62 protein-coding genes, 2 pseudogenes and 1 riboswitch (2 of these 65 cut by a window edge) are annotated in these 53974 nt (G+C 69.0%); of the genes and pseudogenes, 17 read left to right on the forward strand and 47 right to left on the reverse strand.

Annotation, left to right across the window (positions count from 1 at the left end):
* The 6 genes from ribB to glyA form a co-directional block, all read right to left on the reverse strand.
* Window positions 1–382: the 5' end (the start) of a 3,4-dihydroxy-2-butanone-4-phosphate synthase gene (ribB, locus tag E5843_RS12100; RefSeq protein ID WP_134674172.1), read on the reverse strand. Its footprint begins 755 nt before the window's first position; 382 of the gene's 1137 nt are visible here — the first part of the coding sequence; it begins with the start codon at window positions 380–382; its stop codon lies off the left edge, out of view.
* A 9-nt stretch (window positions 383–391) separates the two neighbouring features.
* Window positions 392–1006, reverse strand: coding sequence for a riboflavin synthase (locus tag E5843_RS12105; RefSeq protein WP_136412770.1), 615 nt, complete (start codon window positions 1004–1006; stop codon window positions 392–394).
* 67 nt (window positions 1007–1073) lie between these two features.
* Window positions 1074–1228: riboswitch (FMN riboswitch) on the reverse strand.
* 102 nt (window positions 1229–1330) lie between these two features.
* Window positions 1331–2440: a bifunctional diaminohydroxyphosphoribosylaminopyrimidine deaminase/5-amino-6-(5-phosphoribosylamino)uracil reductase RibD gene (ribD, locus tag E5843_RS12110; RefSeq protein ID WP_141066031.1), complete on the reverse strand. Its 1110-nt coding sequence runs from the start codon at window positions 2438–2440 to the stop codon at window positions 1331–1333.
* Between the two features lie 51 nt (window positions 2441–2491).
* On the reverse strand, window positions 2492–2797 hold the full coding sequence (locus tag E5843_RS12115; RefSeq protein WP_141066032.1) for a hypothetical protein: 306 nt from the start codon (window positions 2795–2797) through the stop codon (window positions 2492–2494).
* A 41-nt stretch (window positions 2798–2838) separates the two neighbouring features.
* Complete coding sequence (gene nrdR, locus E5843_RS12120; protein WP_134674176.1) at window positions 2839–3375, reverse strand: transcriptional regulator NrdR; 537 nt, start codon at window positions 3373–3375, stop codon at window positions 2839–2841.
* Between the two features lie 48 nt (window positions 3376–3423).
* Complete coding sequence (glyA, locus tag E5843_RS12125) at window positions 3424–4707, reverse strand: serine hydroxymethyltransferase (protein WP_136412772.1); 1284 nt, start codon at window positions 4705–4707, stop codon at window positions 3424–3426.
* Window positions 4708–4938: 231 nt separating this feature from the next.
* Here glyA and ettA point away from each other — a divergent pair, with 231 nt between their 5' ends.
* Together ettA and pyrF are read left to right on the forward strand one after the other, a co-directional pair.
* Window positions 4939–6603, forward strand: a complete 1665-nt coding sequence (ettA, locus tag E5843_RS12130; RefSeq protein ID WP_141066033.1) for an energy-dependent translational throttle protein EttA — start codon at window positions 4939–4941, stop codon at window positions 6601–6603.
* 235 nt (window positions 6604–6838) lie between these two features.
* On the forward strand, window positions 6839–7666 hold the full coding sequence (gene pyrF / locus E5843_RS12135; protein WP_136412773.1) for an orotidine-5'-phosphate decarboxylase: 828 nt from the start codon (window positions 6839–6841) through the stop codon (window positions 7664–7666).
* A gap of 6 nt (window positions 7667–7672) precedes the next feature.
* Here the strand turns inward: pyrF and def are convergent, their stop codons facing one another.
* From def to gspE, 16 genes and pseudogenes are all read right to left on the reverse strand, one after another.
* Window positions 7673–8203, reverse strand: a complete 531-nt coding sequence (gene def, locus E5843_RS12140) for a peptide deformylase (protein WP_166816000.1) — start codon at window positions 8201–8203, stop codon at window positions 7673–7675.
* Window positions 8200–9391, reverse strand: a pseudogene (pncB, locus tag E5843_RS12145) (nicotinate phosphoribosyltransferase). Before pncB ends, def begins: the two are co-directional and overlap by 4 nt.
* A gap of 117 nt (window positions 9392–9508) precedes the next feature.
* On the reverse strand, window positions 9509–10363 hold the full coding sequence (locus tag E5843_RS12150; protein WP_136412774.1) for a glycosyltransferase family 2 protein: 855 nt from the start codon (window positions 10361–10363) through the stop codon (window positions 9509–9511).
* 218 nt (window positions 10364–10581) lie between these two features.
* Window positions 10582–11409: pseudogene (locus E5843_RS12155) on the reverse strand (glycosyltransferase family 2 protein); the annotation flags it as partial.
* Window positions 11410–11434: 25 nt separating this feature from the next.
* Window positions 11435–13672: a type II secretion system secretin GspD gene (gene gspD, locus E5843_RS12160; RefSeq protein WP_136412775.1), complete on the reverse strand. Its 2238-nt coding sequence runs from the start codon at window positions 13670–13672 to the stop codon at window positions 11435–11437.
* Window positions 13669–14496 (reverse strand): general secretion pathway protein GspN, encoded by an 828-nt coding sequence (locus E5843_RS12165; RefSeq protein ID WP_136412776.1) that lies wholly within the window; start codon window positions 14494–14496, stop codon window positions 13669–13671. The genes gspD and E5843_RS12165 overlap by 4 nt, the downstream gene beginning before the upstream one ends.
* Entirely contained in the window at window positions 14486–15100 is a 615-nt protein-coding gene (gene gspM, locus E5843_RS12170) for a type II secretion system protein GspM (protein ID WP_136413100.1), read from the reverse strand. Before gspM ends, E5843_RS12165 begins: the two co-directional genes overlap by 11 nt.
* On the reverse strand, window positions 15087–16259 hold the full coding sequence (locus tag E5843_RS12175; RefSeq protein WP_141066034.1) for a PilN domain-containing protein: 1173 nt from the start codon (window positions 16257–16259) through the stop codon (window positions 15087–15089). The genes gspM and E5843_RS12175 overlap by 14 nt, the downstream gene beginning before the upstream one ends.
* A 103-nt stretch (window positions 16260–16362) precedes the next feature.
* Window positions 16363–17250 (reverse strand): type II secretion system minor pseudopilin, encoded by an 888-nt coding sequence (locus tag E5843_RS12180; protein ID WP_141066035.1) that lies wholly within the window; start codon window positions 17248–17250, stop codon window positions 16363–16365.
* Window positions 17247–18029, reverse strand: coding sequence for a prepilin-type N-terminal cleavage/methylation domain-containing protein (locus tag E5843_RS12185; protein WP_136412777.1), 783 nt, complete (start codon window positions 18027–18029; stop codon window positions 17247–17249). Before E5843_RS12185 ends, E5843_RS12180 begins: the two co-directional genes overlap by 4 nt.
* Window positions 18026–18448 carry a type II secretion system protein XpsI gene (gene xpsI, locus E5843_RS12190; protein ID WP_425480748.1) on the reverse strand — a complete coding sequence of 141 codons (423 nt, stop codon included), beginning with the start codon at window positions 18446–18448 and terminating at the stop codon, window positions 18026–18028. The genes E5843_RS12185 and xpsI overlap by 4 nt, the downstream gene beginning before the upstream one ends.
* Before the next feature lie 62 nt (window positions 18449–18510).
* On the reverse strand, window positions 18511–19017 hold the full coding sequence (gene xpsH, locus E5843_RS12195; protein ID WP_279631946.1) for a type II secretion system protein XpsH: 507 nt from the start codon (window positions 19015–19017) through the stop codon (window positions 18511–18513).
* Window positions 19018–19092: 75 nt separating this feature from the next.
* Window positions 19093–19533: a type II secretion system major pseudopilin GspG gene (gene gspG, locus E5843_RS14435; RefSeq protein ID WP_244240886.1), complete on the reverse strand. Its 441-nt coding sequence runs from the start codon at window positions 19531–19533 to the stop codon at window positions 19093–19095.
* Between the two features lie 310 nt (window positions 19534–19843).
* On the reverse strand, window positions 19844–21061 hold the full coding sequence (xpsF, locus tag E5843_RS12205; protein WP_141066038.1) for a type II secretion system protein XpsF: 1218 nt from the start codon (window positions 21059–21061) through the stop codon (window positions 19844–19846).
* A gap of 9 nt (window positions 21062–21070) precedes the next feature.
* On the reverse strand, window positions 21071–21445 hold the full coding sequence (locus E5843_RS12210; protein ID WP_136412780.1) for a GIY-YIG nuclease family protein: 375 nt from the start codon (window positions 21443–21445) through the stop codon (window positions 21071–21073).
* A 108-nt stretch (window positions 21446–21553) separates the two neighbouring features.
* Entirely contained in the window at window positions 21554–23296 is a 1743-nt protein-coding gene (gene gspE, locus E5843_RS12215; protein WP_208542752.1) for a type II secretion system ATPase GspE, read from the reverse strand.
* A 170-nt stretch (window positions 23297–23466) separates the two neighbouring features.
* On the opposite strand from gspE, the gene E5843_RS12220 reads away from it, so the two are divergent.
* From E5843_RS12220 to E5843_RS12230, 3 genes are all read left to right on the forward strand, one after another.
* Complete coding sequence (locus tag E5843_RS12220; RefSeq protein ID WP_136412781.1) at window positions 23467–24285, forward strand: DUF2884 family protein; 819 nt, start codon at window positions 23467–23469, stop codon at window positions 24283–24285.
* A gap of 156 nt (window positions 24286–24441) precedes the next feature.
* Window positions 24442–24645 (forward strand): oxidoreductase-like domain-containing protein, encoded by a 204-nt coding sequence (locus E5843_RS12225; RefSeq protein ID WP_134674195.1) that lies wholly within the window; start codon window positions 24442–24444, stop codon window positions 24643–24645.
* Between the two features lie 118 nt (window positions 24646–24763).
* A complete protein-coding gene (locus tag E5843_RS12230) occupies window positions 24764–25810 on the forward strand; it encodes an NAD(P)-dependent alcohol dehydrogenase (RefSeq protein WP_141066040.1) in 1047 nt (348 codons plus the stop codon).
* A gap of 61 nt (window positions 25811–25871) precedes the next feature.
* Here the strand turns inward: E5843_RS12230 and E5843_RS12235 are convergent, their stop codons facing one another.
* Together E5843_RS12235 and E5843_RS12240 are read right to left on the reverse strand one after the other, a co-directional pair.
* On the reverse strand, window positions 25872–26267 hold the full coding sequence (locus E5843_RS12235) for a host attachment family protein (RefSeq protein ID WP_134674197.1): 396 nt from the start codon (window positions 26265–26267) through the stop codon (window positions 25872–25874).
* 80 nt (window positions 26268–26347) lie between these two features.
* On the reverse strand, window positions 26348–26686 hold the full coding sequence (locus tag E5843_RS12240) for a thioredoxin family protein (protein ID WP_136412783.1): 339 nt from the start codon (window positions 26684–26686) through the stop codon (window positions 26348–26350).
* Window positions 26687–26908: 222 nt separating this feature from the next.
* Here E5843_RS12240 and E5843_RS12245 point away from each other — a divergent pair, with 222 nt between their 5' ends.
* Window positions 26909–27193 carry a hypothetical protein gene (locus E5843_RS12245; RefSeq protein WP_136412784.1) on the forward strand — a complete coding sequence of 95 codons (285 nt, stop codon included), beginning with the start codon at window positions 26909–26911 and terminating at the stop codon, window positions 27191–27193.
* A 12-nt stretch (window positions 27194–27205) separates the two neighbouring features.
* Here E5843_RS12245 and E5843_RS12250 read toward each other — a convergent pair whose 3' ends face one another.
* Both E5843_RS12250 and E5843_RS12255 read right to left on the reverse strand, forming a co-directional pair.
* Entirely contained in the window at window positions 27206–27652 is a 447-nt protein-coding gene (locus tag E5843_RS12250) for an FKBP-type peptidyl-prolyl cis-trans isomerase (RefSeq protein ID WP_136412785.1), read from the reverse strand.
* Window positions 27653–27707: 55 nt separating this feature from the next.
* Complete coding sequence (locus tag E5843_RS12255; protein WP_141066041.1) at window positions 27708–28895, reverse strand: BaiN/RdsA family NAD(P)/FAD-dependent oxidoreductase; 1188 nt, start codon at window positions 28893–28895, stop codon at window positions 27708–27710.
* A 175-nt stretch (window positions 28896–29070) separates the two neighbouring features.
* Here E5843_RS12255 and E5843_RS12260 point away from each other — a divergent pair, with 175 nt between their 5' ends.
* Entirely contained in the window at window positions 29071–29628 is a 558-nt protein-coding gene (locus E5843_RS12260; RefSeq protein WP_136412786.1) for a COG4315 family predicted lipoprotein, read from the forward strand.
* A gap of 81 nt (window positions 29629–29709) precedes the next feature.
* Here the strand turns inward: E5843_RS12260 and E5843_RS12265 are convergent, their stop codons facing one another.
* Window positions 29710–30357 (reverse strand): Rossmann-fold NAD(P)-binding domain-containing protein, encoded by a 648-nt coding sequence (locus E5843_RS12265; protein WP_136412787.1) that lies wholly within the window; start codon window positions 30355–30357, stop codon window positions 29710–29712.
* Window positions 30358–30609: 252 nt separating this feature from the next.
* On the opposite strand from E5843_RS12265, the gene E5843_RS12270 reads away from it, so the two are divergent.
* Window positions 30610–31566: an aldo/keto reductase gene (locus tag E5843_RS12270; protein WP_166816002.1), complete on the forward strand. Its 957-nt coding sequence runs from the start codon at window positions 30610–30612 to the stop codon at window positions 31564–31566.
* A gap of 17 nt (window positions 31567–31583) precedes the next feature.
* Here the strand turns inward: E5843_RS12270 and E5843_RS12275 are convergent, their stop codons facing one another.
* Complete coding sequence (locus tag E5843_RS12275) at window positions 31584–33137, reverse strand: N-acyl-D-amino-acid deacylase family protein (protein WP_166816004.1); 1554 nt, start codon at window positions 33135–33137, stop codon at window positions 31584–31586.
* Between the two features lie 166 nt (window positions 33138–33303).
* Here E5843_RS12275 and E5843_RS12280 point away from each other — a divergent pair, with 166 nt between their 5' ends.
* On the forward strand, window positions 33304–33693 hold the full coding sequence (locus E5843_RS12280; protein WP_136412790.1) for a DUF6165 family protein: 390 nt from the start codon (window positions 33304–33306) through the stop codon (window positions 33691–33693).
* A 33-nt stretch (window positions 33694–33726) separates the two neighbouring features.
* On the opposite strand, the gene E5843_RS12285 is transcribed toward E5843_RS12280, so the two are convergent.
* Window positions 33727–34557 carry an N-acetylmuramoyl-L-alanine amidase gene (locus tag E5843_RS12285; RefSeq protein ID WP_136412791.1) on the reverse strand — a complete coding sequence of 277 codons (831 nt, stop codon included), beginning with the start codon at window positions 34555–34557 and terminating at the stop codon, window positions 33727–33729.
* A gap of 176 nt (window positions 34558–34733) precedes the next feature.
* Between E5843_RS12285 and E5843_RS12290 the strand changes: the two genes are divergently transcribed.
* The gene (locus E5843_RS12290; protein WP_244240775.1) at window positions 34734–35825 is read left to right on the forward strand and encodes a hypothetical protein; all 1092 of its coding nucleotides are present in this window, start codon (window positions 34734–34736) and stop codon (window positions 35823–35825) included.
* Window positions 35826–35888: 63 nt separating this feature from the next.
* On the forward strand, window positions 35889–37898 hold the full coding sequence (locus E5843_RS12295) for a BCCT family transporter (protein ID WP_244240776.1): 2010 nt from the start codon (window positions 35889–35891) through the stop codon (window positions 37896–37898).
* A gap of 67 nt (window positions 37899–37965) precedes the next feature.
* On the opposite strand, the gene E5843_RS12300 is transcribed toward E5843_RS12295, so the two are convergent.
* The 4 genes from E5843_RS12300 to dbpA form a co-directional block, all read right to left on the reverse strand.
* The gene (locus tag E5843_RS12300; RefSeq protein ID WP_136412792.1) at window positions 37966–38259 is read right to left on the reverse strand and encodes a contact-dependent growth inhibition system immunity protein; all 294 of its coding nucleotides are present in this window, start codon (window positions 38257–38259) and stop codon (window positions 37966–37968) included.
* 10 nt (window positions 38260–38269) lie between these two features.
* The gene (locus E5843_RS12305) at window positions 38270–39019 is read right to left on the reverse strand and encodes an RNase A-like domain-containing protein (protein WP_141066042.1); all 750 of its coding nucleotides are present in this window, start codon (window positions 39017–39019) and stop codon (window positions 38270–38272) included.
* 90 nt (window positions 39020–39109) lie between these two features.
* Window positions 39110–39364 carry a Rho-binding antiterminator gene (locus tag E5843_RS12310; RefSeq protein ID WP_166816006.1) on the reverse strand — a complete coding sequence of 85 codons (255 nt, stop codon included), beginning with the start codon at window positions 39362–39364 and terminating at the stop codon, window positions 39110–39112.
* Between the two features lie 34 nt (window positions 39365–39398).
* Window positions 39399–40781 (reverse strand): ATP-dependent RNA helicase DbpA, encoded by a 1383-nt coding sequence (dbpA, locus tag E5843_RS12315; protein WP_141066043.1) that lies wholly within the window; start codon window positions 40779–40781, stop codon window positions 39399–39401.
* Between the two features lie 67 nt (window positions 40782–40848).
* On the opposite strand from dbpA, the gene E5843_RS12320 reads away from it, so the two are divergent.
* From E5843_RS12320 to E5843_RS12330, 3 genes are all read left to right on the forward strand, one after another.
* Window positions 40849–41100: a hypothetical protein gene (locus E5843_RS12320; protein ID WP_136412795.1), complete on the forward strand. Its 252-nt coding sequence runs from the start codon at window positions 40849–40851 to the stop codon at window positions 41098–41100.
* Window positions 41101–41382: 282 nt separating this feature from the next.
* Window positions 41383–41592 (forward strand): cold-shock protein, encoded by a 210-nt coding sequence (locus tag E5843_RS12325; protein WP_134674212.1) that lies wholly within the window; start codon window positions 41383–41385, stop codon window positions 41590–41592.
* 137 nt (window positions 41593–41729) lie between these two features.
* Window positions 41730–42443, forward strand: a complete 714-nt coding sequence (locus tag E5843_RS12330) for a pseudouridine synthase (protein ID WP_136413103.1) — start codon at window positions 41730–41732, stop codon at window positions 42441–42443.
* A gap of 24 nt (window positions 42444–42467) precedes the next feature.
* Here the strand turns inward: E5843_RS12330 and E5843_RS14170 are convergent, their stop codons facing one another.
* From E5843_RS14170 to E5843_RS12345, 4 genes are all read right to left on the reverse strand, one after another.
* Complete coding sequence (locus E5843_RS14170; RefSeq protein ID WP_166816008.1) at window positions 42468–42611, reverse strand: hypothetical protein; 144 nt, start codon at window positions 42609–42611, stop codon at window positions 42468–42470.
* A gap of 72 nt (window positions 42612–42683) precedes the next feature.
* Window positions 42684–43499, reverse strand: a complete 816-nt coding sequence (locus E5843_RS12335; RefSeq protein ID WP_166816010.1) for a MipA/OmpV family protein — start codon at window positions 43497–43499, stop codon at window positions 42684–42686.
* A 71-nt stretch (window positions 43500–43570) separates the two neighbouring features.
* A complete protein-coding gene (locus E5843_RS12340; RefSeq protein WP_244240777.1) occupies window positions 43571–44815 on the reverse strand; it encodes an amidohydrolase family protein in 1245 nt (414 codons plus the stop codon).
* Between the two features lie 129 nt (window positions 44816–44944).
* On the reverse strand, window positions 44945–45133 hold the full coding sequence (locus E5843_RS12345; RefSeq protein ID WP_136412797.1) for a CPXCG motif-containing cysteine-rich protein: 189 nt from the start codon (window positions 45131–45133) through the stop codon (window positions 44945–44947).
* 222 nt (window positions 45134–45355) lie between these two features.
* On the opposite strand from E5843_RS12345, the gene E5843_RS12350 reads away from it, so the two are divergent.
* Window positions 45356–45547, forward strand: coding sequence for a hypothetical protein (locus E5843_RS12350; protein WP_136412798.1), 192 nt, complete (start codon window positions 45356–45358; stop codon window positions 45545–45547).
* Between the two features lie 135 nt (window positions 45548–45682).
* Here E5843_RS12350 and E5843_RS12355 read toward each other — a convergent pair whose 3' ends face one another.
* On the reverse strand, window positions 45683–46024 hold the full coding sequence (locus E5843_RS12355; RefSeq protein ID WP_136412799.1) for a YciI family protein: 342 nt from the start codon (window positions 46022–46024) through the stop codon (window positions 45683–45685).
* A gap of 175 nt (window positions 46025–46199) precedes the next feature.
* Between E5843_RS12355 and E5843_RS12360 the strand changes: the two genes are divergently transcribed.
* Window positions 46200–46568 carry a response regulator gene (locus tag E5843_RS12360; RefSeq protein ID WP_134674223.1) on the forward strand — a complete coding sequence of 123 codons (369 nt, stop codon included), beginning with the start codon at window positions 46200–46202 and terminating at the stop codon, window positions 46566–46568.
* 38 nt (window positions 46569–46606) lie between these two features.
* Window positions 46607–47464 carry a cyclic di-GMP-binding domain-containing protein, MshE-related gene (locus tag E5843_RS12365; RefSeq protein WP_136412800.1) on the forward strand — a complete coding sequence of 286 codons (858 nt, stop codon included), beginning with the start codon at window positions 46607–46609 and terminating at the stop codon, window positions 47462–47464.
* A gap of 57 nt (window positions 47465–47521) precedes the next feature.
* Here E5843_RS12365 and E5843_RS12370 read toward each other — a convergent pair whose 3' ends face one another.
* The 9 genes from E5843_RS12370 to E5843_RS14635 form a co-directional block, all read right to left on the reverse strand.
* Window positions 47522–47971 carry an HIT family protein gene (locus tag E5843_RS12370; RefSeq protein ID WP_136412801.1) on the reverse strand — a complete coding sequence of 150 codons (450 nt, stop codon included), beginning with the start codon at window positions 47969–47971 and terminating at the stop codon, window positions 47522–47524.
* A gap of 126 nt (window positions 47972–48097) precedes the next feature.
* Window positions 48098–48550, reverse strand: a complete 453-nt coding sequence (locus E5843_RS12375) for a BON domain-containing protein (RefSeq protein ID WP_136412802.1) — start codon at window positions 48548–48550, stop codon at window positions 48098–48100.
* A 101-nt stretch (window positions 48551–48651) separates the two neighbouring features.
* Window positions 48652–49098, reverse strand: coding sequence for an HIT family protein (locus E5843_RS12380; protein ID WP_136412803.1), 447 nt, complete (start codon window positions 49096–49098; stop codon window positions 48652–48654).
* 76 nt (window positions 49099–49174) lie between these two features.
* Entirely contained in the window at window positions 49175–49501 is a 327-nt protein-coding gene (locus E5843_RS12385; protein WP_136412804.1) for a nucleoside triphosphate pyrophosphohydrolase family protein, read from the reverse strand.
* Between the two features lie 310 nt (window positions 49502–49811).
* On the reverse strand, window positions 49812–50531 hold the full coding sequence (locus E5843_RS12390; RefSeq protein WP_134674229.1) for a CPBP family intramembrane glutamic endopeptidase: 720 nt from the start codon (window positions 50529–50531) through the stop codon (window positions 49812–49814).
* Between the two features lie 76 nt (window positions 50532–50607).
* The gene (locus E5843_RS12395) at window positions 50608–51501 is read right to left on the reverse strand and encodes a hypothetical protein (RefSeq protein WP_136412805.1); all 894 of its coding nucleotides are present in this window, start codon (window positions 51499–51501) and stop codon (window positions 50608–50610) included.
* A gap of 69 nt (window positions 51502–51570) precedes the next feature.
* The gene (locus tag E5843_RS12400; protein ID WP_134674230.1) at window positions 51571–52008 is read right to left on the reverse strand and encodes a T6SS immunity protein Tdi1 domain-containing protein; all 438 of its coding nucleotides are present in this window, start codon (window positions 52006–52008) and stop codon (window positions 51571–51573) included.
* 81 nt (window positions 52009–52089) lie between these two features.
* A complete protein-coding gene (locus tag E5843_RS12405; RefSeq protein ID WP_136412806.1) occupies window positions 52090–52470 on the reverse strand; it encodes a VOC family protein in 381 nt (126 codons plus the stop codon).
* Window positions 52471–53459: 989 nt separating this feature from the next.
* Window positions 53460–53974: the 3' portion of an HIT family protein gene (locus E5843_RS14635; RefSeq protein ID WP_141066044.1), read on the reverse strand. Its footprint extends 7 nt past the window's final position; 515 of the gene's 522 nt are visible here — the last part of the coding sequence; the start codon falls outside the window, past its right edge — the gene reads right to left on this strand; it ends in the stop codon at window positions 53460–53462.

A 53974-nucleotide genomic window follows, 5' to 3' on the forward strand; every position in this document is an offset into this window, starting at 1 on the left:
AGATGTGGCCGGGCCGGCTGAGGTCGCTGGGCTTGGCGTCCGGCCGCACCGCGGTGCGGATGGTGTGCGCGCGGTCAGCGGCGGAAATGCCGGTGGTGACACCCTCGGCGGCCTCGATGCTGACGGTGAAATTGGTCGCGAACTGTGCGGTGTTGGACTGGACCATCGGCTCGAGGCCCAGCTGGCGGCTGCGCGGCTGCGAGATCGACAGGCACACCAGGCCGCGGCCGTGGGTGACCATGAAGTTGATGTCGGAGGCCTTGACCAGCTCGGCGGCCATGACGAGGTCGCCCTCGTTCTCGCGGTCCTCGTCGTCGACGATGACGACCATGCGGCCGGCGCGGATTTCTTCGATCAGTTCGGGGATGGGTGCGAAGGACATGGCGGCTCGTCAGGAAGCGGAGGGAGCGGTATCGCGGTCGGCCAGCAGCCGCTCGACGTAACGCGCGACGAGGTCGACCTCGAGGTTCACTGCAGCACCGACGCCGGTGGCGGCGAACGCGGTATTGGCGACGGTATGCGGCACCAGTGCCACCTCGAAGCCGTCCGCATCGACGGCGTTGACCGTCAGGCTCACGCCGTCGACGCAGATCGAGCCCTTCTTCGCGATGTAACGCAGCAGCGCCGGCGGTGCTGCGAAGCGCCAGCGCTGGGCGCGTGCGTCATCGGTGATCGACGCCACCCGCCCCAGTCCATCGACATGGCCACTGACCAGGTGCCCGCCGAGACGGTCGCTGGCGCGCAGCGCACGCTCGAGGTTGACCGGCGCGCCATCGGGCAGGCTGCCCAGCGTGGTCAGGCCCAGGGTTTCGGTGGAGACATCGGCCTGGAAGCTGGCGGCATCGAACGCGACCACGGTCAGGCACACGCCGTTGACCGCGATGCTCTCGCCCAGCTGGGGCGCCTCGAACGGCAGGCTGCCGGTGGCGATGGCCAGGCGCAGGTCGCCGCCGCGCGATTCGCGGGTGGCGATCCGGCCGACGCCAGTAATGATTCCAGTGAACATGCTGTTGTCTTCCGCTCGGCGAAAGACGTCTGCGGACACGACGGACGCGCGGCTGCACGCCGCGAAAACCCGTCTTCTTTCATCCGGACTGTGACCGTCGGCTCCGGCATCGGACCGGATCTGCTGACCTCCAGCAGCTGTCGCCGCCGGAGCGCTCGCGGGCTCGTGCCGTTGCTGGCACCTACCGCCGGTGGGGAATCGCACCCCGCCCTGAAGACGCCTGGTTGTGGGAGTGCCGGCATCGCCGGCGACGCAGGATTCTAGCATCGGGCCCCGACGGGGCCCTCGCGGCCACGGCAGACGCAGTGTCCTGCCGGCAGCGGGTCAGGCCTTGCCGGGTAAATGTGGGCGCAGGATCAGCCGCAGGTCGGTGCCGACCTGGCGGGTCTCGAGTGTTTCCAGCCCGATGCGTTCCCCCATGGTGTGCAGGTCCAGTCCGTCGAACAGCGGACGTGCCTCCTCGCCGAGCAGTACCGGCGCGACATACAGCACGATCTCGTCGACCAGCCCGGCCTTGAGCAGGCCACCGCACAACGAGGCACCGGCTTCCACATGCACCTCGTTGATCTGCAGTTCGCCGAGGGTCGCCATCACCGCATGCAGGTCAAGGCGGCCGTCCTGCACCGCCACCGCCCTGCGTGCGATATCGAGGTCACGTGGCGGGCGCGCATCGGGCGCGTGCAGGTAGAGCGTCGGCGCATCGCCTTCGCGGACGCGGCCCCGGTGGGTGGTGGCGAGCCCCGCATCGAGCACCACCCGCAATGGCGGCACGAAGGGCGTGTCGTCGTCGAAGCGCACGGTCAGCGCCGGATCGTCGGCAAGCACGGTGCCGCTGGCGGTGAGGATCGCACCGGCACGCGCACGCCAGCGATGCACGTCGGCGCGCGAGGCCTCGCCACTGATCCACTTCGAATCGCCATCGGCCGCTGCGGTGCGCCCGTCCAGGCTCATGGCGAGCTTCACCCGGACCCACGGGCGCCCACGCTCGACGCGCGACAGGAAGCCGCGGTTGAGCTGGCGCGCCTGCGCCTCCAGCAGGCCCGATGCGACGTCCACGCCGGCAGCCGCCAGGCGCCCGAAGCCGCGACCGTCGACCTGCGGAAACGGATCGCGCATCGCCGCGACGACTCTCGACACACCAGCAGCGAGCAGCGCGTCCACGCACGGCGGAGTGCTGCCGGTATGCGCGCAGGGCTCGAGCGTCACGTATGCGGTGGCGCCACGTGCGCGGTCACCGGCGGCGGCCAACGCAACGACCTCGGCGTGCGGCCCGCCGCGGCGGACATGGAAGCCTTCGCCCACCACGTCGTCGCCATGCGCCACCACGCAACCGACCATCGGGTTGGGCCGGGTCGTGTAGGCGCCGCGTTCGGCCAGGCGCAGCGCGCGCGCCATCATCGCGTGGTCGATTGCGGTGAACGCAGGGGTGGTCATCACATCACTCCAGGAAAGCATCGGCGAGCCAGCGCGGCCCGCACACGCGGCTCAGGCGATCGAGGCCGGCACCGCCAGCACCAGCAGGAACACCGCGAGGATGCTGACGGCATCGATCGATACCGACCCGGCCCAGGCGATGCCGGCGGCCAGGCGATCGCGCAGCGGATGCCGGCGCAGCAGCCACCAGATCCCCGCCACCAGCAGCGGCCAGGCGAAGGCCAGCGGGTACATCTGCGCCCAGGCCGCGGTCAGCGCCGGCACGCCGACATCGGCCTGCAGGAACACCGGCACCAGCGTGCGGTCCAGCAGCCACGGCAGCAGCGCGCCGGGCAGCGAGGCCACGAGGGCCTTCACCAGTCCCGGTACCGCGCCATCGGCGACCGCCGCGCCGCGCCTCACCGCTTGCGGCCCTTGCCCTTGCCGCCCTTGTCGAAGGCCACCACGTCGCCGGCCAACAGCGGCAGTTGCGCCTCCGCCGGCTGTTCGCGTTCGAGACGGTCGAGTTCCTCGCGGAAATCGGCGACGTCCTGGAACGAGCGGTAGACCGACGCGAAGCGCACGTAGCCGACGTGGTCGAGCGTGCGCAGTTCGTCCATCACGAAGCCGCCGACCTGGATCGACGGCAGCTCGCGTTCGCCGCTCATGCGCACCGCATGCACCACCGCGCGTACCGCGGCCTCGATCCGCTCCTCCGACACCGGCCGCTTCTGCAACGCACGGTCGAAGCCGATGCGCAGCTTCCTGGCGTCGAACTGTTCGCGCCGGCCATCGGACTTGATGATCACCGGCAACTTGAGCTCGATGGTCTCCAGCGTCGAGCAGCGCTGGCCGCAGGCCTCGCACTCGCGGCGGCGACGGATCGTCGCGCCGTCCTCGGACACGCGCGAGTCGATCACGCGGGTGTCCGTGTGCTGGCAGAACGGGCAATGCATCAGGCGGACGCGCGCACTGGCGCGTCAGTCAGCACGCAGGTGGCGCGCTCAGCCATAGACCGGGTACTTCCGGCACTGCTCCGTCACCAGCGCGCGCACGCGCTCGATCACCGCCTCGTCGGCCGGCGCGTCGAGCACGTCGCACATCCAGCCGGCGAGATCCGCGCAATCGGCCTCGGTATAGCCGCGGGTGGTCACCGCAGGCGTGCCGATGCGCAGGCCCGAGGTCACGAAGGGCTTCTGCGGATCGTTCGGCACCGCGTTCTTGTTGACGGTGATGTGGGCGCGGCCCAGCGCTTCCTCGGCGGCCTTGCCGGTCACGCCCTTGCCGATCATGTCGACCAGCATCAGGTGGTTGAACGTGCTGCCGGACACGATCTTGTAGCCGCGCTCGATGATCACCTTCGCCATCGCCTGCGCGTTCTTCACCACCTGCTGCTGGTAGGCCTTGAACTCGGGCTCCAGCGCTTCCTTGAAGGCCACGGCCTTGGCCGCGATGACATGCATCAGCGGGCCACCCTGGATACCGGGGAACACGATCGACTGCAGCTTCTTGACGATGTCGTCGGCGCCCTCGCCCATCGCATCGCGGCTGGCAACGATGATGCCGCCGCGCGGGCCGCGCAGTGTCTTGTGCGTGGTCGAGGTGACCACGTGCGCGTGCGGCACCGGGTTCGGGTACACACCCGCGGCCACCAGGCCGGCGACGTGCGCCATGTCGACGAAGAGGTAGGCACCCACCTTGTCGGCGATGGCGCGGAAGCGCGCCCAGTCGATGACCTGCGAGTAGGCCGAGAAACCTGCGATCACCATCTTCGGCTTGTGCTCGACCGCAAGGCGCTCGACCTCGTCGTAATCGATCAGGCCCTGGTCGTTGACGCCGTACTGCACGGCGTTGAACAGCTTGCCGCTGATGTTGACCTTGGCGCCGTGGGTGAGGTGGCCGCCATGCGCCAGCGACATGCCGAGGATGGTGTCGCCCGGCTGCAGCAGCGCCAGGTACACCGCCTGGTTGGCCTGCGAGCCCGAATGCGGCTGCACGTTCGCGTACATCCCTTCCGTGGAGCCGGCCCCGAACAGCTGCTTCACCCGGTCGATCGCCAGCTGCTCGGCGACGTCGACGTACTCGCAACCGCCGTAATAGCGCTTGCCCGGATAGCCCTCGGCGTACTTGTTGGTCAGCTGGCTGCCCTGCGCCTCCATCACCCGCGGGCTCGCGTAGTTCTCCGACGCGATCAGCTCGACGTGGTCCTCCTGGCGGCGGGCCTCGTCGGCAATCGCGCGGGCCAGCTCGGGATCGTAGGTTTCGATACGTGCATCGCGGGGGAACATCGTGACTCCACAGGCAGCGGTCGTGCCCCCGATTGTAGCCCTGCGGGCCCGCGCCGGGCCGGCGACCAGCGCCGGGGCGCAACCCGCATCCGCCTGCCGGCGGCGCTCCAGCTGAACCGGCAAACCCGGTGCCGGGGGCCCGCCCGCGCCCGGACGCTATAATGTCCCATTCCCGAATTCCCTTCGCGGCGCAGCCCCCGGCTGGCGCCGCCGTCCGCGTACGGAGCCTGCATGTCCTCGCAATACATCTACACCATGAACCGCGTGTCCAAGGTGGTTCCGCCCAAGCGGCAGATCATCAAGGACATCTCGCTGTCGTTCTTCCCGGGCGCCAAGATCGGCCTGCTCGGCCTCAACGGTTCCGGCAAGTCGACGGTGTTGCGGATCATGGCCGGCGTCGACCAGGACTTCGAAGGCGAGGCGCGCCCGCAGCCCGGCACCAAGGTCGGCTATCTCGCCCAGGAGCCGGAGCTCAACCCCGAGCACACCGTGCGCCAGGCGGTCGAGGAAGGCGTGGGCGAAGTGCTGCAGGCGCAGGCCGCGCTGGACAGGATCTACGACGCCTATGCCGAGGAAGGCGCCGATTTCGACGCCCTGGCCAAGGAGCAGGAGCGCCTGGAGGCGATCCTCGCCGCCGGCGACGCGCACACGCTGGAGAACCAGCTGGAAGTGGCCGCCGACGCGCTGCGCCTGCCGCCGTGGGATGCGGTGATCGGCAAGCTGTCGGGTGGCGAGAAGCGCCGCGTGGCGCTGTGCCGCCTGCTGCTGCAGAAGCCCGACATGCTGCTGCTCGACGAGCCCACCAACCACCTCGACGCCGAGTCGGTCGAGTGGCTGGAGCAGTTCCTCGCCCGCTACACCGGCACCGTGGTGGCGGTCACGCATGACCGCTACTTCCTCGACAACGCCGCCGAGTGGATCCTCGAGCTCGACCGCGGCCGCGGCATCCCGTGGAAGGGCAACTACACCGAGTGGCTGGTGCAGAAGGAGGACCGGCTCAAGCAGGAAGACAACCAGGAAAAGGCGCGCCAGAAGGCGATCCAGAAGGAGCTCGAGTGGGCGCGGCAGAACGCCAAGGGCGGCCGTTCCAAGGGCAAGGCGCGCCTGGCGCGCATCGACGAGCTGCAGTCGGTCGATTACCAGAAGCGCAACGAGACCAACGAGATCTTCATTCCGCCGGGCGAGCGCCTGGGCAACAAGGTCATCGAGTTCAAGAACGTCTCGAAGAAGTTCGGCGACCGCCTGCTGATCGACGACCTGAGCTTCATGGTGCCGGCCGGCGCCATCGTCGGCATCATCGGTCCCAACGGCGCCGGCAAGTCGACGCTGTTCAAGATGATCACCGGGCAGGAAACGCCGGACTCGGGTTCGATCGACATCGGCCCGACGGTGAAGCTGGCCTATGTCGACCAGAGCCGCGACGCGCTGACCGGCAACCACAACGTGTTCCAGGAAGTGTCCGGCGGCCTCGACATCCTCAACATCAACGGCATCGAGATCCAGTCGCGCGCCTACATCGGCCGCTTCAACTTCAAGGGCCAGGACCAGCAGAAAATGGTCGGCACGCTGTCGGGTGGTGAGCGCGGCCGCCTGCACATGGCCAAGACCCTGCTGCAGGGCGGCAACGTGCTGCTGCTCGACGAACCGTCCAACGACCTCGACATCGAGACCCTGCGCGCGCTCGAAGACGCGCTGCTGGAGTTCCCGGGCAACACCTTCGTGATTTCGCATGACCGCTGGTTCCTGGACCGCATCGCGACCCACATCCTCGCCTTCGAAGGCAACAGCCACGTGGAGTTCTTCCAGGGCAACTACCGCGAATACGAGGAAGACAAGCGCCGCCGCATGGGCGACGACGCCGGCCCCAAGCGCCTGAGGTTCAAGGCACTGAAGTGACGGTCTGACGCGCCCGCGTTGCGCGCGGGCGCGTTTGTCAGTCCGTGATCTCCGAGTGCTCATCCCGGGGCTCTCAACAGCCGGATGGCTGGTCATCCATGGACGTGGTGGTGTTCCATACCCGGATCGCGTCCGCTGACGTCCATGGACCCCCGCCTTCGCGGGGGTGACGACGGGAACCGGCGACGCGGCTCATCCGCAATCCGCAGCCAACACAGTTCGAGGGGAACCGTTGATGGGATTCATGCAGGCATTGCGCGCACGCTGGAGTGCCGCCGACACCCTGGTCTGCGTCGGCCTCGACCCCGAACCGGCGAAGTTCCCGCAGAAGTTCGCCGATGATCCCGACGCGGTGTTCGCGTTCTGCCGCGACATCGCCGATGCCACGGCGGAGTTCGCCTGCGCGTTCAAACCGCAGATCGCGCACTTCGCCGCGCTCGGTGCGGAGGACGCGCTGGAACGGCTGATCGCGCACCTGCATGCCGCGCACCCCGGCGTGCCGGTGATCCTCGACGCCAAGCGCGGCGATATCGGCAGCACCGCGCAGCGTTACGCGGTCGAAGCGTTCGGGCGTTACCGCGCCGATGCGGTGACGGTGAATCCATACCTCGGCCGCGATTCCGTGCAGCCGTTCCTCGACCATGCCGACCGCGGGGTGGTGATCCTCTGCCGCACCTCCAACCCGGGCGCCGGCGACCTGCAGGATCTCATCGTGCCGGATGACGGCGGGGGCGGCCGTCCGCTGTACCAGCACGTGGCGGAAACGATCGCCCGCGACTGGAACACGCATGGCAACTGCGCGCTGGTGGTTGGCGCGACGTGGCCGGCGCAGCTGGCCGAGGTCCGCGCCATCGTCGGCGACATGCCGCTGCTGGTGCCCGGCGTCGGCGCCCAGGGCGGCGATGCCGAAGCGGTGGTGCGCAATGCGAAGAGCGCCGACGGCACCGGCCTGCTGGTCAGCTCGTCGCGCGCGATCCTCTATGCGTCACCGGGCGACGACTACGCCGACGCCGCCGCCAGCGCCGCGCGCAGCCTGCGCGACACCCTCAACGCCGCGCGCTGACCCGGTTCAACGGGTCGCACCCGCCTCGCGTTGCGGAAACAGCACGTCGGCGAACCCGAAACGGCTGAAGTCCTCGATCCGCATCGGATACAGCACGCCGTGCAGGTGGTCGTACTCGTGCTGGATCACCCGCGCGTGGAACCCTGCCGCCTCGCCTTCCATCGCTTGTCCGTCGACGTCGTGGCCGCGCCAGCGGATCCGCTGCCAGCGTGGCACCCAGCCGCGCAGGCCGGGGATCGACAGGCAGCCTTCCCAGCCGCCTTCGCGCGCATCGCCCACCGGCTCGATCACAGGGTTGACCAGCACCGTGCGCGGCACCGGCGGTGCATCGGGATAGCGTTCCGCCTGGTCGAAGCCGAACACCATCACCTGCAGTCCGATGCCCACCTGCGGTGCGGCCAGTCCGACACCGCCGGCCTGTGCCATCGTTTCCCACATGTCCGCCACGAGCGTCTGCAACGTGGCGTCGAATGCGGTCACCGGCGCGGCGGGCCGGACCAGCACCGGATCGCCCATGCGCACGATCGGGCGGATCACGACGCCACCGCCGGCGCCGGCACGTCGAACACCTGCCGCAGATAGGCCAGGTAGCCGGGGTCGTCGCACATCGTCTTGCCTGGCGAATCGCTGAGCTTGGCCACCGGCTGGCCGTTGCAGCGGACCATCTTGATCACGATCGACAGCGGTGTCGGGCCGAGGTCGTTGGTGAGGTTGGTGCCGACGCCGAACGACATCCGGCAGCGGCCGTGGAAATGCGCGTACAGCTGCATCACGCGTTCGATGTCGAGGCCATCGCTGAAGACGAGGGTCCGGGTGCGCGGGTCGATGCGGTGCGCCTGCAGGTGCGCGATCAGGCGCTCACCCCATTCCACCGGGTCGCCGGAATCGTGGCGCATGCCGTCGAACAGCTTGCAGAAGTAGAGATCGAAGTCGCGCAGGAAGGCATCCAGGCCGATCACGTCGGTCAGCGCGATGCCGAGGTCGCCACGGTATTCCTGCGCCCAGGCGTCGAATGCCGCGGCCTGCGAATCGCGCAGCCGCGGGCCGAGCGCCTGGAAGGCCTGCAGCCATTCGTGCGCCATCGTGCCCTGCGCCACCAGGCCATGGCGTCGCGCAAGGTCGACATTGCTGGTGCCGGCGAACTTCGCACCCAGGCCGTCCACCAGATGCGGTATCAGCGCCTCGTGCCACGCGCGCGAGTAGCGCCTGCGCGTGCCGAAATCGGTGATGCGGCAGTCCTCGTAGCCGACCGCTACATTGATGCGTTCGACCTTGGCATGCAGCCGGCGCAGGCCCTCGGCCTCGTCGGGCGCGCCGTGGGTGTCGCGGAAATACACCTCGTTGATGATCGCCAGCAGCGGCACCTCGAACAGGGGTGTGCAGCCACGGCCCGGTGATCACCAGATCGATCCCGCCCGGAATGTCCGTCGAGGCGCGCAGGTCGACGTACTTGCGGTCGAAGCGGAACAGGCCGAGGAAGTCGACGAAGTCCGGCTTGATGAAGCGCAGCCCGCGCAGGTAGTCCAGTTCGTCGGCATGCAGGCGCAGCGCGCACAACGCATCGATCTCCACCGAGATGGCATCGAGATGGCGGGCGAGATCGATACGGGGCGTGCGGCAACGGAAGCGGTACTCGGCCTGCGCGGCCGGGTACTGGTGCAGCACCGCCTGCATCATCGTGAACTTGTAGAGGTCGGTGTCGAGCAGTGACTGGATGACGGGCATGTGCGGCCCCCGCGGGAGGGCTGACAGGCTAGGACATTTCCGGCGAAGGGAACGGGGCGGTGCGTTCCGCCCCGCTCCGGTATGGCGCAGCTGTCGTGACCCGGCGCGGGCGTACCGCTATCGAAGCGCCTGCCGGAACACCGCCAGCGGGAACCGCAGCCAGATCGCCGCCCATACCGCGCCACGCTGCAGCATGCTGCGCCGTGGCGCCTCGAACCTGCGGAAATAGCGCCACAGGCCGCGGTGCTTGTGCCATTCGACGAACAGCGGCCGCGAGCGGCTGGACACGCCGCGCACGTGGACGACGCGGACGTCATTGGCCACCAGCACCGTGGCCCCGGCCTCGCGTGCGCGCCGGCAGAGGTCGAGATCCTCGGCATGCAGGCGGTACCCGGTATCGAAACCACCGATGTGCTGGAACAGCGCGCGTGGCATCAGCATCAGCGCGCCGGAGATCGCATCGACGTCCTGCAGCACCACGCCGTCGTCGACCGGCAGGTCGAGCTGCCGCGCCGCCGCCGAGCGCAGCATCGCGCCGAAATCGGGATCGCGCCGGCGCGCGGCGCCATCGCGCACGCCCGCCTCGTCGACCAGGTCGCCGCCCAGCAGCACCGGACCGTCGTGCGCGGCCGCATGCGCGCGCAGCCGCGCCAGTGCATCGGCTTCGGGCAGGCAGTCCGGATTGACGAAGGCCAGCCACGGCGCCTCGCTCGCATCGGCACCCTGGTTGCAGGCCACCGAGAACCCGGGGTTGTCCGGATTCGCGATGAAACGTACGCGCGCATCCGCGCTGGCATGGCGCTGCACCAGCGCGACCGTCGCATCCTGCGAGTGGTTGTCGACGACACGGATCTCGGTGACGCCGTCGGCGGCACGCAGGCGCGCCAGGCAGTCGTCGATGGTGGAGGCGCTGTTGTAGCTGACCACCACCGCGGCGATGCCGCCGGTGGTGGAAGCTCTGTCGTGCGTCATGCGGAGTGGGTCCGGGGAGCGGGAGGCTGCGGCGTGGTCGGGTCGGCGGTGACGTTGGACGCAACCTGGCCGGAAGGTGGCGGGCGCGGATGGTCGAACGAGATTGCCGTCCCCGCGTACGCCCTCACCCCACCGCCTGCTTCGCAGGCGGTCCCCCCCTCTCCCGTGATACGGGAGAGGGACGTAGGTGGGCCGCCGTTGGCGGCCATTTCCTTCTGGAACAGCTCGTGCTGGGTCGGCGGACCTTCCAGCGCGGCGTGCGCGACATGCAGGCCCTGTCGGCAGCCCGCCAGCGGGTCGCGCATCAGGAAGGCCGCCAGCCGCGCATGCCAGTCGGGCCAGCGCGCGGCCAGCGCGGGCATGTCGCCATCGGCCGCACCGCCCTCGCCGCCGCGGGCGACGAAGGCGGTCTCGCACAGCACGTTGCGCCAGCCCAGGCCCGCCAGCCGCAGCGACAGGTCGATCAGCGCCGCGTACCAGGAGGCATAGCTCGACGCATCGAGGCCACCGGCGCGACGACGCGCGCTGCCCCGCAGCAGCACGGCGTGGCCGACCGCGGCGGGAAGCTCCGGGTGCAGCGGCGGCAACGCCAGACATGCATCGCCCAGGCGGACGAGGTCGCGTGGCACCGCGCAGATCTCACCGATGCGCGGCCAGGCCACGGTCTCGCCGGCGTTGCACCATGGCGTTGCTGTCGCGATCGCGGCGTCGCGGGCGAAGCAGGCCACCAGCTGCGCCAGCCAGCCGGGCGCGGGGATGGCATCCGGCGCAAGCACGACGACATCGGCATCGCCACAGGCGGCGAGCACCTCGTCGAGATGGGCGACCTCGCCGATGCTGCGCTGGCGCCGGCTGTAGTCGGCCTGCAGGCCGGTGCCGGCGAGCCAGCGTTCCACGATCGCCAGCCCGCGCGGACCGGCGCAGGCATCGTCGGCCAGCCACACGCGGGTGCCCGCCGGGGTACCCGCGTCAAGCGCGGCCAGGCACGCATCGAGCGCATCGTCGTCGCTGCCCAGCGGCAGCACGATGATCGGCAGCGTGCTCATCGGCGGGCCCCCTCCCGCGCCCTGCTCACTCGGCCCCGTCGGCGGCCCGCGCAGCCTCGTCCGCCTGCTGCTGGCGCAGCGGATCGAGTGCACGGAAGCGCCGGCCGTATTCGTCGGTGAGGCGGCGCGCCTCGTTCGGGTCGCGCACGATGGTTGGCGTCAGCAGGATGATCACCTCGCTGCGCTCGCTGGCGATGCGCTGCTGGCCGAACAGGCCGCCGACCACCGGGATCCGGCTCAGCCCGGGGAAGCCGGTGGAACCGCGGGTGTTCTGGTCGCTGATCAGGCCGGCCAGCATCACCGTGTCGCCGGCCTGCACCGCCGCTTCGGTCTTCATCCGCCGGGTATTGATGCGCACGTTGCCGTACTGGTCCGGTTCGTCACCGGGCGTGCTGACCTCCTGCACGATGTCGAGGAACACGGTGCCGTCGCGGGTCACCCGCGGGCGCACGGTGAGGATGATGCCGGTGTCGATGTACTGCACCTGGCTGATCGCGTTGTCGCCACCGCCGAACACCGGGTTGACGCTGACCGAGGCTACCGGGATGCGGCTGCCGACGTTGAGCGTGGCTTCGGCGTTGTTGCGCACGAACACCGACGGCGTCTGCAGCAGGCGCACGTCGGTGACCTGGTCGAGTGCGGACAGCACCGCCGCGGCATTGCGGCCGAGGAAGGTCCAGCCCAGCCCCGGGCCGACGCCGCCCTGGGTCGTGCCACTGACATTGCCGGCGATGCCGCTCCAGGTCGTGCGTCCCACGGCGCTGGGCAGGCCGGCATCGGTCACCGCACGCTCGAAGAACCAGTTCACGCCGTAGCGCAGGTCGCCGGTAAGCAGTACCTCGGCCACCTGCGCTTCGATATGCACCTGCATCGGCATCACGTCGAGGCGTTCCACCACCTCGCGGATCGACTTCCACGCCGATGCCGTCGCGCGCACCAGCAGGGTGTTGGTCTCGTCGACCGCCGACACGCCTACGCGCGACCCTTCGACTTCCAGCATCACGCTGGTATTGCCCAGGCTGGCCGGGTTGAGCGACATCTCGCCCTGGAAGCCGCCGCCGGTACCGGCGCCGCCACCGATGCGGTCGTTGCCGCCGGTCAGCGACGAGCCGTCGCGACGAGCGTCGTCCTGACTGCCGATGCGGGTCTGCGTGGTGCCCGGCATCAGTGAGGCGCTGCCGTCGGTATCGCCGGAACCACCCGACGACGCCCCGAACACCTGCGCCAGCCGCTCGGCGAGCTCGGCCGCCTTGATGTACTTGAGTTCATAGGAGAACAGCCGCGACTCGCCGCCGGCGGTGTCGATGCGCTCCAGCCAGCGCTGGATCTCGTCGAGATAGGCCGGCTGCGAGGTGATCACCATCACCGCGTTGGCGCCATCCAGCGGCAGGAAGCGGAACATCCCCGCCACCGGCGACCCGCTGTCCTCGCCGAACACCTTTTCCAGGTCGCCGACCACCTGGGTGGCGCGGCCGGATTCGAGCGGGAACACGCCGACCGACATGCCGGCCAGCCAGTCGACGTCGAAGATCTCGATCGTGCGCAGGTAGTTCTCGAGCTCGGCGCGGGTGCCGGCCACGGTGATCACGTTGCGGCCGTTGTCGACGTTGACGATCGAATTCGGGCGCGCGTACGGCTCGAGGATCTTCTCCATCTCGGTCGCGGAGATGTACTGCAGCTGCACCGTACGCGCCTCGAAGCCGCGCGCGCCCGCCGCGCTGCCGGTGCGCGGGGCGACCGCGCCAGTGGCCATCGCGGTGTCCGCTGGCACGATGTTATAGCGGCCGTCGGCATAGATCATCCGTGCGTTGTTCCAGCCCAGCACCATCTCCAGCAGGCTCAGCGCCTGCGAGGCGCCGACCGGGCGCGGCGTCGCCAGCGTCACCGTGCCCTGCACTTCCGGTGCGATCACGTAGTTCTGGCCGAGCATGTCGCCGAGCACCGCCTTGACCACGGCGTGCACGGACTCGCCCTCGAAGTTGAAGGTCGCTTCGCCGCTGGTGGCGCCGAGGTTGGGCAGCGGCTGCGCGGCCGCCGCGCGGTTGATGGTCTGCTGGGTGCCACGGCGCACCTGCGCGCGCGGGCCGGCGTCGGCGTCGTCGAGTGATTCCCGCTCCACCTCGCCCGGCGCCACCATCGGCTGCGCGTCGCGGCGGATCTCCGGCACGGCCAGCGAAGCACAACCGGCCAGCAGGCCCAGCAGCAGCGCAAGCGCGAAGGAGCGGAAGCGGAAGCGGAACACGGTGGCATGGGATCGCGTCATTGCGGGGACTCTACGGGTTCTGCGGGCTGCGTTGCCCGTTCGGCCTGCAGGCGCGCGCGGCGCGCCTCGATGCGGCGGCGGATGGCTTCGGCCTGGCTGGCAGGGGTGGGGTCGGCCTCGCGCGGGGGGCTGTCGCCGGCTTCCACCGGGCCGGCCTGCGGCGGCTGTGCGGGCTGTGCGGGCGGTGCGGCAGTCCGGGCCTGCTCTGCCTGCTGGCGGGCCGGCGCCCGGGTCCGGTCCCACGGTGGCGACGGCGGCACCGGCAGTGCCGCCACCGACGGTTGCGGCACGGCACTCGCCGGGGTCGGCGGCTGCCCGCCGCGTCCGTCGTAGACGCGCAGTTCCAGCACGCGTTCGCCGTCGGGCCCGGCAAACACCGCCGCGCGCGGCGACACCGAGCGCAATGCCCAGTTGCCGAATCCACGCGGGGCGTCGCCGACGCGCACGCGCAGCGCATCGCCACCTTCGCGTGGCTGCACGATCGCCATCTGCAGCGACGGCGTGATCAGCACGCTGGTCAGCACCACGTCGAAATCGGGCGTGCCGGCCTCGTCGCTGCCGCCGCCGTCGAGCACGAACGGGCGATGGCGACGGTCCTCGGCGAACAGCGGCCGATCGCCGATGGCCGCGTACTGCGGCAACGGCCCGAGCCGCTCGGCGGGGGGATCGCCGGCCTGCGGCAATGGCTGCAGCAGCGAGGCATCGTCGGGCAACGTGCCCACCCTGCTGCCGAGCCCGGCCAGCGCCAGCAGCCACAGCAGCACCGCCCACAGCGCGACGGCGGCGAGCAGGCCGGTCGAGGTCCCCGCCTGATCAAGGCGCATCGGCGGCCTCCGCGGGTTGCAGGAAGCCGTAGAGGTCGAAGCTCACGTCGAGGCCGACGCCCTGGCCGGGTGCTTCGGAGGCGAGGAAATGCCGTTGCGACAGCACGTTGAGGTTGTCGACGAACAGCCGCGGCGCACCGCTCTCCAGCGCATGCAACAGCGCGGCGAGCTCCGGCGCGCCACAGCGCACCCGCGCCTGCACCACCACGCGCGGATAGCGCGCGTCCTGTCGCGGCGGCTGCATCGGCGAGCGGTTGACGATCGCGCAGCTGCGGTTGCCCGGGCTCGCCTCGGCCACCGCCGATTCCAGCCGCTGCACCAGCGATGCCGTGGCGAGTTCCGGGCTGCGCTCGGGCAGGAAGCCGGGCGTACGCGCATAGCGCTCCGACACTTCGAGTGCGCGTGCCTCGACCTGCGGCGCCTGCTGCAGCACGGTGCGCGCGCGCAGTTCACGCTGCTGCAGGGCTTCGATCTGTGCCCCGGCCTCGCGCATCGGCACTGTCCACCACGGGTGCACCAGCACCAGGTACGCCACGGCCAGCAGTGCGACCAGCACGCCCAGCGCCAGCCAGCGGTCGCGCGGTCGCACTTCAGCCGCCCGCATCGGAACCTCCACGCGCTGCCGGGGCATTGGCGACTTCGGTGACCGCGAGTTCGGCGGTCAGGGTGAAGCGGTCGCGGCGACTGCGCGGATCGGGCTGCAGGGCGCCCGTCAGGGCCGGCGAGCGCCACAGCGGCGACCCTTCCAGTTGCCCGACCAGCGCGGAGGCCTCGCTGCTCAGGCCGATCAGCAACAGGCGGTCGTTCTCGACCGCGAGCTTCTCCAGATAGGTGCTGTCCGGCAGGCGCCGGCTGAGCTCGTCGAGGATCTCGACCATCGTCGGTCGTGCCGCGCGCTGTGTCTCGAGATAGCGCATGCCGTCGATCAGGCTCGCCAGCCGCTGGCGCTGCACCGACGCCGCACGCGCCTGCGCGATCACCGGCCGCGACGCATCCTCGAACGCATCGGCGGCGGCACGCCGGTTGTCCAGCACCTGCCACATGCCGGCCACCAGCGCGCACAGCGCGATCGCCGCCAGCAGCAGGTTCCAGCGCCGGCGCGGATCCGTGCGGTGCAGCCGGCGATTTGCCGGCAACAGGTCGATGCCCAGGGACTGCCCGCTGCCGTCATCGAGGTCGACACCGGCGAGCGTGTCGGCCACCGGCCCCAGTGTGGCCAGCGCGTCGTCCAGCGTGCGCCGCGGCACCACCACCAGTTCGGCATCGAGCTGGCCGTCATCGCGCAGCGCGATCACGCGTGCGTCGAACACCGCGGTCCGGGTGGAAAACGGGGTCTGCCGGTCGATCTCGAACGAGACCACGTCGCGCAGGCGTTCGGCGGCGGCGGCGGGGAGACGCAGCGTGCGACGCAGGCCGCTGCCGGCCGGCAGCACCAGCCAGCGCGGCATCTCGGCAAGCTGCGGCGCCAGCACGCGCGACAGCACACGCACGCCATCGCCGCTGTCATGCCAGGGCAGCACCGCGAGCGCACGCGGTTCACCGGCGCGTTCCAGCGCGACCGCGAGATCAGTTCCATGCAGGCGCAGCAGCAGACGCTGCGGCAGCAGGCCGAGCCGCTCGCGCAGGCGCAGCGGCAGCCACGCCAGCAACGCGGTGGTCCACCATTCCCAGGCGCCCACCAGGCGCGGACGCAGCCGCCCCGCGAGGGCAGCGCGCGAGGTGGCGATCGCGGACGTGGCCGACGCGTCCACCGCCCCGGCCATCAGCCACGACCTCCACGACGGTCGGCGTCGGCGCTGACGCCCGCGCGTGCCGAAGACGGGTCCACATGCGCGGCCGCGCCGGCACATGCAGGGCCAGGACGCATCAGGGACGGGGCTGCGACTCGGATACGGACACTCCTTCGTTCCAGAACAGTGGCGTATAGGCGGTACCCGGCGCCCCCCCGCCGACCCGCACCACCGCCCGCAACACCGCTTCGCGACCATCGGCGAGGCGGGCATGGCTGTCGATACTATACGTGCCGGTTCCGGCCCCCAGCAGGTCCGGTTGCGGTGTGATTCCGGCCGATGGCATGCGCTGGTCCAGCACCGGCTGCGGATCGATGCCGATCGCCTGCAACACCAGCGCACCGGCGAAGCGCGGGTCGGGTGACGGCAGCCCGCTGTGCACGGTCACGTGCGGCGCGACTGCCGCATACAGCGCCGGTGTCATGCCCAGCACCTGCTGCAGCTCGCCGATGTCCTCGAACGGTGCGTCCTTGGCCCCGTAGGGGATGCCGGCGGCGGCGTACTGCGGATCCTCGGCAGCACCGACCGGCTGGCCGAGGTCGTCGGTATCGCGCCAGTCGACGATCGCGCCGGCCAGCTGGTCCGCCGCACCGGCTTCGGCGCCGGCCGTGCGCAGCAACGCCGCGAGCAACGGCGGCTGGGCAACGTTGAGATCGACCTTGCCGGCTTCATCGACGATGCGCAGCGTCAGCCCGGCGTCGTGGAAGCGCCAGCCATACTCCCGCCCATCCGCCAGCCAGCGCCCCTCGGGCGTCGTGTCGATCACCCGCGCGACGGCGTATTCCAGCCCCGCGCGCGCCGCTTCCGTGGCGACCACGCCACGGTGCAGCACGCGGCCCTGCAGGTGCTCGGTGCGCGCGGTGAGCGCGAATGCGCCGACCAGCGCGGCCAGCAGCGCGATCAGCCACAGCACCAGCAGCAGCGCCGCGCCGCGCGCATGTCGGCCAGCTGCCGGCAGTTTCATGGGACGAGGCCCGCCGGGTCCTGCATGCGGCCGCTGCCCTGCGGCAGCGCCACCAGCAGCGTCGGCCACGTCGCGCCCTGCCTGCCGGTGATCTCCACCCGCACCTGCAGCGGCAGGTCGTCGGCGCCGTCCCAGCGGTCGAGCCATGCGGTCGGTTTGCCCTCGGCGTCCAGGCCGCGATAGGCGAAGCGCACTGCATCGAGCCCCTCCGCCAGCGGTTCCGGCGGCCGCGCGGGGCGCTCCTCGAACGTCGCGCCACCGACCACGCTGGCGAACGAGACCACCAGGCGCAGGCCGTCGCGCTCACGTTGCACGGCGACGTCATGCAGCGCGGGGCCACCGCGGCCCAGGTAGTCCGGCAGCTGCGAAACAAACCGCATGCGGTCGGCCTCGCCGACGAAGCGCAGCGGGGCGCCGGTCTGTTCGTCCTGCCCGAACGCCATCGGCAACGCCGCGGTCAGGCGACTGCGCAGGAACGCGCTGACCGCACGCATGCGCTCGCTGTCGCGCGCCAGCACCTCCCCGCGCTGCACCGTGGCGGTGGCGGCGCGCAGGGTGGCGAACCCGAGCGCCAGACCGGCCGCGAGCAGCACCGTCGCCAGCAGGATCTCGATCAGGGTGAAGCCGCGCAGGGACTTCGGTGAAGCACCGGTCCTGCTGGAGCCGTCGCCACGGCTGCGCAGGGACGGAGATGAAGCGCTGCTGCTGTCAAAGCCGTCGCCACGGCTTGCGCAAGGCGAACCACCGCGCACGAGCTTTTCCGGCCCGGCCGACCTCATGGCACGCCCGCCATCGCATCGGCCTGCACCAGCCGCAGCGAATGCAGCTGCAGCCGTTCGCGTGGCCCGCCCTCGCCCCACAGCACGGTCAGCTGCAACGACAGCAACTGCGGTGCGTAGGGATCAACCACCACCGGCAGTGGGCGATCCGCCTCGACCCACGGCGCGACCTCGAGCGACCAGCGGTAGCGGCCGTCTTCGAACACGCCCTCGCGGCGTCCCGGCTGCAACGGTGCGCCCACGCCGACGTCGGCCAGCAGCGATTGCGCATGCAACGCCGCACGCCCTGCATCCGCCGACCAGCGCACCTGCCGCGCACCACCGGACAACGTGCCCAGCAGCAGGGTCAGCGCCAGCGCCAGCACCGCGAACGCGACCAGCACCTCGAGCAGGGTGTAGCCCGACACGCGTCGCCGTATGCCGCTGCGATGGCCACGACGCCGGGTGGCAGAGCTGCTGCAGGCAGCGTGTCGCGCATCCGTCATCGCACGGGCTCGCCGCGGTGCACGCGCACTTCGCCGGTCAACCAGGCGACATCGACATTCCAGCGCGCGGTTGCCGCGACCAGCGCGACCCGGCCCCCGGTGGACGCGCCGTCCGGAAAGAACACGATCGCCCCTTCGCCCTCGCGTGGCTGCACTTCGCGCGCACCGGTGAACTCCACCGACAGCTGTCCGGGCAACTCCCCATGGCGATCCCCGGCGGCGCGCCAGCTGCGTTCATGCGGCACGATGACGAAGCGCTGCGGCTGCCCGGTCGAGATCGCCAGCGCGCGGGTGTGGCGCAGATTGCCGGCGACCTCGTTCACCGCCGAACGCAAGCGCAAACGCTCGAACCCGTTCCCGAGCACGCCCACTGCCAGCACGCCGACGGCGGCAATCAGCGCCACCACCACCAGCACCTCGATCAGCGAGAAGCCGCGTGGCGTGGGCGAGAGCCCCGGGGCCTCCCTACTGTCTGCGCAGGGCCGACTGCTGCGCGCGTCCAGTGCCGGTTGCGCAACGACAGCGGCTGCCGGCTCCCGACCGGCGCGCTGCCACGCCCGGCGTGGACCCGGCATCGGCTACTCGCTGCGGATGTCGGCGTTGACGCTGTCGCCGCCGGGGCTGCGGTCGGCGCCGTAGCTCACCACGTCGAACGGCCTGCCCTCGCCCGGTACGCGGAATTCGAATGGCGTGCCCCAAGGATCGTTGAGCTCCGACGCACGCGCATAGGGGCCGAGCCAACCCGCTGCATCGCCGGGCTGGGTGACCAGGTCGCCCAGCGCGTTGGGCAGGCGGCCGGTATCCATGCGGTAACTGTCGACCTTCTCCACCAGCGTCTGCACCTGCGCACGCGCCAGGTTGACCCGTGCACGATCGCCACCGCCGAGGATGCGGGTGGCGGCGAACGCGACGATGCCGCCGATCAGCACCACCACCAGGATGATCTCGATCAGGCTGAATCCGCGCTGGGACTGAAGTGAAGCACCAGTGGTTCTGAAGCCGTCGCCACGGCCTGCGATAGGCAAGCCACTGCGCAAGAGCTCTTCCGGCCGGGACTGAAGTGAAGCACCAGTGGTACTGAAGCCGTCGGCACGGCCTGCGATAGGCAAACCACTGCGCAGGAGCTCTTCCGGCTGGGACTGGCGTGACGCAATGTCGCTGTTGAAGCCGTCGCCGCGCAGGGACGGCAGTGACGCATTGCGAATGTTGGCGCCGTCGCCACGGTCTGCGGACAACGGTCCACCGCGTACCCCCAACTGCGAGACCCCACTGGACCCGGCAAACCCAACCCGCCCCACTCTTCTGCAATAACGATATGAATTCATGCCATCAGCCCATGACGTTGGTGAGATCGTAGATCGGGACCAGCACGGCGAGGATGACGACCATCACGATGAGCGCCAGTGCCATGGTGATCACCGGTACCAGTGCGGCCAGCATGCGATCGAGCGCCTGCGCGGTTTCCTGCTCGAAGGTGTCGGCGGTCTTGAGCAGCATCGTATCGAGCGCACCGGATTCCTCGCCGACCTGGATCATCTGCAACGCCAGCCGCGGGAAACGCTTGCCGCGCGCGAGCGCGGTCGCAAGGCCCGCACCGCCCTTCACTTCCTCGGCGGCGACTGCAACATCGGCAGCGAGCGCGCGGTTGCCGAGCACATTGCGGCCGATGCCCAGCGCGCCCAGCAGCGGCACACCATTGCGCAACAGCGTGCCCAGCGTGCGCGCAAGCCGCGCGGTCTCCAGGCGCGCGACCAGCGGCCCGGCGAAGCGCACGCCGAGCAGCCGCTCGTCGAACCGCAGGCGGAACGCGGGATCGCGCAGGCGCCGGTCGAGCCACCACAGCGCCAGGGAAGGCAGCACCAGCAGCAGGATCCACCAGTCGCGCACGAACTCGCCGATGCCGAGCACGATGCGGGTGAAGAACGGAAGCGTGGCGTCGAGGCTTTCGTACATCGCCGCGAACTGCGGCACCACGTAGCCGAGCAGGAACAGCAGCGAACCGCCCACCATCACCAGCAGGATCGCCGGATAGATCAGCGCGTTGACCACGCGACCGCGCAGCGCGCGGCTGCGTTCGAGGTAATCGGCCAGGCGCTGCAGGGTCTCGTGCAGCGTGCCGCCGGCCTCGCCGGCGCGGATCATGTTGACGTACAGGCGCGAGAACGTGCCGTGCTGGCGCTCCAGCGCGGTCGACAGCGGGCTGCCGCCGCGCACCGCGTCGCGCACGTCGAGCAGCGTGCGCCGTGCGGCGCTGTCCTCCGGCAGGTCGAGCAGGATGGTCAGTGCGCGATCCAGCGGCTGCCCGGCGCCCAGCAACGTCGCCAGCTGCTGGGTGAACTGCACCAGTCGCTGGCCGGCAAAGGGTTTCGGTTTGAACAGCGCCTTCCATGCGCCATCGCCGCCGCCTTCGCTGGCGGGCCGCGCCTCGACCGGAAGATGGCCCTGCTCCTGCAGTCGCAACACGACGTCCTGCTCGCTGGCGGCCTCCATCTGGCCGTCGAGCAGCTCACCGCGCGCGTTGAGCGCCTTGTAGCGGTAGAGGGTCATGTGGCTCGGCTAGCGCTTTTGCTCGTCATTCCCGCGCTCTTGCCCTCGCTCGTCATTCCCGCGAAGGCGGGAATCCAGCGTCGTTGGCACGGTATCGGAGATCGTAGGCCACAAGTCATTCCAGTACGGGTTCCGCGCTTCGATCAGGCGAATCTTCCAGTTCCTGTTCCACTTCTTCAGCTGCTTCTCGCGCAGGATCGCCGCGTCCATCGTCTCCGCGACGTCGTACCAGACCAATCGCGTGACGTCGTACTTGCAGGTGAATCCGTCCACAAGGTGCTCGCGGTGCTGCCAGATACGCGCAACCAGGTCGCTGGTCACGCCGATGTAAAGCGTGCCGTTGCGACCACTGCCCAGGATGTACACCGCTGGAAGTCTGTCCATGACTGCCTCCGGGAAGCAAAGACACTGGATCCCCGCCTTCGCGGGGATGACGTAGATATCAACATTTGGAGCTTCGGCAGATGCCATGTCAGCAACTGCCCCGCGGGCTTACGCATCCTCGGTCACCCGCAGCACTTCCTCGATGGTGGTCTGGCCGGCGAGTGCCTTGCGGATGCCGTCCTCGTACATGGTCTGCATGCCGGCGTCGCGGGCGATGCGTTCGAGTTCGCCCATGCCGGCGTGGCGCATCACCGCGCGGCGCAGCTCGTCGTTCATCACCAGGAATTCCATGATCGTGGTGCGGCCGAGATAGCCGGTCGGCGCGATGGCCGAGGCACGTGGGCGGTACAGGCGGATCTCGCCCGCCGACTGGAAGCGGCGCAGGTCGAACCTTTCGATCTCTTCCGGGCTCGCCGGGTAGCTTTCCGCGTGCGTCGGCTCCAGCCGGCGCACCAGGCGCTGGGCGAGGATGCCGTTGACGGTCGAGGTCAGCAGGTAGTCCTCCACGCCCATGTCGAGCAGGCGGGTGATGCCGCCGGCGGCGTTGTTGGTATGCAGCGTCGACAGCACGAGATGCCCGGTCAGCGCCGACTGGATGGCGATGCGCGCGGTTTCCAAGTCGCGCATCTCGCCGATCATGATGATGTCGGGGTCCTGGCGCACGATCGAGCGCAGGGCGTTGGCGAAGTCGAGCCCGATCTGCGGCTTGGCCTGGATCTGGTTGATGCCCTCGATCTGGTATTCGACCGGATCCTCGACGGTGATGATCTTGACGTCGGCGGTGTTGAGCTTCGACAGCGCGGTATAGAGCGTGGTGGTCTTGCCCGAACCGGTCGGGCCCGTCACCAGCAGGATGCCGTGCGGTTGTTCCAGCACGTGCTGGAACTGCGGCAGGAAGTCGTCGGTGAAGCCGAGCCGATGGAAGTCGAGCACCACCGTCTCGCGGTCGAGCAGGCGCATCACCACGCTCTCGCCGTGCGCGGTCGGCATGGTCGACACGCGCAGGTCGAGTTCCTTGCCCTGCACGCGCAGCATGATGCGGCCGTCCTGCGGCAGCCGGCGCTCTGCAATGTTGAGCCGCGCCATGATCTTGATGCGGCTGATCACCGCCGCGGTCAGGTTCACCGGCGGGCTCTCGCCGTCGATCAGCACGCCGTCGACGCGGTAACGGACTTTCAGCCGGCTTTCGAACGGCTCGATGTGGATATCGGAGGCGCGCAGCTCCACGGCACGCTGGATCACGAGGTTCACCAGCCGGATCACCGGCGCGCCGGAGGCGAGGTCGCGCAGGTGCTCGACGTCGTCGACATCGGCCCCGCCCTCGCCATCGGCGGAGGCATCCACGATCGTGCCCATCGCGCTGCGGCCCTGGCCGTACCAGCGCTCGACCAGGTCGGCGATTTCGGAGCGCAGCCCCACCGCCGGTGACAACGCGCTGCCGGTGGCCAACGCCACCGCCTGCCGCGCGTAGTCGTCCCAGGGATCGGCCATCAGCAGCTCGAGGCGGCCGTCGCGCTCGCCCAGCGGACAGAGGTGGAATTCCTTGAGGAAGCGCAGTGTCAGCGGCTGGCTGCCTTCGAGCGGTTCGGGCGGTGTGTCGGGCAGTTCGCGCGCGGCCAGCAGCGGCAGGTCGAGCACCTCCGCACAGGTTTCGGCGTGGTCGCGCTCGGAGACCAGCCCGAGCCGGCCGAGCAGGCCCAGCAGGCTGCCGCCGGACTCCGCATGCACGCGGCGCGCGCGGGCGAGATCGGCCTCCTTGAGGCGACCGCGCGCGACCAGCGCCGCGATGATGCGGGTCTCGTTGTCCGGCGCCACCGGCGCCTCGCCCGTGTCCATGGATACCGCGTTCACTCGACCGCCATCCCGTGCTGCGACCCGCCGGACTTTAGCAGGCCGGTCGCGGCGCACGCGGGCGGCCCTGCCGGCGGACATGACCTTCGACACCCGGTGACTTCTGGCCGGTGGCGCCGCCCGCGCGCAGGTCCATGCTGCCGGCGTCGCCTCCGAAGTGACCCGCCGCCATGGCCTGTCCGCGCGCCGTCCTCGCCGCTTCCGTGATCGCCCTCTGGCTTGCCGTGGCCCCGGCGTCCGCCGGCACCCGCGCCTCGCCCGGCTGCAATGTCGAAACGTCCTACACCGTGCAGGTGGACGCGGAGGGCCTGCGTTTCGACGCGGCCGGCGACGTGTCGCCGCGGCGGGTGGAGATCCACGACGGCGGCCTCCGCCTCGATGGCACGGCCCGGCCGGTGAGCGCGGCCGACGCGGTGCGCCTGCGCGAGATCGAATCCGGCACACGCGCGCTGCTCCCCGAGATCGCCGCGGTGGCGCGCGAGGCCATCCATCTCGGCTTCGACGCGCTGGGCGGCGTGCATGCGGCGCTGGGCGGCGACCGCCGTCGTGCCCGCGACATCGAAGCGCTGCGCCAGCGTGCGCTGCTGCGGGTCGACCAGACCCTGGGACGTGGCACCTGGCACCACGACAGCCTTGGCGCCGCGTTCGAGGCGGAACTGGCGGCGGCAGCCAGCGAGGTCGCCGCCACCGTCACCCCCGCCCGCGCGGTATGGATGGCGTTCTCCGGCGGCGCCGGCCGCATGGAGCGCCGGATGGAGGCGATGGAGGCCGATCTCGAACGCCAGGCGACGGTACGCGAGCAGGCAATCGAGGCGCATGCCGGAGCGCTGTGCGCGCGGCTTGAACGGCTGCACGGGCTGCAGGAATCGCTGGAACTGCGGCTCGACGACGGTCGCCCGCTGCGGCTGTTCGAATACGACGCCGATGCACCGGACCCCGACGCGCCCGCCACGCTGGACGTCAACGGGGAACGGGCGCCACCGCGCTGATGCGATAGGGCCCCGGCCGTCCGGGGTGCGGCTTCGACCCAACCCGGGCGCCCGCGGGCGACGCAGGCCGTCGCCCCCCGACAGGTGGAGCGCACCCGGGGGGTGTGCGACATCGCCCCACCCGGGACGGTCGGGGGGCTGCGATATCCTTGCCGCATGCCTGATTCCGTCCCGCAACCCCTGCACGGAGCGCTCCCGACCCCGGACCCGCGCCCACAGGCGCCGGAACCGCCACTGCCCAGCGACTGCTGCGAAAGCGGCTGCGCGGTCTGCGTCTACGACAGCTATGCCGAGGAACTGGCCGACTATCGCCTGCGGCTGGCAGCGTGGATCGAGCGCCACCCGGACGCGGCCGACTAGCCGCTGCGCACCTGGCGTGCGCGCCGGCAGCGTCCGGGCCGCCGGGTGCCGCGACGCAACGGGAACTTCCAACCGATGGTCTAGCATGCGCGCCTTTCCCGCATTGCGAGCCTTCCCCATGCGCACCCCTGCCTATGCCGCGCCGTCCGCCGACGAGCCACTGGCTCCCTTCACCGTCGAGCGCCGCGAGCCGCGCGCGCACGAAGTGCTGATCGACATCCTCTACTGCGGTGTCTGCCATTCCGACATCCACCAGGTCCGCGACGAATGGGGCGGCTCGATCTTCCCGATGGTGCCCGGCCACGAGATCGTCGGCCGCGTCAGTCGCGCCGGCGAAGGCGCGACCCGGTTCGCCGTCGGTGACCTGGTCGGCGTCGGCTGTTTCGTCGATTCCTGCCGCAGCTGCGAGCAGTGCCGCGCCGGCGAGGAGCAGTACTGCCGCGAAGGCATGACCGGGACCTACAACAGCCGCGAGCGCGACAGCGGCGAACCGACCTACGGCGGCTATGCGACGCGCATCGTCGTCGACGAGAACTACGTGGTGCGCATCCCCGACGGCATCGCGCCGGAGCGCGCGGCACCGCTGCTGTGCGCGGGCATCACCACCTACTCGCCGCTGCGCCATTTCGGCGTCAAGGCCGGCGACGAGGTCGCGGTGGTGGGGCTGGGCGGGCTCGGCCACATGGCGGTGAAGCTGGCGCGCGCGATGGGTGCGCGGGTCACCGTGCTCAGCACATCCGAATCCAAGCGCCAGGACGCGATGGCGCTGGGCGCCGAGGGCTTCCTGTCCACCCGCGAGCGCAGCATGTTCCGCGAGCACGCCGGCACCTTCGACTTCATCATCGATACGGTCTCGGCGCAGCACGACTACAACGCCTACCTCAACCTGCTGAAGATCGACGGCACGATGGTGCTGCTGGGCATTCCGGACCCGACCCCGCTCAGCGCGTTCCCGCTGGTGTCCGGGCGCCGCCGGCTTGCCGGCTCGATGATCGGCGGCATCCGCGAAACCCAGGAGATGCTCGACTTCTGCGCCGAGCACGGCGTGGCGTCGGACGTGGAAGTGATCGACATCGCCGACATCAACAACGCCTACGAACGCATGCTCAAGGGCGACGTGCGCTACCGCTTCGTAATCGATACCGCCTCGCTCGGCGAGGCCTGACACGGCGAGGGGCGCCAACCGGCGCCCCTGTTTTTGCGATCGCTCGGAGCGTCGAGCGCGGTCAGCCCTGCAGCGCGCGCTCGATGTCCTCCAGCGGCGCGTTGGTGAGGTTCTTGCCGATCTCGGCCAGCATCCGCGCACTGGTCTCCTTGTGCAGCAGCGGGCGCATCTGCCCGAGCGTCTGCGGGTCGGCCATCAGCACCAGGTGCTCGTACTGGTGCTTGAGCGCGGCGGCATTGAGGTTGTTCGCCAGCTGCTTGGCGAACGTGGCCTCGTCGATTTCGGCGCCAGTGGATTCGGTCGGCATGCTGCCCGCCGGGCCATCGTCGTTCATGTTCATCAGTTCGAGCAGTTCCTCCTGCCGCAGCATCGGGTACTGCTCGTCGCCGACATTGCGGAACACGCGCGCGCCGCCGCCATCTGCAACCACCACCAGGGTTCGGGCCGGAATCTTCATGGAATCTCCTGTGTCTGGGAACGTGCCGGCCACTCTAGGAAGCCGCCCGTGACGGACGCGGCCAAAGGCCGGCAGGTGATTCAGCCATCACCGGGCGACGGACCCGCCGCCGCCAGCGCCTGGGCCAGCTCGCCGCGGTCCTGTGGCCGCACCACCCGCGCCACTTCCTCGCCATCGCGCAGCACCACCAGCGTCGGCCACAGCTTCACCCGGTAGCTGCGGCCCAGCGGGCGTCCGCGCCCGTCCTCGATGCGGATATGGCGGACGTCGCCGCCGCGCGCGTCGATCACGGCGTCCACCAGCGGCTGCGCCATCCGGCAATGGCCGCACCAGTCGGTGCCGAAATCGAGCACCGTCACCCCAGCCAGCGCATCGGCATCGGTACGGGTGAGCGTCTCGGGCAGATAGTCGTGGGCCATCGCAACGTCTCCTGGAGAACCGGCCTGCAGCGTGCCCGACCACGCGTGCGCAGGCCGTGGTCGATTGGCCCGACCAACGGCGTGCAGATGTCAACGGTGCGGCCGCTATCGCGTTGGGTTACCTCTCAGTCCGTCTGGCCGAGAATGTGCCCACTGTCGCAGTCAGCCGGCCAGCGCTCGTAGTCGCCCGGCACCCGTTACATGGTTTATCGAGAAGTCCGCATGTCCCAGCTTTCCACCGCCGACCTGACATCCTCGCAACGGGCTGTCGACGAGGCGCTCGCCCGGCTCGAGGCCGAGATGCCGGACCTGCAGCATCGCCATCGCGACCTCTTCGCCTATGCCAACGCGTGGGCCGAGCGCCACGATGCGGTGCTGGCGATGACGCCGGCGGACCTGCGTGCCGGCGTGGAAGCGCGCCTGCGCCGCATCGGCGTGCGCTGGGGACTGGTGGACGGGGTGCGCACGACCACCCAGTTCCCGGCGCTCAAGCTGCCGCCGCGCTGACGCCCGGATCGATCAGGGCCGCTCGACGCCGAGCAGTTCCACGTCGAACACCAGCGATGCACCCGGCGGGATGGCCCGGCCGGCGCCACGCTCCCCATAGCCATACTCCGGCGGCAGCCGCAGTTCGCGCTGGCCGCCGACGCGCATGCCTGCCACGCCCTCGTCCCAGCCACGGATCACCTGGCCGGCGCCGAGGGTGAACTCGAACGGCGCGCCGCGCTTGCGCGAGCTGTCGAACGCGGCGCCGCGGTGGTCGGTGGCGTTCTCGTCATACAGCCAGCCGGTGTAATGCACGGTCACGGTGTCGCCGGCGCGCGCGGTCTCGCCATCGCCGCTGCGCAGGTCGATGCGTTCCAGCGTGGCCACGCGGCCGCCGGTATACGGCGGCGGGCCACCACAGGCGGCCAGCACGGCCAGGCAACCGGCGACGAGCGCAGCGCGGAGGGAGAGGACGGTCATGGGCGGCTCCGGGTGGCGGCGCCAGAGCATGCCATGCGGGTTGCGGACACGCGCCTCAGAATGCGCTGCCCGCCGCGTGCGCGGAGGCCCACGCCCACTGGAAGTTGTAGCCGCCGAGCCAGCCGGTGACGTCGAGCACCTCGCCGATGAAATGCAGCCCCGGCACGCGCCGCGATTCGAACGTCGTCGACGACACCTCGCGGGTATCGATGCCCCCCAGGGTGACTTCGGCGGTGCGGTAGCCCTCGGTGCCGCTGGCGACCAGCGGCCAGTCGCGCAACAGGGTGGCGGCTTCGCGCAGCTGCGGCGCGCTGTACTGGCGCATCGGCCGACTCGGCAGCCATACCTCGGCCAGGCGCTGCGCGAAGCGGCGCGGCAACACCTCGGCCAGGAGCGTGCGCAATTCCGCATCGGGGCGGTCATGGCGCCAGCCGGCCAGCAGCGCATCCACGTCGTGCCCGGGCAGCAGGTCGATGCGCAGCTCGTCGCCGGGCTGCCAGTACGAGGAGATCTGCAGGATCGCCGGCCCGCTGACGCCGCGATGGGTCACCAGCATCGCGTTGCGGAATGCCTGGCCGTTGCAGCGTGCCTCCACCGGGAACGCCACGCCGGCGAGGCCGTCCATCCGCTCCTGGTGCCTGCCGCTGAGCGTCAGCGGCACCAGGCCGGCGCGGGTCGGCAGCACCGTGTGGCCGAACTGTTCCGCCAGCCGGTAGCCGAAGCCGCTGGCGCCCAGGCTCGGGATCGACAACCCGCCACTGGCCACCACCAGCCGCGTGGCCTGCACGCGGCCGAGCCGGCAGTCGAGCTCGAAGCGGCCGTCGTCGCCAACCCCCACGGTCCCGATGGCGGCCTGTGTTTCCACCCGCACGCCGGCCCGTGCGCATTCGTCGAGCAGCATCCGCACGACGAGCTTGGACGAGTCGTCGCAGAACAGCTGGCCCAGCTCCTTCTCGTGCCAGGCGATGCGGTGGCGCTCGACCAGCTCGAGGAAATGCCAGGGCGTGTAGCGCGCCAGCGCCGATTTCACGAAATGCGGGTTCGCCGACAGGTAGTTGTCGGGCCCGGTGCCGGTGTTGGTGAAATTGCAGCGGCCGCCGCCGGACATCAGGATCTTCTTGCCGACCCTGTTCGACCCTTCCAGCACCAGCACGCGCAGGCCGCGCGCGCCGGCGGTCATCGCACACAGCAGGCCGGCAGCGCCGCCGCCCACCACCACCACGTCGGGTTCGAGCCGGATCATGGGCAGCCGCGCGGGCGTGCGGGTGGGGATGGCATCACGGCTCGACACATTGCAGGGCCGCGCATTCTAGGCCGGCGTGCAAGGCCGCGCTGCGCAACGCGGCGGATGCGGCTTCACGCCGGCTCGCGCCGCGGCTGCGGACACTCGGGCGTCCCACGCCTGCGCAGGAATCGCCATGTCCGCATGCCTGAAGTCCGGTTCCGTCCTTGCCCTGCTGCTTCTTGTGACCGCCTGCCAGGACCGTGCGCCTGAGGATGGCGCCTCCACCGGGTCGCCACGCGCAGGCGCCGCCGCCGATACCGCAACGCCTGCGGGAACGGCGCCGACCGCGGCGGCGCCTGCTGCCGGCCAGGGCGGCACGCAGGACCGTTCCCTGCTGTCGATTGCCGGTGACGGCACCGGCCCGGGTTATCTCACCGATGGCGCCGGCCAGGCGCTGTACGTGCTCGACGGCAACATCGGCGGTGACCGCTGCGATGCCGCCTGCGAGGAAGCCTGGCCGCCGGTGCTCGCCGACGGGGCCACGCCACGCGCGGATCCGCGGATCGGATCGGGCGGCGCTGGCGCGCTGCCGCGCAATGACGGCACCCGCCATGTCACCTACGAAGGCCAGCCGCTGTATCGCTATGCCGCCGACGCGGGCGCCGGACGCACCGCGGGCGATGGCGTGGAAGACCAGTGGGGTCGCTGGTCGCTGGTGCGCGTGGATGGGGCGCCCGCCGGCAACAACTGAGCCGCGGCATGACCGGTGGTCCCGGTTCGCCGGCACCGCGGTGACCGACATCCGTGTCCCATGCAGCGGATCGGTGATCGCTCAACCCGCCAGCGTGGCGGCGCCGATGACATGGCACCCGGGCCGCGCATCGAGCACCGCGTCGACCAGCGCATCGGCGATCCTGGCGGCGGGGCTGATCCGCCACGCGCGCGGCAGCAACGGGCCCAGCAGCCCGAGCACCGCGCCCGCGACGGCTTCACCGGCACGGTGCTCCGCGCGGTCGCCGCCGATCAGGCCAGGCCGTACCAGCACCAGCGTCTCGAACCCCATTGTTTCGAGCGCGCGCTCCAGTTCACCCTTGACCCGGCTGTAGAACACCCGCGAGCGCGCATCGGCCCCCGCGGCCGAGTTCAGGGCGTAGACGAGTGCGCCCGCGGCCTGCGCACGGCGCCCCACCTCAAGCGGATAGTCGTGATCGACGCGGCGGAACGCTTCGCGCGAACCGGCCTGACGCATGGTGGTGCCGAGCGTGCAGATCACCGCGTCCACCGCCCACCAGTCGGCGGCCGCTGGCAACGCATCGAAATCGACCACCGGATTGACCAGCTTCGCGTGCGTGACCGCGAGCGGCCGGCGCGTGGGCGCGACCACGCGCTGCACGCGCGGGGCGGCGAGCAGCCGCGCCAGCACCTCGCGGCCGACCAGGCCGGTGGCACCCACATGCAGCACGTTGGCGGTGGTGTTCATCGACAGCATCGTTGCAGTGCGGGCGTGAGCGGTCAGTCGCGCAGCGCGCGCGGCCACGGCTGCAGCTGCGGCGCCACCAGTGTTTCCGAGACCCGCCACAGGCGTGCGGCCATCGCCCGATCGGTCTACCAGGACACGGGCGTTCGACGACCAGGCGTCGGCGCAGTGGCCGCGCAGTCGCGGGGCAGTCGTGTTGTCGGCACGCCACCGCGATGGAAGAATCCGTGGCGTCTCCCGCACGGACCACCCCGGATGAACGCATCGATCCGCGATCCGCAGCGTCGCCGCCTGCTGCAGGGCCTGGCCATGTCCACCGTCGCACTGGCGCTGCCGACCTGGGCGCGAGCCGCCACCATGGCAGCCGACGATGCGCCGATCCTGCGTGCGATCCCGTCGAGCGGCGAGCGCATCCCGGTGGTCGGGCTTGGCGCCAATGCCTACGGCGTGCAGACGGCGGAAGAAAAGGCGCCGTTGCGCGAGGTCCTGCAGCGACTCGCGCAGGTGCCCAACAGCGTGATCGACACCGCGCCGTCGTACCGCAATTCCGAAGCGGTGCTGGGCGAGCTGATCGAAGAACTCGGGCTGCGCGAGCGCTTCTTCATCGCCACCAAGGTGACCGCGCCCGGCGGTGACGTCGCCGCCGGCATCGCGCAGATGGAGGCCTCGTTCCGGCATCTGCGCACCGACACCATCGACCTGATGATGGTGCACAACCTCAACGGTGCCGAGGCCATCCTGCCGACGCTGCTGGAATGGAAGCAGGCCGGTCGCCTGCGCCATATCGGCATCACCACCTCCAACAATGAACAGCACGCCGAAACCGCGGCGCTGATCCGCGCGCATCCACTCGACGTGGTGCAGGTGAACTATTCGCTCGGCAACCGCGCCGCCGAGGACATCGTGTTCCCCGCCGCGCAGGAGCGCGGCACCGCGGTGGTGCTCAACGTGCCGCTGGGTGGCCGCCGCGGCAGCCTGTTCGGCCGGGTCAGGGACGTGCCGCTGCCGGACTGGGCCGCTGAATCCGGTGCGTCGAGCTGGGCGCAGCTGTTCCTGAAGTACAACCTCGGCCATCCCGCGGTCACCGCGGTGCTGCCCGGGACCACGCGGGTGTCGAATCTCGAGGACAACCTCGGCGCCGGCCGCGGCGCATTGCCTGACGCGGCGCAGCGCCGTCGCATCGAAGTGTTCTGGGACGCGCTGCCGGAGTAGTCCGCGCCAGCCGCAGCTCAGCCGCTGCGCGCAGGATGTCGCAGCACCTGCCCCGCAGTGGCGGTGCGCTCGCCCTGTTCGAACACCGGCACGCCGGCGAGCACCACCAGGTCGAAGCCTTCCGCGTGTGCGAACGGATCGACGTAATCCGAACGCGCACGCACGCGGGCAGGATCGAACAGCACCAGGTCGGCGATCGCGCCAACGCGCACGCTGCCGCGGTCGGGCAATCGCAGGATCGACGCCGGCAGTGCGGTGGCCTTGCGCACGGCTTCTTCCAGTGGCACCACGCCGGCCACGGACTGCTCGATCCAGCGCGCGAAGGTGCCGGTCGCACGCGGATGACGCATGCCCGGGCCGCCGTCACTGGCGATGGCCACGTGCGGGTCCTGCAGCAGCCGCGCCTGCAGGGCCCCGTCCATGACGAAGTGCGCCGCACTGCCGCCGCCGGGGCCGATCTCCAGCAGGGCGTCGGCGAATGCCAGCTGCATCGCCGCGGCCACCTGCGCCAGCGTGCGCCCTGCATGCGGGCCGCTGCCGAACAGCAGCGCGTCGGGACCGCCACGGCGGGTCATGCGCTGTTCGAGCGCGGCGCGCAGTTCGTCGCGCCGCGTCGCCAGCACCTGCGCATAGTCGTGCGGCGGCAGCGCCCAGTCGGGGAACAGGATGCCGACACCGGTGTAGCTGGCGACGTAGGGATAGGCGTCGGCGGTCAGTTCGACGCCCGCGCGGCGCTGCGTATCGAGCGCAGCCAGCAACCGCTGCGCACGCGATTCGCCGTGGCCGTAGACGACCTTGAGGTGCGACACATGGGTCCGCGCCGGCCGGCTGGCCTCGATATGTTCGCGCAACGAGGCCTCCACCCGGTCGTCGTCTTCCGACCGCATGTGGCTCATCGCCACGCCGTCACGCGCGGCCACGACGCTGGCGAGCGCGGAGAGCTCCGCCGCGCCGGCGTACATGCCGGGCACGTATTCCAGGCCGGTGGACATGCCGAATGCGCCCGCTTCGAGGTCGGCGACCAGCAGCGCGCGCATCCGTGCGATGTCGGCCTCGCCGGGATCGCGCGTGTCGTCGGCGATACCGGCCTGCCGGCGCAGCGTGCCGTGGCCGGCGAGTGCCGCCACATTGATATCCGGACCGGCCTGCTCGACCGCCTCGAGCCAGCCCCGCAGACCACCTGCCGCCGCCGCACCGGCCGGGCTGCTGCCGTCCTGCCCGAGCACCACGGTGGTGACGCCCATCGCGAGGTAGCTGGCATACGAGGCATCGAGCGGGTCGCCATGCACGTGCAGGTCGATGAAGCCGGGCGCGAGCACGCGGCCACCGCCCTCCACCACCCGCGCACCGCGCGGTGCACGCGCGCCTGCGCGACCGATCACGGCGATGCGCCCGTCCTGCACCAGCACGTCGGCGGCGCGTGCCGGCGCACCGGTGCCGTCGACCAGGCGCACATCGCGCAGCAGCAACGCCGGCGGCGCGCCGGCGCGGGCCGCTGGCAGCAAGGCGCAGGCGCCCGCGGCGCCGAATGCCGCGAGCACTTCGCGACGTGACCAGCCGGATCCAGCCATGCGGAACATTCCCGAGCAGAGACCGGCGCAGTATGTCGCCGCGGTGCAGGCGGCTCCACCGGTGTGCTCAACCGCCCCTGTGCGCGCACCCGTTGCAGCGCGCCGCCGCCATGCCGTGGGGCGCCCCGGCGGCTATCATGACGCGTCCCCCGCCGCTGCTTTCGCGATGCACACCATCCTCACCCCCGTCTCCATCGGCGAGCTCGTCGACAAGATCACCATCCTCGAGCTCAAGGCCGAGCGCATCGACGACGAAGCCAAGCGCGGCAACGTGCGCGCGGAGCTCGACGGCCTGCTGCCGCTGTGGGAAGCACAGCAGTCGCGGCGGCCGGTGCTTGGCGAACTGAAGACCCGGCTGCATGCGATCAATGCGCGCATGTGGGAGATCCAGGACGCCCTGCGCGAGTGCGAGGCCGCGCAGCGTTTCGACGACCGCTTCATCGAGCTCGCACGCGGCGTCTACGCCACCAACGGCGAGCGGGTGCAGGTCAAGAACGAGATCAACCGCGTGGCCGGCTCCGCCCTGGTCGAGGAAAAGCAGTACCAGGGCGAGTAAGCGCGCAGCCGCGTCGCCGGTGCCGCTGCGGTTTCAGGGCAGCTGCGGGTTCGCCACCAGCATGCCGCCCGGCGTGGACACCACGTCCAGCAGCGCGGCGGTTTCCGCATCGGGCGTGCCATCGATGCCGGCGGGGCGGTACTTCATCTGGAACGTGCCGATGACCTGGCGAGTGGCCTCGTCCAGCTCGCCGCTGCGCGGCACTCGATAGCCCACCGCCTCCAGCCGCTGCTGGAACCAGTCGATATCCGGCAGCGGCCGCACCCCGTACTCGGCCAGCCGCTGGGCCACCTGCTGCGGATCCGGCCACGGCACCAGCCCCGCATCGGCCAACTGCTTCCACGGGAACATCGGCCCCGGATCCTGCTTGCGCCCCGGGGCGATGTCGGCATGGCCGAGCACGCGTGATGGCGCGATGTCATGGCGGTCGACGATGTCGCGTACCAGCGCGATCACCGCATCGACCTGCGCCTGCGGGTACGGCGCATACACCCGCCCCCCCGCTGTATCCACCCAACCCGCGTTGACGATCTCGATGCCGATCGATGAGGCGTTGAGCGCACTCGCGCCGTTCCAGTAGCTGTCGCCGGCGTGCCGCGCCATCCGCTCTTCCGGCACCAGCCGGTAGATGCGCACCGGTTCGTCGCTGACCAGGTAATGCGCCGACACGCCGCGCTCGTGGCCGGTGAGGATGTCCAGCGACCCGTCGAAATCGGCCACCGTGTAATGCAGCACCAGGTGCTGCACGCGACTGGCCTGCACGGCTGCGGGATGGCTGTCGTCGATACGCAACGCGCCGCCAGCGCAGGCGGCGAGCAGCAGCGGCACGGCGAGGACACAGACGGACAGCAACAGCTTGCGCATGGCGGGACCGGGTGACGTGGCAGCGCAGGTTAGCCCACGTGCGCGCGGACGTGGCATGAGCCAATGTGTACGCGTCACGTCGCCCCGACGCGTGGATGCGCATCGTGCCGTTGCCGTCCACGGCGGGGCGTCGCGCAGGCCATGCCCCCCGTTCCGGCATGCATGGAGGAGGCGCAGTGGTCCGGGTCATCCGTACATCGCTGCTGTGCGCAGCGCTCGTCGCGACCACCCTGCCGATACATGCAGCCGACGTCGCGCGCGCCTTCGACCCCGGCGGGGCGGTGCGCTTCAGCTACGGATGGCTGGACTATGGCCCGTCGACCGGCTTCGAGCCCGAACTGGTCCGCCTCGATGCACGGGGCACGGTCGGGCGCTTCGACTACTCGGCGCAGTACCGCTGGTACGACGGCTTCGACGCCATCCACCACGCGTGGGCCGGCTGGCGTCCCGACGACGCAAACCACCTGCGCGTCGGCGTGCAACAGGTGCCGTTCGGGCTGCTGCCGCAGGCGTCGCACAGCTTCTGGTTCGGCTCCGGCTATTACCTCGGCATCGAGGACGATTACGACCCCGGCGTGGTCTGGCAGCACGACAGCGGCACGCGCGTCGTGCACCTGGGCGTGTTCGCGGGCGACGAGTACGGAAACGGCGCGCGCTACGACCGCTACTCCTTCGATGTGGCCACCACCGACGCCCTGCCCTACCGCGAACGCGAGCGTGTGGTCGCACGGTACGAGCACACCGGCACGTGGCGGGGCGGCGTGCTGGCCACCGGGATCTCGGCGTTCGCCGGCCATGTGCAACGCCGCGACGACGACAGACGCCACGCGCACCAGGCGGCCGCCATGCATGCACGCTGGACCCGGGGAGCGGCCACCGTCGAGCTGCAGTGGGCGCGCTACCGTTATGCCGTCGACGGGCCGCGCATCGCGATGTCCGCCTTCATGGCCCCGTTCGAGATCGCCGCCGAGGCCGACGTGCCCAGCGTCAACGTCGCCTGGGCGCTGCAGCGCACGGGCTGGTTCGATGCTGTCACCTGCTACAACAATCTCAGCGCCACCCTGCCCGTGCGCGACGACCCGGGCCTGCGCGATTCCTGGCAGAACGTCACCGGGTGCAGCCTCGCCAAGGGGCCGATGCTGACCTATGTCGACTGGATCGCCGGCAGGAACATGTGGTTTGCCGGCGGCGCCGGCATCGGGGTCGACGAGCCGGGCTCCGACCGCTGGCGCTCGCGGTTGAACATCAATGTCGGGTTCTACTTCTGATGGCCGCGGCGCCATCCACACGCCCGCACCACGCCGTCCGCGCATCATGGGCCGGACGCCACCATGACCGCGAGGCCCACCATGGACCAGCCTGACCAGACCCCCGCACCGCAGGGACGGTTCGCGCATGTGCTGTGGCCGGTGTTCCTGCCGTCGGCGGGGCTGGTGCTGCTGCTGGTGCTGCTGTCGTTCGTCATCCCGATCCGGATGGAGGCCATGTTCCAGGGCGCGCAGCGCTGGGTGGCCGACGACGCCGGCTGGTTCACCATCGCCGCGGTGGCCGGTTTCCTGGTGTTCGTGGTCGGCGTGGCGATCAGCGGCTTCGGCCGGCTGCGCCTGGGGCCGGAACACAGTCGCCCCGACTACAGCTACCGCACCTGGTTCGCGATGCTGTTCGCGGCCGGCATGGGCATCGGCCTGATGTTCTTCGGCGTGGCCGAGCCGATCATGCATTACGCCGATCCGCCGGTTGGCGATGCGCGCACGATCGCCGCGGCGCGCAGCGCGATGCGCATCACCTTCTTCCACTGGGGCGTGCATGCGTGGGCGATCTACGCGGTGGTCGCGCTGTCGCTGGCGTACTTCGCCTATCGCCATGGCCTGCCGCTGCGCATCCGCTCCGCGCTCTATCCGCTGATCGGCGAGCGCATCCACGGCCCGGTCGGGCATGCGGTCGATACCTTCGCGGTGCTGGGCACTATCTTCGGCCTGGCCACCTCGCTGGGCCTGGGCGTCATCCAGATCAATACCGGCCTGAGCTACCTGTTCGGTCTCGAGGTCAACGTGACCATGCAGGTGGTACTGATCACGGTGATCACGCTGATCGCCACCGGTTCGGTGGTGTCGGGGCTGGACCGCGGCGTGCGCCGGCTGTCAGAGCTCAACATGCTGATGGCGGTGACCCTGCTCACGTTCGTGCTGCTGGTCGGGCCGACGACGCACCTGCTGCAGGCGTTCGTGCAGAACACCGGCATGTACATCTCCAGCCTGTTCGCGATGACCTTCAACCTCTATGCCTACGAGCCGACCAGCTGGCTCGGCGGCTGGACGCTGTTCTACTGGGGCTGGTGGATCGCGTGGTCGCCGTTCGTGGGCATGTTCATCGCGCGCATCTCGCGCGGCCGCACGGTGCGCGAATTCGTGCTCGGCGTGCTGCTGGTGCCGCTTGGCTTCACCTTCCTGTGGATGACGGTGTACGGCAACACCGCACTGCACCTGGTGATCGTGCAGGGGGTGGCCGGGCTCGCCGACGCGGTGGCCGCCGATACCTCGGTGGCGCTGTTCCGCTTCCTCGAGGAGTTCCCGCTGGCGTCGCTCACCTCCGGGCTGGCGGTGCTGTTGGTGGTGATCTTCTTCGTGACCTCGGCCGATTCCGGCTCGCTGGTGATCGACATGCTCACCAGCCGAGGCGAGGAGCAGTCACCGACCTGGCAGCGGATCTTCTGGGCGCTGCTGGTGGGCGCGGTGGCGATCGCACTGCTGATCGCCGGTGGCCTCGGCGCATTGCAGGCGGCCACCATCGCCAGCGCGCTGCCCTTCACCGTGGTGATGATCCTGATGTGCTGGGGCGTGCTGCGGGCGATGCAGCTGGAAATGGTCAAGCAGCGCAGCACGCGCGAGGCGCGGCTGCTGCCGGCGGGCCTCGGCGGCGAGAACTGGAAGGCCCGGCTGCAGGCGCTGGTGCGTCATCCGACCCTGGCGGAAGTGGGCGGGTTCATCGAAGCCCAGGTGCGCCCGGCGCTGGAGGAAGTCGCGCAGGAACTGCGCCGGCAGGGGCTCGACGCGCGCGTCGCGTCAGGCGACGACGGGCGCGTGTGGGTGGAGGTCGGCCACGGCGAGGAAATGGACTTCTTCTACTCGGTGCGCCCGCAGGCCTACGAACCGCCGAGCTTCATCCTGTCCGATCCGCGCCGGCAGCAGCATCCCGCCGGCGACGTCGACTACCGCGCCGAAGTGCACCTGCGCGAAGGCGGCCAGGGCTACGACGTGATGGGCTGGCGCCGCGAGGCACTGATCCACGACGTGCTCGACCAGTACCAGCGCCATATGCATTTCCTGCAGCTGGTGCGCTGAAGGCGGCTGCAAACCCCAGGACGCGCTGGTCAGGACTTCCGCCCGCGCGGGAGTGACGTGTTGGCGATCAGCCGTTGCCGAGCAGCAGGCCGTACACCCGCCCGAGCCACGCGCGCCAGGTCGCGCCGTCCTCGGTCGGGTCGTACTCGCAGCCCATTCCCCGCGCGATCGTGGCCAGCGTCGCTTCGTCATGGTCGTGCGACAGCAGCCGCGCGATGTCCTCGGCGGCCGCCTCCACCTGCGCCGGCGATTCCGATTCCCGGTAGTAGTCGATCACGCCCTCGGGCTTGGCATGTTCGGTCTGCCAGTCCTGGTGGAAATAGGCGGCAAGGAAGTTCTCGAGCTGCGGGTAGTCGCTCATCGGCACGGACTCAGGGCGGTGTCGGGTAACCGGTGACGATTCTATAGCCGATGTCGAGGCGGTCCGACCGCTCCAGCACCAGCCGCACCGAATACACATCGGTGGCGTCGCTGTCGCCGCGCTTCACCGAGATGCCGGTGCTCGCATCGAAGCGTGCATCCACCACCAGGCGGTTGCCGCCCTGGCCGTCGAGCCAGGCATCGATGCGATCCTGGTGTTCGCCGATGGTCGCCGACACGAAGTGCTCGGCGGCGGGCAGGTCGACGAAGCTGGACGCGGCACTGATGTTCTCGCGGCGCACGCGGTCGACCAGCCACTGCTCGCTCTTGCCGACATGGCGCTCGATCAGATGGCCGCCGACGTCCTCGTGCGCTTCCAGCCCGCCCCCGGGCACCTGGCCGGTGCCGTCGGGAGCGTCCGGGCCATCGGTTCCAAGGTGCTCGCCCAGGCGTTCGATGGTGGCTTCCAGTGTCTGGCGCGTGGCAGCGTCGAGCCCGCGCGTCGGCATGTCCTCGAGCGCGGTCTGGATGCGGCCCAGCAGCGGATCGAGCTGCTCGCCGAACACCGGCGATTGCGTGGCAAGCGCGATGGCGTCATCGGTCTGGCCTAGGAACGCGGGCAGCTCGCCGCTGTCCGCGAGGTCCGCGAGATGGCGACCGAGATCGTGACCGGAGGCCGCCGCATCGAGTGCGGACATCGGCTTCGTGGCCTGCAGGGCGTGCAGCGGCGATTGTGCCAGCGGGTTGATCGCGTCGAGCATCGGAAGGCTCCGGATGGACGCGCAGCAGACTAGGCATCAGCACCCGATGTCGAAACTGGGGCCGACCCGAGGTGATCCCGCTGCCGCGGTTCAGGGTCGAAAGTCGGCGAGGCGGATGCCGTCGATGGACACGATACGGTCGAAGCGGATGCTCTCGCCGGTGTCGAGCCGCATGTACTCGCCGTCGGCACGGGTCTCGAGATCCGCGATCCGCGCTTGCCGGTGCTGGATGCCGGCCTGCGCATCACGGAACTCGACTGTCACCGGCTTCCGAAGTGTCGCGGCGGCTTCCAGGATGTCGTGGAAGTCGCAGCTGATAGGCCGGTAGTCGTCTTCGATGTCCATCACGATCCACCTCACCGCTTCGCACGGCATGCGCCTACAGCCGGTTGACGCGGAATTTCCGCCCCTTGATCTTTCCCTGGCGCAATGCCGCCAGTGCGTTGTCTGCCTGCCGACGCGCGATGGCGACATAGCTGCGGGTGGCGAACACGTCGATCCTGCCGATCGCATCCTTGTGCAGCTTCACCTCGCCGGTCAGCGCACCAACGATGTCGCCGGCGCGCAGCTTGTCGGTGCGGCCGGCATCGATGCGCAGCGTGGCCATGGCCGCCGGTGGCACGTTGGCGGCCCTGCCCGACAGCGGCTGCAGCGTTTCCCAGCGCAGCGGCTGGCCCTGCCGCTCCTCGATCATCGTCGCGCGCGGCAACTCGCGCGGCGTGCACAGGCTCAGCGCAAGGCCGTCGCGGCCGGCGCGCCCGGTGCGGCCGATGCGGTGCAGGTAGGTGTCGGCGTCGGTGGGCAACTCATAGTTCACCACCGCGCCGATGTCCTCGACATCGAGCCCGCGCGCGGCGACGTCGCTGGCCACCAGCACGCTGCAGCTGCGGTTGGCGAACTGCACCAGTACCTCGTCGCGGTCGCGCTGCTCCATGTCGCCGTGCAGGGCCAGCGCGGTGAAGCCGTAGTGGGTCAGCGAACCGACCACTTCCACGGTATCGGCGCGCGTATTGCAGAACACCACCGTCGATTCCGGCTGGAAGCGCAGCAGCAGTGCCGCCAACGCCGGCGCACGCCGTGCAGGTTCGACCTCGAAGAACAGCTGCGCGATGGTCGCCGGCTGCGCGCCGCCATCGACGCTGATCTCCTGCGCGTCGCGCAGCATCGCATTGGCCAGCGCGCGGATTGCCTCGGGGAACGTGGCCGAGAACAGCAGGCCCTGGCGATCCTTCGGCACGCGCCTGGCGATGTCGCGGATCGCTTCCTCGAAGCCCATGTCGAGCATGCGGTCGGCCTCGTCGAGCACCAGCGTGCGCACGCCATCCAGATGCAACGCCTTCTTCTTCACCAGCTCCTGGATGCGCCCGGGCGTGCCGACCACCACGTGCGGATCGTGGGTCAGCGACGCCAGCTGCGGGCCGAGCGGAATCCCGCCGCACAGGATCGACACCTTGAGGTTCGGAATACCGACGGCGAGTCTGCGCAGCTGCTTGCCGACCTGGTCGGCGAGTTCGCGCGTCGGGCACAGCACCAGCGCCTGGGTCTTGATGCGCGCGGGATCCAGCCGCGCCAGCAGTCCGAGCCCGAACGCCGCGGTCTTGCCGCTGCCGGTCGGCGCCTGCGCGATCACGTCGCGCCCTTCGAGGATGGCGGGCAGCGACTGCGCCTGCACCGGCGTCATCGTGGTGTAGCCCAGCGCCTCCACACCCTGCAGCAGGGCGGGCGGAATGGCGAGATTGGTGAACGGGAGCGTTTCGGTCATGCGCGCATGATCGCAGGTCACGCGGTGCGACCGGGCACAATCGCCATCCCCAGCATCCGGAGCCGCCATGCGCGACCAGCTCACCATCGCCGTCAGCGAGCTCTATACCGGCATCCGCCACGAACACTGGCACGGCAGGACGTTCCGCCAGTTCTGGGAGTGGTTCAACGCACGCTGCATCCATATCGTCGCCGTGGCGGAGGCGGACGAACTCGCGGAGCTCGAGGTGCAGCTGCTGGACGTACGCGCCGCGATCGAGGACGCCGGCTACATGGTGTCGTCCGATCGCCTGGACGAGGTGATCGCCGCGGAGGCCTAGGACGGCCAGGATCGTCACCTCGATGAATCCGAAGACATGGCCGGAAAGCGCGCCCGAACAAATTCCACCCACCGGCCCGGAAGTGCGCTAAGGTGCACCCACTGTTCAAAGCGGGATCACGGTACATCGTGGCTCCGATGCGGTTGATCACAGGTTCCAGGGTCGCGAAGGCGGCCTTTCCAGACGATCCGCTCCATCGCTTCGCGTTACCCCTTGCTCGATACAGTCCGGCACCGCACACCGCGGGCCGTGCATCCTCAAACTGATCCAAGGAGTAACACCATGTCTGATCGTCAAATCGGTACCGTCAAGTGGTTCAACGACGCCAAGGGCTTCGGCTTCATCACCCCGCAGAGCGGTGACGACCTGTTCGTCCACTTCCGTTCGATCCAGGGCAGCGGCTTCAAGTCGCTCCAGGAAGGCCAGAAGGTCTCGTTCAAGGTTGCGCAGGGCCAGAAGGGCCTGCAGGCCGAAGAAGTCCAGGCCGAGTAATCCACTCGACCTTACCGCGCAAGCGGTGACGAAAACCCCGGGCGAAAGTCCGGGGTTTTTTGTTGTCCCGACAATGACCGCGCACGCGGCATCTGCCAGACTGCGCGCCTTTCGCGACCCGGGTGACCCACGCCACCATGCGCCTGAACAAGCACATCAGCGACACCGGCTACTGCTCGCGGCGCGAGGCCGACCGGCTGATCGCCGAGGGCCGGGTGACGGTGAACGGCCAGCGCGGCCGGGTGGGCTCGGAAGTCGGCGAAGGCGACACCGTGATGATCGACGGCCAGCCGCTGCAGCAGCGCACGGCCGCGCCGGGCAAGCGCCGGCATGTCTACATCGCGCTGCACAAGCCGGTCGGCATCACCTGCACCACCGAGTCATCGGTGAAGGGCAACATCGTCGACTTCGTCGACCACCGCGAGCGCATCTTCCCGATCGGCCGGCTCGACAAGGATTCCGAAGGGCTGATCCTGATGACCAGCAACGGCGACATCGTCAACGCGATCCTGCGCGCCGAGAACAAGCTGGAAAAGGAATACCTGGTGACCGTGAACCACCCGGTCACCCCCGACATCCTGCGCGGGATGGCGCGCGGCGTGCCGGTGCACGGGCAGACCACCCTGCCCTGCCGCACCGGCCCGCTCGGCAGGTTCGGCTTCCGCATCACCCTGGTGCAGGGCCTCAACCGCCAGGTCCGGCTGATGGCCGCGCACTTCAACCTGCGGGTGAAGCAGCTGATCCGCGTGCGCATCGGGCCGGTGAAGCTGGCGCACCTGAAGCCCGGGCAGTGGCGCAACCTCACCGACGCCGAGCTGCGCGCCCTGCTGCCGGGCCAGGCGGAGTTCTAGCGACCGCCGGCGGCCGTCGCGTGGTCAGTGCCCGCCTTGGCGCTTCTGTGACTTGTCGCCCTCGCCCGGGTTCGACAGCTTCCCGGCATCCTGCTCGCGTGGTGTCCGCGCGGGGGCCTTCTCCTGCTGTGACTTCTTCATGCTGTCCGGCGTCTGCGGCGTGGTCATCGTGCGTCTCCGGTGGTGGCGGTGAGCCAGTGCCGCCACCCTGCGCCGCGCAGGATCACGCCAACGTGCAGGTCAGCGCCGGCGCAGCCACCACGGGGTGAAGCCGCGCGACACGCCGATGAACATCGACGCGCTGCCTTCGGTGCCGGAGTCGACCAGCGGGCTGTCGGTGATCGCATCCGGCAGCTGGCTGTAACGCAGCGAGCCCACCAGCGACCAGGTGCGCCCCAGCGGCCGGAAGAACGACACCCCGGCATGCGGCGTGGTCACCGCGCCCGGCCGGTAGTCGACCACGCCGCGCGCCACTTCCCTGCGCAGCGTGCCGTAGTAGTAGTCGGCCATGTCGCCGGACCACCAGGTCGCGCCGACGATCGGCGTCAACACGCCACCGCCCACGCGCAGCGGATAGCCGTACTGCAGCGAGGCTTCCTGGCCGCCGCTGCGGTCGGTGGCATCGGTCAGCAGTTCGAGCTGCAGTTCGCCGGCGCGGCCGCTCCATTCCATGCCCACGCCGACATCGAGGCCGCGGTCGCGGTCTTCCAGCAGGTCGGCATCGATGCCGTTGCGCGCCAGTTGTCCGCGGTCGAGATCGTCATCGACATCGAAGCCGTCGAAGCGCGCCTTGGCCAGCGCGGAGAACTCGAACGTCGCGGTATCGACGAACCGCCAGCCGGCGGTCACCCCGCGGAAATAGAAGCGCTCGCCCTCGTACGACAGCAGCGGAATCGGAATGACCCGCGTGCCCTCGCCCGCATACGGGCTGTCGGATACCGCAGCAGCAACCCCGATGCCCCAGGGCGAGCGCTCCGGTGGACCGGCCGCCGGCGCCTGGGCGGCAGCATCGAAGGCGATCGCGGACAACAGCACGGGCAGGAGCAGCTTGATCATGGGCGGGCGCGCAGAGGAGGGGCTGCCGACAGTACGGGACGACGCTGGCAGCGCCTGCGAAGGCGGCAGCATCAGTCCGCCTTGCGGTAGACGATGCGGCCGCCACGGATGGTCGCCTCGACATCGGCGAAGCCGGTGGGATCGGCCGCGGGGTCGGTGCTCAGCAGCACCAGGTCGGCAGCGAAGCCCGGTGCGATCCGCCCCGCGCGGTCGCCCTGGCCGAAGCGCTGCGCCGGCGCGGTGGTCAGCGATGCCAGCACCTGGCGCCAGTCCAGCCCGGCGAGTACCAGCAGTTCGAACTCGCGGCGGGTGTCGACATGGTCGATGAAGTCCACGTCGGTGCCGAACAGCAACGTACCGCCGGCCTCGGCGTAGGCGCGCACCTGCGCGGTGGCGTTGTCGAGGAACCGCTGCAGCACGAACGCCGGCACCTGCTCCTTGCGCAGCTCGTGGTCGAACAGCGTCAGCGTCGGCACCAGCGCGACGTCGGCCGCGCGCAGGCGCTGGACCAGCGCGTCGTCCCACGGCCCCGAGTCGGGCGTGGTGTGGGCGAGCACGTCGACACCGCTGGCCAGCGCGATCTCGATGCCCTGCGTGTTGGTGGGATGCGCGAACACCGGCTTGCCGGTCGCATGCGCTTCCTCGACCACCGCGCGCGCGATGCCGACATCCATCGGCAACACCCCCACTTCGCCACCGACGATCGCCCCGGCGAACAGCTTCAGGCCATCGGCACCATCGGCGATCTGCCGGCGCGCACGCGCGCGCGCTACATCGGCGGTGGCCACTTCGCCGCTGGCCACGCCGGGGCGCTGGAACAGCTCCCGCACATACACCGGCGTGCCGTTCTCGGGATAGAACGGCGCATCGACGTGGAGGATCGCCGGCCCGTCGAGTTCATCGGCCTCCACGCGACGGCGCAACGCCGCGGCGTTGCCGGGCAGGCCGCCGATGTCGAAGAGCGTGGTGAAGCCCCAACGGGTGAAGGTCTCGCGCACCTGTGTTTCCAGCACATCGGCCGGCTGCGTGCCCGCCTCGATCAGCACCGGCGAGATCAGGTGCACATGGCTGTTCCAGAACCCGGCGACCAGCGCCCTGCCCGCACCATCGATGCGCTCCGCGCCCTCCGGCACGCGCACCTCATCCGCCGCACCCACAGCAACGATGCGGCCATCGCGGACCAGCACCGTGGCGTTGTCGATGGGCGCGGCATCAGGCGCTGGATAGACGCGTGCACCGGTGATGGCGAGATCGGCGGCGGCGACGGCGTGCGTGGCGCACAGGCACAGTGCCAGCAGGATGGTTCTGATCATCATGTTGATTCCCCCTTGTGCCGGCGGATTCTCGGGCCACGCCGCAGCGCCCGCCATATGTCGGAAGACGCCATGCCGATGGGTGCGAAACGGTGCGGCAAGCTGCCCCGTGGCCGTCGACGCGATGTCGGCTCAGACGTCATCCTGCGCCAGCACATGTACATGGCCGGCACCGTCGGTGTCCACGTCCAGCACCACGGTGATCGGTCGGCAGCAGACGTGGCAGTCCTCGATATAGCGCTGCGACCCCGCACTGGTGTCCAGCGCGAGGCTGATCACCTCACCGCAGTACGGGCATTCGATGTCCTGGAGATCGAGCATGGGGGCCTCGGCGGCAAGGAGGCGGAGCCGTTCCGCGTACGCCTCACTCTACGCAGGCGGATGCCGCGCGCGGTGTCGAAGCGCCTGTCACCGTTGTCCGTTGTTCTTGCTACCGGTGGGCTGGACACAGCGTAATCCGACGCGCCTCAGTGCTCATCACGCGATGACGGCCCGGCTGCCACGGTGCGCCTCGCCCCACCGGCAACGGCTGCGGAGATCCCCATGACGCCACTGGACAAACCCCTGCGCCGCGAACTGACCATCGGCGAGGACATCTACACACTGACCATCAGCCCCGACGGGATGAAGCTGGTGCCGAAAGGCAAGCGCAAGGGACTGGAACTGGCCTGGGTGGACCTGGTCAGCGGCGACGCCGCGATCGCCACCGCCCTCCAGGCGTCGCTGCGGGACTGAGCAAGCCCGGTCGTGCCGGGGCCCGGTTCGGAGATGGCCCGACAGCCCGGTCGCCGAACCGGTCCATGACCTCCAGAACCGCGGCCGCGAAGTCACCGACGTCAGGCACGACGTCGCGGAGCTTGAGCCCAACCCTCAGGACTGCGGATCGAACCCGAACACGCGCAGTTCCTGGTCGCACCGGCACGCCCTGGCGATGCGGGCCGCCCACGCGATGGCCTCGTCGCGCGAGGGAAGTTCCAGGATGGTGAGCCCGCCATTGAGCGTGGGTGCCCACGGATAGCCGCCCCCGGTGACCGCACCGTCGGCAGACACGAGCACCGGCGGCACGCCCTCGTCGATGCCGCCGCCGAAGACGTACACGCCCGCGGCCCTGGCCTCCTCGATCACCGCATGCGAATCGCGGACCACCGCGTCCCAGCCGTCATCGGCAACGACCATCGCCACACTGGGGAAGGAGATCAGGTACTTGGCCATGGCACCTCCGCTTGGGATCGACGATCGCCGTGATGCATGTGTACCGCACGCGCGGCGCTCCGGAGCCGCCATCGATCGACGCGCAGCCCGGCCGCCCCGCCAACCCTCAAGCCGGCCGCCTTACGGTCGCTATCGAATCACGGCCCGTGGGCTTTACCTCGACCAGGAGACACCGATGAGCGGACGACCGACCGTGCTGTTGTGCGACGACTCGCGCGCGCTGCGCATGCTCGCGGCAGGGCAGCTGGACGAAGCCGGCTTCGACGTGGCGGGCGAGGCCGGCAACGGCCTGGAGGCGATCCGCCAGTACGAGGCCCTGCGGCCGGACCTGGTGCTGCTGGACCTGGTGATGCCCGAATGCGACGGGCGCGAGGCGCTGGCGCGCATCCTCGAACTCGACCCGCAGGCGCGGGTGGTGATCCTCAGCTCGCTGGGCGCGCAGCGCGACATCGAGGAGTGCCTGCGCATCGGCGCGCGCTCCTACCTGCAGAAGCCCATCGACACCGACGCGATGGAGCGCGTGCTGCGCGAGGCGCTCGCCTGACCGGCGGGCCGGCCGACCTTACTTGTAGAGGCAACACGATGGCAGCGAAATTCCTCGGCCAGTTCCTGCTGGAACGCGGCGTGATCACCGCAGCGCAGCTGCTGGCGGCGATCGAGATGCAACGCGCGTCCAACCCGCTGCTGGGCGAACTGGCCGTGCACCAGGGCCTGCTCGACGCCGCGCAGGCGCGCCGTATCCAGCAGCGCCAGCGGGTGGAAGACCGGCGTTTCGGCGACATCGCCCTCGAAATGGGCGTGCTCGACCAGACCCAGCTCGACGCGCTGCTCGACGCGCAGAAGGCCGGCCGCCGGATGCTCGGCGACGTGCTGCTGGAACAGGGCGCCATCGACGCCCAGCGCCTCGACGCGGAACTCGCACTGCACCGCGCCAGCCAGGAAGACGCCCGCCACGCCTTCGAAAGCGAACTCGCCGCGCACGAGCTGGGTGATCTCGCCAACAGCGCGGTCGGCCTGTGCGCGCGGCTGTTCCCGCGCATGCTCGGCAGCCAGTGCCTGCCGGCCGAAGTGCTGGCGCCGGAGGAGCTCGACAGCTGGCCGGTGGTGGCGCACGTGCGCGTGGAGGGCGCCCGCCCGCTCGGCATCGGCCTCGCCAGCGACCTGCCCACCGCACGCGCACTGGCCTGTGCGCTGTTGCGCATCAGTCCTGACCTGTTCGACGACGACCTCGCGCAGGATGCCCTTGGCGAAATGGTCAACGTGCTGATGGGCTACCTGGTCCGCGATGCCATGCACGACGACGACGCCGGCTATCGCGCCCTGCCCCCGGATGCATCGGTGCCGATCGCGACGCTTGCCGCCGATCGCGCGCGCAGCCTCGCCATTGGCATGGGCTCGCAGCTCGGCGGCTTCGTGCTGCTGGTGGATCGCCCGGCCTGATCCGCGGTCCGCGTACTGCGACGCGCACAACACCGCGCAACCCCTGCTCCCGCCGCGCTACGGCAGGGACGATGCGGCAAGGCGCCGCACCAGCCGTGCCTGCAGCTCCGCCAGCTCGCCGTGGTCGGCCTCGCGTGCAGCATGGATGCCCATCCTCTGCCCGACATAGCGCGGCACGAGGTGCACGTGGATGTGGAACACCGTCTGCCCGGCCGCGGCACCACTGAACTGGGCCAGCTGCACGCCATCGGGCTGCAGCTCATCGACGATCACCCGGGCCAGCTGCTGCGCGACGGTCATCACCCGGCACAGCGCAGCGGTGTCCACGTCCAGGAGATTCACCGCCGCGGACCGTTTGGGAATCACCAGGGTGTGGCCGGTTGCCTGCGGATACAGGTCGAGGAACGAGAGCACCTCGTCGTCTTCGTAGACGGTGTAGCAGCGGGCATCGCCGCGGATGATCCGGGCGAAGATGTTCTGCGGGTCATAGCGCGTCTGCAGGCTCACGGGCAGGCCTCATGGGAACCGGACCCCATTCTCCACCCATGAAAAATGCCGCACACCCGAAGGTGTGCGGCATCGGTTACCTGGCCGGATCGCGCGGCCGGATCAGTCCGGACCACGCTCGGGCCCTCAGTTGGCGGGGCCGACCGTCAGGCCGCTCGTCTGCACGTCGGTGACGCCTTCGATTCCGCGCGCCACGCGGGTGGCGGTGTCGATCTGCGCCTGGTTCTCGACCTGGCCCTGCAGCGTCACCACGCCGTTGAGGGTATCGACGTTGATGTCCAGGCCGGACACGTCGGACTCGGCCAGCAACGAGGACTTCACCTTGGTGGTGATCCAGGTGTCGTCGACCGGCTGGGCGGAATCACGACCATCGCCCAGGCCGTCGGGGTTGGCGTCGCCCATGGCCGGGTCGTTGCGCACGTCGCCAGCGGTCGTAGCGGCCGGGGCAGTCTGCGCGGCCGGATCATTGGTCACGCCGGCGCGCTCGTCGGCATTGCGCTCGCCCGAGCAACCGACGGCAAAGGCCAGCGCGGAGGACAGGGCGATGGCGAGGGGAATGCGGGTGATGTTGGACGTCATCTGAGGGTCTCCAGCGAGTGGGGTGGCTGGAGTGTCGTACGCACAATGCTCACGGCGCGTGATAGCGGCGATAAACGCCTGTTCATCCACGGCCGGTGCAGCTACTGCAAGGCTGCGCGGAGCCTGGCTGCCAACTCGATGCGTTCCGCGGTGGCATAGGGCAGTTTCTGCCCCGCGTGCAGTCCGTCGTCCGGATAGCGGGGAAAAACGTGCAGGTGGTAATGCCACACATCCTGATCGCCGGCAGGACCGTTGTGCTGGCGCGTGGAGATGCCCCCGCAACAAAAGGCGCTGCGCATCGCATTCGCCAGGCGACGCGTGGCGCGAAAGAACTCGCTGCCAAGGTCGTCAGGAATGTCGAAGACGTTCTCGTAGTGACGACGAGGCACGACCAGACAGTTGCCTTGTATCCCGGCGTAGTGGTGCGTCGGCACCAGCGCGAAGACGTTGGCATCCACCAGGACGACGGCGGATTCCGGAGCGGGCGACGGCAGTGTCCCGGCAATGGCGCAGAACGGGCAGTCGTATCCGGGTGGCGCATTCTTCATCGCCCCGCGCTCCTACGAAGGTGGCTCGGCGTACGCATCTGCCCGGTTGATTGCACGACGCGGCACGTCGTGACGGCTATTTCTTCAGCTCGCTGGAGACATGGCTGGCCAATTCACTGATGTTCTTCGAAAACTCCGCCTCGAGATCAACGCCGCATTTCTTCGCGAGGACGATGATCGACCACAAGCAATCCGACAGCTCGTGGCCAAGCTTCGCCCTGTGGCCCTCGATATCCCGGACGCCGGCATCTGCCTGGATCAGCTTCGCCAGGTCACCCACGTCTCCCACGAAACCGAGCGCCAGCTCTGCCGTCGTCCAGACCCGCCCGTACTTCCTGATCTCAAGCTGTTCGTAAAGATCGTTGAGCTGTAGTGCCTGGGTTTCAAGATCGCTGAATCGCATCTCAAACGACACCATTTTGTGGGACGGAATCTACGCCCGCTGTGGTCCGCGGACACCTAGCGCCAGAATAACGCGGTGCCGTGAAGCTTTGTCGGCCTGAATGAAGTGTTAGACCGGGCTGGCCCCAAGCGACGCCGAGACCATGAGGTACCACATGCCGAGCACTGCCATGAAGGCCTTCGCATGCGATTCTCCTGCATAACCGCCTAACACCTGAGTTAAGCCGGCTTGCGTAGCGTAGCCAACAACGTGGCAAGCTTTATCTGCCACGTTGTTGATGTAGCGAAGCAAGTTCGGCCTGAACGAATTGTTATGCGCCAATCAGCGCAGTGAGATGGAATGCGACATTTGCAAAGCTGTGCGCCAGTATTGGGAAGAGCAAACTGCCACTATTGAACCGCAACCAACCGCCGGCAATGCTACCGATAAACGGGAACAAGGCAGACATTGGGTCAAACGAGAACGCAGCCTCTGAATAGCTCAGCCCGTGCCAGATCCCAAATGCAACAGCGGTGATGAACACCACGATCCAAGGTATGCCTTGCGAAGGCTCTTTGCCACGGATGAGGCCGAGCAAAAGGGCTGGAGCGATGCCGCGATACACCAGCTCTTCCACCATTCCGGGCATCGACGCCTGGAACGCAAACGTCTCTACAGACGGGACCGAGGGTTTGAAGAGCAGCCCGAGTGAGAGACCCCAGAGGATGAAAAGGAACAGAGCGATTAGAGATGCTCTGAGGTTTCTTTGTGACAAGGTAAGGCCAAGTGCCTCGGGCTTGATCCCCAGCCCGAGCACCACCACGACGGACAACAGTAGGCTGTAGATCTTTCCAGACCAATTCCACTCTCCGCCGATAAAGCTAAATGCAGACGAGGCAGACGGCAACCCGGTGACCAGATCATCGAGTCCTAGGTAGGCTGCGAACAACAACCCAAAGGCAAGGGTCACGCGCTTGTCGAAGTGCTTGAACGCAAGAAAGACCAGAAAGGAAATTGCAGCAAAGCTCAGCGCGAAAATGACTGCTTCCATTTGCGACGTATCTCCGATTGGCGCCTAATGCCAGAATTAAGCCGTGCCGCGAAGCGGCATCGGCTTGAATGAATTGTTAGGTGCTGGGCAACGATGCCACGAACACCGAGAAGAGCTTCCGATCAGCAGGGGAGTCCAAAATTGCCGCGAGCTGAGCGATGTTATCGCGAGTAGCAAATGCTTTAAGCGTAACCACGACCTGTTCCATTTGGTCTAGCCGGGCATCCAAGCCGCCGGTAACTTTGTCCAGATGCCTCGCTTCCTTGTCAGAAAGGCTGCTTACATCAACCCCTTCAAGACGGTGAAGTGCTGGCTCCAGCTCAAGGAGGTCTTTGCGGACGGAGTCATAGGACTGCAGCGCAGCGATGTGAGATAGGCGCCCCACGGTCTCAGTGACGTAGTACGGCATGTCTGGCCGAGCGATCCCGGACTCGAGGGCGATTTCGCGCTCGCGCTTGGTGCCTCTTCTGTTCGTGGTGATTGCCCCATCACCACTGCGCATCATCCGCTGAACGCTATCGGCAACGGGTTGGGGCACACCGGTCCCGCGTAGGGAGGTGACGGCTTTGTACGCGGGGCGAGCGTTGTCTCTGAGGTTGTCGAAGCGGGCGACGAGCGCGGGCAGCCGGCTCTGAAGAGCTTCCAACCTTTCGCGACGCTCTTTGGCGCGCAGATCCCTGTCGAAGATCTTTTGTAGGCTCGTGAAGACAACGGAGAATGCGCTCTTCCCGCATACGCTCCCGAGATTCGTAACCTGCCCGTCAGTGGTGGTTACGAGGTAGCCGTTGCCATGAGGCTGTTTGCAACTTTTCAATCCGCAGGGCTGCCTGCTGCTAAACGAGTAAACGCCAATGATCTCCTTCAGAGCTGCTGACTTTGGATCAAGTGCCCTGACGAAACCAGGAGTCTCGTACACCTCATCCCAAGAGGTGAGGCGAACAACACCTCTTTCAACGCTGATAGTGATCATCAACCAGCACCTAACACCTGAGTTAAGCCGCGCCGCGAAGCGGCGTCGGCTTGGACGAATTGTTAGGTACTACTCGGTGACTACAAGTCGTACCTGTGCACCGTCCGGGAGCTCCCGGATTTGCTGGGCAATATGGCCCGAGGCCGCGATGAGCTCAAGGAGCGGCAGCGTTGCCAGATTGTCGCCGCCGTACTGGCCGCCAAGCGTGGCGGGGATCTTGAGGCAATAACGGTAGCCAGGACGCAGGGGGCCAAGCCCCTGTTCGGCCTGCCCCACCAAGGTCGCCATGTACCAGTCATGCAGGAACTCCTGACTCCGGGACAGAGCGTCGAGCTCCGGTCGGCTAGCGGCTACGACAGCGCAGAAGAGGTCTTCAGGGCAGATGCGCCAGTAGCGCTCGGTCTGGTCCTTTACGATGAGGTTGCCGAAAGGGTTGTCGCCTACTACGGCGGTAGGCCGCAGGCCAGTCCAGCCCCACGAACGTTCGATCACCGACAGCAGGTCCACAGCACACCTAACACCAGAATTAAGCCGCGCCGCGAAGCGGTGTCGGCTTGAATGAATTGTTAGGCGCCACCGATGTGTCACTCACCGCCGTTCCTCCAGTAGACCGACCAGATTGCCATCCGGGTCACGTAAGAACCCAATCCATAGCTCATGGTCAGGCATCTTGACGGTGATCTGTGGCTCCCGCTCGTTCTTGGCTCCGCGTGCTACCAGTGCCGAATGCGTGGCGCCAATGTCCGAGACCTTGAAGTAGAGGGTGGAGTTGGCTCCCACAGAGCCGCTACCTTGAGGAGTGGTAAGCATAATGCGAATTCCGGAAGCATCCAGGAACGCGAGATTTGGTCCGGCGCTGAACAAGAGCTTCAGACCAAGGACATCACGATAAAAGCATAGTGCGGCCTCAACGTCGCTAACGGTCACGGCGATCTGTCGAATCTCGGAGAGCTTGAGTTCTGTGCTCATGATCGCGACCCTGCTGGATGTGGCGCCTAACACCAGAGTTAAGCCGAGACGCGCAGTGGAGCGAACCACATGGCAAGCTTTACCTGCCATGTGGTTTGCGTAACGAAGCGGATTCGGCTTGAACGACTTGTTAGGCCGCCGCACGCCGAGCTTGCGCCCAACCTTGCGACAGCCCAACCCCTGAGCCGAACAGTACAACAAGTCTGGCCGAACGGCCTGAGGCTGGCACTTGCCGGGGCCAAAGCCAGAACACTCGACTCGCGCGGCCTAGAACTCTCACCGCGCCTTGTCCAAAGCCGACTCGGCCGGTCGAGTCTTGCGGAGAGTCGCGCCTGTCCGAAGCCGAGGTACTGCAGGGGTGACTGCCGATGCCTGCACCGCGCGTGCGAGGTGCAAAAGCTGCGGATAAGCGAGGCAGTACAGATTGCCTGGAACCCGGCAACAACAGTGCGGGAACAAGGCCTAACACCAGAATTAACCCGCGTCGCGAAGCGACGTCGGCTTGAATGACTCGTTAGCCCGCATAGCTGCAGCCTGACGCTCTCGTACCAGCTTGCCTGAGACCAACAGATTCTTTGCTGGAACGACCAAGCCTGACTCGAATGGGGTAAAAAGCACCGTCATAATGATCATTGGAACAAGGCCGATCGTCTTGGCACTCGGGTCAATCGCTCGGCAAGTTCGGTGCACCGCTGTTGCGTAAGCGATGACGGGGGGAACCGTGATGAGCGCCAGGAAGATTGAACTGGCGACCACTGCTCTGGACGAGTGCACTAATGCAGTGACGATCATGGCAGCGAACCACGCCACGTGGACCACGTAGCTCTGTAGGAGCCGCCGCCTCTGCTTGATCAGTTTGGGGATCAGAGATGCATCCACTGCGGCCTAACACCTAAGTTAAGCCGAGACGCGCAGTGGAGCGAAGCACATGGCAAGCTCTACCTGCCATGTGCTTTGCGTAACGAAGCGGCTTCGGCTTGAACGCATTGTTAGGCCGCGGCCGCCGATGATGACAAGTGCGGCCGAATGGATGCCGCCATGGTGTCCAGAGTCGCACGGTCTGGGTATTCTGGCGGCGATGGGTAGATGTCCAGAAGGCGGTCTGACGGCGAACGTGGGTGAACATGAAAGTGGAGATGCGGCACCTCTTGGCCCGCCGCCTCCCCGATCGAATGCCACACACTTATGCCCTCGCAGGAGAGCGCGTCCGACACAGCGCGCGTAACGTCAGCGACAGCGGCCATCAAGGCTGCCCCCGTGTCACCGTCAAGCTCCCGAACGTCCGGCAGGTGCACTCTTGGCACCACCAAGACGTGGCCAGGGTGGAACTGACGTGTGTCCATAAATGCCACGGTCAATGCGCACTCTCTGACGAGGCTGGCCGCCGCCTTCCCGGCAATGATCTCGCAGAAGATGCATCCGTTCGCCACAAGTCCTTCCGAGCGGCCTAACACCAGAGTTAAGCCGCGCTGCAGCGGGGCGTGAAGCACATGGCAAGCTGTAC

The organism is Luteimonas yindakuii, from assembly GCF_004803715.2.
Taxonomy (GTDB): domain Bacteria; phylum Pseudomonadota; class Gammaproteobacteria; order Xanthomonadales; family Xanthomonadaceae; genus Luteimonas; species Luteimonas yindakuii.

Excerpts from the sequence above, each read along its gene's own strand:
- E5843_RS12335 (WP_166816010.1), bottom strand. The coding sequence starts at position 43,499 with ATGATCAAGCTGCTCCTGCCCGTGCTGTTGTCCGCGATCGCCTTCGAT.
- E5843_RS12150 (WP_136412774.1), bottom strand. The coding sequence starts at position 10,363 with ATGACGCACGACAGAGCTTCCACCACCGGCGGCATCGCCGCGGTGGTG.
- gspD (WP_136412775.1), bottom strand. The coding sequence starts at position 13,672 with ATGACGCGATCCCATGCCACCGTGTTCCGCTTCCGCTTCCGCTCCTTC.
- pyrF (WP_136412773.1), top strand. The coding sequence starts at position 6,839 with ATGGGATTCATGCAGGCATTGCGCGCACGCTGGAGTGCCGCCGACACC.
- E5843_RS12385 (WP_136412804.1), bottom strand. The coding sequence starts at position 49,501 with ATGCGATTCAGCGATCTTGAAACCCAGGCACTACAGCTCAACGATCTT.
- E5843_RS12280 (WP_136412790.1), top strand. The coding sequence starts at position 33,304 with ATGCACACCATCCTCACCCCCGTCTCCATCGGCGAGCTCGTCGACAAG.
- E5843_RS12210 (WP_136412780.1), bottom strand. The coding sequence starts at position 21,445 with ATGGACAGACTTCCAGCGGTGTACATCCTGGGCAGTGGTCGCAACGGC.
- E5843_RS12340 (WP_244240777.1), bottom strand. The coding sequence starts at position 44,815 with ATGATGATCAGAACCATCCTGCTGGCACTGTGCCTGTGCGCCACGCAC.
- E5843_RS12405 (WP_136412806.1), bottom strand. The coding sequence starts at position 52,470 with ATGAGCACAGAACTCAAGCTCTCCGAGATTCGACAGATCGCCGTGACC.
- E5843_RS12260 (WP_136412786.1), top strand. The coding sequence starts at position 29,071 with ATGTCCGCATGCCTGAAGTCCGGTTCCGTCCTTGCCCTGCTGCTTCTT.
- E5843_RS12390 (WP_134674229.1), bottom strand. The coding sequence starts at position 50,531 with ATGGAAGCAGTCATTTTCGCGCTGAGCTTTGCTGCAATTTCCTTTCTG.
- E5843_RS12175 (WP_141066034.1), bottom strand. The coding sequence starts at position 16,259 with ATGGCCGGGGCGGTGGACGCGTCGGCCACGTCCGCGATCGCCACCTCG.
- E5843_RS12325 (WP_134674212.1), top strand. The coding sequence starts at position 41,383 with ATGTCTGATCGTCAAATCGGTACCGTCAAGTGGTTCAACGACGCCAAG.
- E5843_RS12275 (WP_166816004.1), bottom strand. The coding sequence starts at position 33,137 with ATGGCTGGATCCGGCTGGTCACGTCGCGAAGTGCTCGCGGCATTCGGC.
- E5843_RS12380 (WP_136412803.1), bottom strand. The coding sequence starts at position 49,098 with ATGAAGAATGCGCCACCCGGATACGACTGCCCGTTCTGCGCCATTGCC.
- E5843_RS12240 (WP_136412783.1), bottom strand. The coding sequence starts at position 26,686 with ATGGCCCACGACTATCTGCCCGAGACGCTCACCCGTACCGATGCCGAT.
- E5843_RS12310 (WP_166816006.1), bottom strand. The coding sequence starts at position 39,364 with ATGGACATCGAAGACGACTACCGGCCTATCAGCTGCGACTTCCACGAC.
- gspM (WP_136413100.1), bottom strand. The coding sequence starts at position 15,100 with ATGCGGGCGGCTGAAGTGCGACCGCGCGACCGCTGGCTGGCGCTGGGC.
- E5843_RS12330 (WP_136413103.1), top strand. The coding sequence starts at position 41,730 with ATGCGCCTGAACAAGCACATCAGCGACACCGGCTACTGCTCGCGGCGC.
- E5843_RS12245 (WP_136412784.1), top strand. The coding sequence starts at position 26,909 with ATGTCCCAGCTTTCCACCGCCGACCTGACATCCTCGCAACGGGCTGTC.
- E5843_RS12255 (WP_141066041.1), bottom strand. The coding sequence starts at position 28,895 with ATGATCCGGCTCGAACCCGACGTGGTGGTGGTGGGCGGCGGCGCTGCC.
- E5843_RS12365 (WP_136412800.1), top strand. The coding sequence starts at position 46,607 with ATGGCAGCGAAATTCCTCGGCCAGTTCCTGCTGGAACGCGGCGTGATC.
- dbpA (WP_141066043.1), bottom strand. The coding sequence starts at position 40,781 with ATGACCGAAACGCTCCCGTTCACCAATCTCGCCATTCCGCCCGCCCTG.
- xpsF (WP_141066038.1), bottom strand. The coding sequence starts at position 21,061 with ATGACCCTCTACCGCTACAAGGCGCTCAACGCGCGCGGTGAGCTGCTC.
- E5843_RS12375 (WP_136412802.1), bottom strand. The coding sequence starts at position 48,550 with ATGACGTCCAACATCACCCGCATTCCCCTCGCCATCGCCCTGTCCTCC.
- E5843_RS12295 (WP_244240776.1), top strand. The coding sequence starts at position 35,889 with ATGACCGCGAGGCCCACCATGGACCAGCCTGACCAGACCCCCGCACCG.
- glyA (WP_136412772.1), bottom strand. The coding sequence starts at position 4,707 with ATGTTCCCCCGCGATGCACGTATCGAAACCTACGATCCCGAGCTGGCC.
- E5843_RS12165 (WP_136412776.1), bottom strand. The coding sequence starts at position 14,496 with ATGCGCCTTGATCAGGCGGGGACCTCGACCGGCCTGCTCGCCGCCGTC.
- E5843_RS12395 (WP_136412805.1), bottom strand. The coding sequence starts at position 51,501 with ATGATCACTATCAGCGTTGAAAGAGGTGTTGTTCGCCTCACCTCTTGG.
- ribD (WP_141066031.1), bottom strand. The coding sequence starts at position 2,440 with ATGACCACCCCTGCGTTCACCGCAATCGACCACGCGATGATGGCGCGC.
- E5843_RS12105 (WP_136412770.1), bottom strand. The coding sequence starts at position 1,006 with ATGTTCACTGGAATCATTACTGGCGTCGGCCGGATCGCCACCCGCGAA.
- E5843_RS12185 (WP_136412777.1), bottom strand. The coding sequence starts at position 18,029 with ATGAGGTCGGCCGGGCCGGAAAAGCTCGTGCGCGGTGGTTCGCCTTGC.
- E5843_RS12350 (WP_136412798.1), top strand. The coding sequence starts at position 45,356 with ATGACGCCACTGGACAAACCCCTGCGCCGCGAACTGACCATCGGCGAG.
- E5843_RS14170 (WP_166816008.1), bottom strand. The coding sequence starts at position 42,611 with ATGACCACGCCGCAGACGCCGGACAGCATGAAGAAGTCACAGCAGGAG.
- E5843_RS12265 (WP_136412787.1), bottom strand. The coding sequence starts at position 30,357 with ATGAACACCACCGCCAACGTGCTGCATGTGGGTGCCACCGGCCTGGTC.
- E5843_RS12345 (WP_136412797.1), bottom strand. The coding sequence starts at position 45,133 with ATGCTCGATCTCCAGGACATCGAATGCCCGTACTGCGGTGAGGTGATC.
- E5843_RS12225 (WP_134674195.1), top strand. The coding sequence starts at position 24,442 with ATGCCTGATTCCGTCCCGCAACCCCTGCACGGAGCGCTCCCGACCCCG.
- E5843_RS12235 (WP_134674197.1), bottom strand. The coding sequence starts at position 26,267 with ATGAAGATTCCGGCCCGAACCCTGGTGGTGGTTGCAGATGGCGGCGGC.
- E5843_RS12300 (WP_136412792.1), bottom strand. The coding sequence starts at position 38,259 with ATGAGCGACTACCCGCAGCTCGAGAACTTCCTTGCCGCCTATTTCCAC.
- ettA (WP_141066033.1), top strand. The coding sequence starts at position 4,939 with ATGTCCTCGCAATACATCTACACCATGAACCGCGTGTCCAAGGTGGTT.
- E5843_RS12355 (WP_136412799.1), bottom strand. The coding sequence starts at position 46,024 with ATGGCCAAGTACCTGATCTCCTTCCCCAGTGTGGCGATGGTCGTTGCC.
- E5843_RS12180 (WP_141066035.1), bottom strand. The coding sequence starts at position 17,250 with ATGAAACTGCCGGCAGCTGGCCGACATGCGCGCGGCGCGGCGCTGCTG.
- E5843_RS12250 (WP_136412785.1), bottom strand. The coding sequence starts at position 27,652 with ATGACCGTCCTCTCCCTCCGCGCTGCGCTCGTCGCCGGTTGCCTGGCC.
- E5843_RS12270 (WP_166816002.1), top strand. The coding sequence starts at position 30,610 with ATGAACGCATCGATCCGCGATCCGCAGCGTCGCCGCCTGCTGCAGGGC.
- E5843_RS12360 (WP_134674223.1), top strand. The coding sequence starts at position 46,200 with ATGAGCGGACGACCGACCGTGCTGTTGTGCGACGACTCGCGCGCGCTG.
- E5843_RS12220 (WP_136412781.1), top strand. The coding sequence starts at position 23,467 with ATGGCCTGTCCGCGCGCCGTCCTCGCCGCTTCCGTGATCGCCCTCTGG.
- E5843_RS12285 (WP_136412791.1), bottom strand. The coding sequence starts at position 34,557 with ATGCGCAAGCTGTTGCTGTCCGTCTGTGTCCTCGCCGTGCCGCTGCTG.
- nrdR (WP_134674176.1), bottom strand. The coding sequence starts at position 3,375 with ATGCATTGCCCGTTCTGCCAGCACACGGACACCCGCGTGATCGACTCG.
- E5843_RS12320 (WP_136412795.1), top strand. The coding sequence starts at position 40,849 with ATGCGCGACCAGCTCACCATCGCCGTCAGCGAGCTCTATACCGGCATC.
- E5843_RS12305 (WP_141066042.1), bottom strand. The coding sequence starts at position 39,019 with ATGCTCGACGCGATCAACCCGCTGGCACAATCGCCGCTGCACGCCCTG.
- E5843_RS12230 (WP_141066040.1), top strand. The coding sequence starts at position 24,764 with ATGCGCACCCCTGCCTATGCCGCGCCGTCCGCCGACGAGCCACTGGCT.